51 protein-coding genes and 1 pseudogene (2 of these 52 only partly in view) are annotated in these 57,671 nt (G+C 37.3%); 14 read left to right on the forward strand and 38 right to left on the reverse strand.

Annotated elements, in window-relative coordinates:
• Nucleotides 1-771, reverse strand: the start of a protein-coding gene (locus tag CZ225_RS12445) for a protein O-mannosyl-transferase family (RefSeq protein ID WP_077154299.1). Its footprint begins 2,370 nt before the window's first position; 771 of the gene's 3,141 nt are visible here — the first part of the coding sequence; the start codon lies at nt 769-771; the stop codon falls past the left edge of the window.
• Between the two features lie 142 nt (nt 772-913).
• Nucleotides 914-2,002: a tetratricopeptide repeat protein gene (locus CZ225_RS12450; RefSeq protein WP_077154300.1), complete on the reverse strand. Its 1,089-nt coding sequence runs from the start codon at nt 2,000-2,002 to the stop codon at nt 914-916.
• 198 nt (nt 2,003-2,200) lie between these two features.
• Here CZ225_RS12450 and CZ225_RS12455 point away from each other — a divergent pair, with 198 nt between their 5' ends.
• The gene (locus CZ225_RS12455; protein ID WP_077154301.1) at nt 2,201-3,103 is read left to right on the forward strand and encodes a helix-turn-helix domain-containing protein; all 903 of its coding nucleotides are present in this window, start codon (nt 2,201-2,203) and stop codon (nt 3,101-3,103) included.
• A 40-nt stretch (nt 3,104-3,143) separates the two neighbouring features.
• Entirely contained in the window at nt 3,144-3,953 is an 810-nt protein-coding gene (kdsR, locus tag CZ225_RS12460) for a 3-ketodihydrosphingosine reductase (RefSeq protein WP_077154302.1), read from the forward strand.
• Between the two features lie 87 nt (nt 3,954-4,040).
• Here the strand turns inward: kdsR and CZ225_RS12465 are convergent, their stop codons facing one another.
• The 8 genes from CZ225_RS12465 to CZ225_RS12500 all read right to left on the reverse strand — a co-directional run bounded on the left by CZ225_RS12465 (nt 4,041) and on the right by CZ225_RS12500 (nt 14,528).
• Complete coding sequence (locus CZ225_RS12465) at nt 4,041-5,132, reverse strand: thioredoxin family protein (protein WP_083714633.1); 1,092 nt, start codon at nt 5,130-5,132, stop codon at nt 4,041-4,043.
• 20 nt (nt 5,133-5,152) lie between these two features.
• Entirely contained in the window at nt 5,153-6,736 is a 1,584-nt protein-coding gene (locus CZ225_RS12470; protein WP_083714635.1) for a PKD-like family lipoprotein, read from the reverse strand.
• 16 nt (nt 6,737-6,752) lie between these two features.
• Entirely contained in the window at nt 6,753-7,631 is an 879-nt protein-coding gene (locus CZ225_RS12475; protein ID WP_083714636.1) for a DUF4843 domain-containing protein, read from the reverse strand.
• A 9-nt stretch (nt 7,632-7,640) separates the two neighbouring features.
• On the reverse strand, nt 7,641-9,179 hold the full coding sequence (locus tag CZ225_RS12480) for a RagB/SusD family nutrient uptake outer membrane protein (protein WP_083714638.1): 1,539 nt from the start codon (nt 9,177-9,179) through the stop codon (nt 7,641-7,643).
• 19 nt (nt 9,180-9,198) lie between these two features.
• The gene (locus tag CZ225_RS12485; RefSeq protein ID WP_083714639.1) at nt 9,199-12,336 is read right to left on the reverse strand and encodes a SusC/RagA family TonB-linked outer membrane protein; all 3,138 of its coding nucleotides are present in this window, start codon (nt 12,334-12,336) and stop codon (nt 9,199-9,201) included.
• 203 nt (nt 12,337-12,539) lie between these two features.
• Nucleotides 12,540-13,265 carry a DUF6064 family protein gene (locus tag CZ225_RS12490; protein ID WP_077154307.1) on the reverse strand — a complete coding sequence of 242 codons (726 nt, stop codon included), beginning with the start codon at nt 13,263-13,265 and terminating at the stop codon, nt 12,540-12,542.
• Nucleotides 13,266-13,278: 13 nt separating this feature from the next.
• Nucleotides 13,279-13,764, reverse strand: a complete 486-nt coding sequence (locus CZ225_RS12495) for a threonine/serine exporter family protein (RefSeq protein WP_077154308.1) — start codon at nt 13,762-13,764, stop codon at nt 13,279-13,281.
• Nucleotides 13,761-14,528: a threonine/serine exporter family protein gene (locus CZ225_RS12500; protein ID WP_077154309.1), complete on the reverse strand. Its 768-nt coding sequence runs from the start codon at nt 14,526-14,528 to the stop codon at nt 13,761-13,763. The genes CZ225_RS12495 and CZ225_RS12500 overlap by 4 nt, the downstream gene beginning before the upstream one ends.
• 375 nt (nt 14,529-14,903) lie before the next feature.
• On the opposite strand from CZ225_RS12500, the gene CZ225_RS12505 reads away from it, so the two are divergent.
• Nucleotides 14,904-16,397, forward strand: a complete 1,494-nt coding sequence (locus CZ225_RS12505; protein WP_077154310.1) for a sensor histidine kinase — start codon at nt 14,904-14,906, stop codon at nt 16,395-16,397.
• Here the strand turns inward: CZ225_RS12505 and CZ225_RS12510 are convergent.
• The 3 genes from CZ225_RS12510 to CZ225_RS12520 form a co-directional block, all read right to left on the reverse strand.
• Nucleotides 16,394-17,245 (reverse strand): AraC family transcriptional regulator, encoded by an 852-nt coding sequence (locus CZ225_RS12510; protein WP_077154311.1) that lies wholly within the window; start codon nt 17,243-17,245, stop codon nt 16,394-16,396. The genes CZ225_RS12505 and CZ225_RS12510 overlap by 4 nt on opposite strands.
• Before the next feature lie 105 nt (nt 17,246-17,350).
• Nucleotides 17,351-19,753, reverse strand: coding sequence for an ABC transporter permease (locus CZ225_RS12515; protein WP_077154312.1), 2,403 nt, complete (start codon nt 19,751-19,753; stop codon nt 17,351-17,353).
• Between the two features lie 174 nt (nt 19,754-19,927).
• Complete coding sequence (locus tag CZ225_RS12520) at nt 19,928-20,719, reverse strand: head GIN domain-containing protein (protein WP_077154313.1); 792 nt, start codon at nt 20,717-20,719, stop codon at nt 19,928-19,930.
• Between the two features lie 137 nt (nt 20,720-20,856).
• Here CZ225_RS12520 and CZ225_RS12525 point away from each other — a divergent pair, with 137 nt between their 5' ends.
• Nucleotides 20,857-21,732, forward strand: coding sequence for an SDR family NAD(P)-dependent oxidoreductase (locus tag CZ225_RS12525; RefSeq protein WP_077154314.1), 876 nt, complete (start codon nt 20,857-20,859; stop codon nt 21,730-21,732).
• 80 nt (nt 21,733-21,812) lie between these two features.
• Here the strand turns inward: CZ225_RS12525 and CZ225_RS12530 are convergent, their stop codons facing one another.
• Together CZ225_RS12530 and CZ225_RS12535 are read right to left on the reverse strand one after the other, a co-directional pair.
• Nucleotides 21,813-22,781, reverse strand: coding sequence for a 1,4-beta-mannosyl-N-acetylglucosamine phosphorylase (locus tag CZ225_RS12530; RefSeq protein WP_077154315.1), 969 nt, complete (start codon nt 22,779-22,781; stop codon nt 21,813-21,815).
• A 20-nt stretch (nt 22,782-22,801) separates the two neighbouring features.
• Nucleotides 22,802-24,133 (reverse strand): MFS transporter, encoded by a 1,332-nt coding sequence (locus CZ225_RS12535; protein WP_077154316.1) that lies wholly within the window; start codon nt 24,131-24,133, stop codon nt 22,802-22,804.
• 195 nt (nt 24,134-24,328) lie between these two features.
• Here CZ225_RS12535 and CZ225_RS12540 point away from each other — a divergent pair, with 195 nt between their 5' ends.
• The 6 genes and pseudogenes from CZ225_RS12540 to CZ225_RS12565 all read left to right on the forward strand — a co-directional run bounded on the left by CZ225_RS12540 (nt 24,329) and on the right by CZ225_RS12565 (nt 32,652).
• A complete protein-coding gene (locus CZ225_RS12540; protein ID WP_077154317.1) occupies nt 24,329-27,499 on the forward strand; it encodes a UvrD-helicase domain-containing protein in 3,171 nt (1,056 codons plus the stop codon).
• Nucleotides 27,500-27,526: 27 nt separating this feature from the next.
• Entirely contained in the window at nt 27,527-28,144 is a 618-nt protein-coding gene (locus CZ225_RS12545; RefSeq protein WP_077155812.1) for a radical SAM protein, read from the forward strand.
• Nucleotides 28,145-28,151: 7 nt separating this feature from the next.
• A complete protein-coding gene (locus tag CZ225_RS24360; protein WP_077154318.1) occupies nt 28,152-28,538 on the forward strand; it encodes a hypothetical protein in 387 nt (128 codons plus the stop codon).
• A complete protein-coding gene (locus CZ225_RS24365) occupies nt 28,451-29,122 on the forward strand; it encodes an energy transducer TonB (RefSeq protein ID WP_234983047.1) in 672 nt (223 codons plus the stop codon). The genes CZ225_RS24360 and CZ225_RS24365 overlap by 88 nt, the downstream gene beginning before the upstream one ends.
• 2 nt (nt 29,123-29,124) lie before the next feature.
• A pseudogene (locus CZ225_RS24695) lies at nt 29,125-29,355 on the forward strand (energy transducer TonB); the annotation flags it as partial.
• Nucleotides 29,356-29,784: 429 nt separating this feature from the next.
• On the forward strand, nt 29,785-32,652 hold the full coding sequence (locus CZ225_RS12565) for a PD-(D/E)XK nuclease family protein (RefSeq protein ID WP_077154320.1): 2,868 nt from the start codon (nt 29,785-29,787) through the stop codon (nt 32,650-32,652).
• A 104-nt stretch (nt 32,653-32,756) separates the two neighbouring features.
• On the opposite strand, the gene CZ225_RS23375 is transcribed toward CZ225_RS12565, so the two are convergent.
• From CZ225_RS23375 to CZ225_RS12590, 6 genes are all read right to left on the reverse strand, one after another.
• A complete protein-coding gene (locus CZ225_RS23375) occupies nt 32,757-33,890 on the reverse strand; it encodes a hybrid sensor histidine kinase/response regulator (RefSeq protein ID WP_129585801.1) in 1,134 nt (377 codons plus the stop codon).
• 24 nt (nt 33,891-33,914) lie between these two features.
• Nucleotides 33,915-34,844 carry a UDP-glucuronic acid decarboxylase family protein gene (locus CZ225_RS23380; protein WP_129585802.1) on the reverse strand — a complete coding sequence of 310 codons (930 nt, stop codon included), beginning with the start codon at nt 34,842-34,844 and terminating at the stop codon, nt 33,915-33,917.
• 148 nt (nt 34,845-34,992) lie between these two features.
• Nucleotides 34,993-35,535 carry an IbrB-like domain-containing protein gene (locus tag CZ225_RS12575; RefSeq protein ID WP_077154321.1) on the reverse strand — a complete coding sequence of 181 codons (543 nt, stop codon included), beginning with the start codon at nt 35,533-35,535 and terminating at the stop codon, nt 34,993-34,995.
• Nucleotides 35,532-36,836: a DUF3440 domain-containing protein gene (locus tag CZ225_RS12580; protein WP_077154322.1), complete on the reverse strand. Its 1,305-nt coding sequence runs from the start codon at nt 36,834-36,836 to the stop codon at nt 35,532-35,534. Before CZ225_RS12580 ends, CZ225_RS12575 begins: the two co-directional genes overlap by 4 nt.
• A 6-nt stretch (nt 36,837-36,842) precedes the next feature.
• Entirely contained in the window at nt 36,843-37,250 is a 408-nt protein-coding gene (locus CZ225_RS12585; protein WP_077154323.1) for a hypothetical protein, read from the reverse strand.
• A gap of 82 nt (nt 37,251-37,332) precedes the next feature.
• Nucleotides 37,333-37,680: a hypothetical protein gene (locus tag CZ225_RS12590; RefSeq protein WP_077154324.1), complete on the reverse strand. Its 348-nt coding sequence runs from the start codon at nt 37,678-37,680 to the stop codon at nt 37,333-37,335.
• Nucleotides 37,681-37,835: 155 nt separating this feature from the next.
• On the opposite strand from CZ225_RS12590, the gene CZ225_RS12595 reads away from it, so the two are divergent.
• The gene (locus tag CZ225_RS12595; protein WP_077154325.1) at nt 37,836-39,968 is read left to right on the forward strand and encodes a VapE domain-containing protein; all 2,133 of its coding nucleotides are present in this window, start codon (nt 37,836-37,838) and stop codon (nt 39,966-39,968) included.
• 350 nt (nt 39,969-40,318) lie between these two features.
• Here CZ225_RS12595 and CZ225_RS12600 read toward each other — a convergent pair whose 3' ends face one another.
• Nucleotides 40,319-40,564 (reverse strand): DUF4248 domain-containing protein, encoded by a 246-nt coding sequence (locus CZ225_RS12600; RefSeq protein ID WP_077154326.1) that lies wholly within the window; start codon nt 40,562-40,564, stop codon nt 40,319-40,321.
• A 194-nt stretch (nt 40,565-40,758) separates the two neighbouring features.
• Between CZ225_RS12600 and CZ225_RS12605 the strand changes: the two genes are divergently transcribed.
• The 3 genes from CZ225_RS12605 to CZ225_RS12610 all read left to right on the forward strand — a co-directional run bounded on the left by CZ225_RS12605 (nt 40,759) and on the right by CZ225_RS12610 (nt 41,890).
• Nucleotides 40,759-41,235, forward strand: coding sequence for an HU family DNA-binding protein (locus CZ225_RS12605; protein ID WP_077154327.1), 477 nt, complete (start codon nt 40,759-40,761; stop codon nt 41,233-41,235).
• A gap of 76 nt (nt 41,236-41,311) precedes the next feature.
• Nucleotides 41,312-41,413 carry a smalltalk protein gene (locus tag CZ225_RS23670; RefSeq protein ID WP_159441768.1) on the forward strand — a complete coding sequence of 34 codons (102 nt, stop codon included), beginning with the start codon at nt 41,312-41,314 and terminating at the stop codon, nt 41,411-41,413.
• Nucleotides 41,414-41,431: 18 nt separating this feature from the next.
• Nucleotides 41,432-41,890 carry an N-acetylmuramoyl-L-alanine amidase gene (locus CZ225_RS12610; RefSeq protein ID WP_077154328.1) on the forward strand — a complete coding sequence of 153 codons (459 nt, stop codon included), beginning with the start codon at nt 41,432-41,434 and terminating at the stop codon, nt 41,888-41,890.
• 62 nt (nt 41,891-41,952) lie between these two features.
• Here the strand turns inward: CZ225_RS12610 and CZ225_RS12615 are convergent, their stop codons facing one another.
• From CZ225_RS12615 to CZ225_RS12690, 16 genes are all read right to left on the reverse strand, one after another.
• Entirely contained in the window at nt 41,953-43,530 is a 1,578-nt protein-coding gene (locus CZ225_RS12615) for an ATP-binding protein (protein ID WP_077154329.1), read from the reverse strand.
• 165 nt (nt 43,531-43,695) lie between these two features.
• On the reverse strand, nt 43,696-43,986 hold the full coding sequence (locus CZ225_RS12620) for a nucleotidyltransferase family protein (protein ID WP_077154330.1): 291 nt from the start codon (nt 43,984-43,986) through the stop codon (nt 43,696-43,698).
• Nucleotides 43,987-44,129: 143 nt separating this feature from the next.
• Nucleotides 44,130-44,423 carry a hypothetical protein gene (locus CZ225_RS12625; RefSeq protein WP_077154331.1) on the reverse strand — a complete coding sequence of 98 codons (294 nt, stop codon included), beginning with the start codon at nt 44,421-44,423 and terminating at the stop codon, nt 44,130-44,132.
• 27 nt (nt 44,424-44,450) lie between these two features.
• Nucleotides 44,451-45,662 (reverse strand): polysaccharide biosynthesis C-terminal domain-containing protein, encoded by a 1,212-nt coding sequence (locus CZ225_RS12630; RefSeq protein WP_077154332.1) that lies wholly within the window; start codon nt 45,660-45,662, stop codon nt 44,451-44,453.
• Nucleotides 45,663-45,665: 3 nt separating this feature from the next.
• Nucleotides 45,666-46,835, reverse strand: coding sequence for a non-hydrolyzing UDP-N-acetylglucosamine 2-epimerase (gene wecB, locus CZ225_RS12635; RefSeq protein ID WP_077154333.1), 1,170 nt, complete (start codon nt 46,833-46,835; stop codon nt 45,666-45,668).
• A 22-nt stretch (nt 46,836-46,857) separates the two neighbouring features.
• Complete coding sequence (locus CZ225_RS12640; protein ID WP_077154334.1) at nt 46,858-47,853, reverse strand: MraY family glycosyltransferase; 996 nt, start codon at nt 47,851-47,853, stop codon at nt 46,858-46,860.
• Nucleotides 47,854-47,856: 3 nt separating this feature from the next.
• Nucleotides 47,857-48,726 carry an NAD-dependent epimerase/dehydratase family protein gene (locus tag CZ225_RS12645; protein WP_077154335.1) on the reverse strand — a complete coding sequence of 290 codons (870 nt, stop codon included), beginning with the start codon at nt 48,724-48,726 and terminating at the stop codon, nt 47,857-47,859.
• 3 nt (nt 48,727-48,729) lie between these two features.
• Nucleotides 48,730-49,977 (reverse strand): glycosyltransferase family 4 protein, encoded by a 1,248-nt coding sequence (locus CZ225_RS12650; RefSeq protein ID WP_077154336.1) that lies wholly within the window; start codon nt 49,975-49,977, stop codon nt 48,730-48,732.
• 346 nt (nt 49,978-50,323) lie between these two features.
• A complete protein-coding gene (locus CZ225_RS12655; protein WP_083714641.1) occupies nt 50,324-51,010 on the reverse strand; it encodes a nucleotidyltransferase family protein in 687 nt (228 codons plus the stop codon).
• 69 nt (nt 51,011-51,079) lie between these two features.
• Nucleotides 51,080-51,862: an AglZ/HisF2 family acetamidino modification protein gene (locus CZ225_RS12660; RefSeq protein WP_077154338.1), complete on the reverse strand. Its 783-nt coding sequence runs from the start codon at nt 51,860-51,862 to the stop codon at nt 51,080-51,082.
• A 6-nt stretch (nt 51,863-51,868) separates the two neighbouring features.
• Complete coding sequence (gene hisH, locus CZ225_RS12665; RefSeq protein WP_077154339.1) at nt 51,869-52,483, reverse strand: imidazole glycerol phosphate synthase subunit HisH; 615 nt, start codon at nt 52,481-52,483, stop codon at nt 51,869-51,871.
• Nucleotides 52,480-53,622 carry an N-acetyl sugar amidotransferase gene (locus CZ225_RS12670; RefSeq protein WP_077154340.1) on the reverse strand — a complete coding sequence of 381 codons (1,143 nt, stop codon included), beginning with the start codon at nt 53,620-53,622 and terminating at the stop codon, nt 52,480-52,482. The genes hisH and CZ225_RS12670 overlap by 4 nt, the downstream gene beginning before the upstream one ends.
• Nucleotides 53,623-53,704: 82 nt before the next feature.
• A complete protein-coding gene (locus CZ225_RS12675) occupies nt 53,705-54,859 on the reverse strand; it encodes an N-acetyl sugar amidotransferase (protein WP_077154341.1) in 1,155 nt (384 codons plus the stop codon).
• 92 nt (nt 54,860-54,951) lie between these two features.
• Nucleotides 54,952-55,752 (reverse strand): glycosyltransferase family 2 protein, encoded by an 801-nt coding sequence (locus CZ225_RS12680; protein ID WP_129585804.1) that lies wholly within the window; start codon nt 55,750-55,752, stop codon nt 54,952-54,954.
• Between the two features lie 2 nt (nt 55,753-55,754).
• Nucleotides 55,755-56,945, reverse strand: coding sequence for an O-antigen ligase family protein (locus tag CZ225_RS12685; protein WP_077154343.1), 1,191 nt, complete (start codon nt 56,943-56,945; stop codon nt 55,755-55,757).
• Nucleotides 56,938-57,671, reverse strand: partial view of a glycosyltransferase family protein gene (locus CZ225_RS12690; protein WP_077154344.1) — the 3' portion only. 91 nt of this gene lie beyond the right edge of the window; only the last 734 of its 825 coding nucleotides appear in the window; its start codon lies beyond the right edge, outside the window; its stop codon occupies nt 56,938-56,940. Before CZ225_RS12690 ends, CZ225_RS12685 begins: the two co-directional genes overlap by 8 nt.

Below are 57,671 nucleotides of genomic sequence, written 5' to 3' on the forward strand. Positions count from 1 at the left end.
TAGTACATTAATGAAAAGAAGCTCAAACCATCCACCTATTTCCACCATTCCCGGAATGTACATAAAAAGTATAAAAGCGATAATTATCCCCGAAAAAGCCACTGCCATCATAAAGCCTTTGAAAGAAATAGAACGGTATTTCTGATAATAGAAAACCAATACTATAGCCGGAATACAAAGCAAATTGAGTAAATGTACTCCGATAGAAAGACCGATAATATAAGCTATCAATATAATCCAACGGTCACCGGAAACTGTGTCTGATTCATCCTGCCAACGAAGAATCATCCAAAAGACCACCGCAGTGAGAAAAGAAGAAAAAGCGTAAACTTCTCCTTCCACCGCACTGAACCAGAAAGTATCACTGAATGTATATGCCAATGCTCCGACAAGCCCTGAACCTAGAATAATAATACCATCTATTTTCGACAGACTCTTCTGACCGTCCGTCATTAAACTCCTGACTAATCGGGTAATACTCCAGAAGAGAAACAAAATACATCCCGCACTCAATAACGCATTTAGTAGATTGACCATACGTGCTATCTGCGAAGTATCAGTAGCAAATTGAGTAAAGAGATTTCCTACTAACATATAAAAAGGTGCACCCGGCGCATGACCGACCTGTAACTTTTCGGCACATGAAATAAACTCGGGACAATCCCAAAAACTTGCTGTCGGTTCAATAGTCGATCCATATACTAAAGCAGCGATCAGAAAAACGCTCCAACCAATAAAATCATTCCATCTTTTAAACAGTAAATTGCTCATGGTTCTATTACTTTTTTTATTTGCAAAGTTATAGAACAGGCATGTAAAAGACTAGTTTCTAACCGGACAAATACAGACGATTACAAATCACAATCATCTGATAATCAGAAAGTAAATTAAAAACCACGCAGACAAATTCGGACTACAACGATTTTACAATCTCTTCCAAAGATTCTTTTGAGTTCACCAACATCAATTTCTCCGTTTTTATTCTGGATATTCTACGAGTTAATGTTTCCACTGTCAGCTTCATAAGATCGGCAAAGCAAGAAGGTGGAACGCCCTCACGCAAAAAAGCGCATACCCTCAAATCTTCCTCAGTAAGTTTAGGCCCGATCTCTTTCAATTTGGAGATGATCCCATAAACACTTTCTTGAAGCCGTAACAATTCATTCCAATCTCTTTCAGTAAACGAAGGTATTTTGGTAGACAAAGCATTCTTATCCTTAAACTGACGAACTTTAGTTATTACCGGAGAGTTTTCGTAGATTTGCCATTGTAACGATTGATATTTTTCTTCTAAATACTCGCATTGTAGCATCAATTTATCCGATTGAGTTTCCTTCTGTCTTATTTCCTCTTTGAAAGTATTCAATTGAACATACGCATATCGGTTCTTTCTCCAGAGCAGACCTAATAATAAAGATAAAACACCGAACATGCCTAAAGCAGAAGAAAGAATGGTCGTTGAATGATCCTCGCTATCATTTAACATCAACTGACTAGCATAAGCTTTTCTCTCCATTTCCAAAGCTTCATCAAAGTTTCCATTTTTCTGATAATACAGACTACATCGTCTGCATATTTTAGTCATGTAATCATAATCTTCGGTAAGAGTCGCCAATTTTATAGCTTTCTTAAAGTGTATTTCCGCTTCTTGTTTCCGATTCAAGTCACTTTCTACACAAGCAAGATAGTAATATGCCTGTGTCTTTTGAAGCTGGTTACCATTTACTTCAAAATAAGATACTGCCTGACGTATTTGTTCATCGGACGAATGAGGGAGGTTCTTATCCTCATTGACTTTTGTACACAACAGATTATACTCTGCAAGTTGTGCCTCATTCATCTGATTCGTCTGAATATTTTCAAGAATTATAAATGCAGTGTCCGGGTCCTGCTCCATTATTTGCGCAGCTCTGTCTAACCCCTGTTTTACATTTGCTCCTTCCGGATGACAACCAACCAGAAAGAGCAACATCACATAAAGTAAAATTCGGAATTTATTCATAGCGGTATCATATCTATTGATTGTTGTCGCAAATATAAAAAATAAATATAAAATGAAGTGGCAAATAAAGAAAGAAAAGAGGAATACACCTGAGTCAATTGATATAAATTACAGTTTCTTCTACCATTATCACTGATAGGTAATACCAATACAGGAAAAAGTACTAAATTTGTATCGTATCAATCAATTAAAAAAAGTATGGACGAAATCATCAAAATGGATCATATCTACCAATACAATGATCGGGTAGGCAACGAAACACTGCATCCGTTAGTGAGTGTAGTAGACTTTTCTAAATGCAAAGCTATACGGCATTCACGTCAAATGATGGGATTTTATACCATATTTCTGAAAGAAGTGAAATGTGGAGATATACATTACGGACGCCAGTATTATGATTATCAAGAGGGAACAATGGTCTTTCTTGCTCCAGGACAGGTTGTAGGCTTTGTAGACAACGGAAAGCCCTTTCAACCCAAAGGATGGGGATTGCTTTTTCATCCGGATTTTCTTCGCGGAACATCGCTGGGACGTAATATTAAAAATTATAATTTCTTTTCTTACGAATCCAATGAGGCTCTCCACCTGTCTGAGCAAGAACGGGGGGTGATTATTGAGTGTTTCCACAATATACAAACAGAGTTACAACGTGGCATCGACAAACATAGCCAAAAGATTATTATAGCCAATATAGAATTGCTACTAAACTACTGTATGCGTTTCTACGATCGTCAATTTATTACTCGTAGTAATGTAAATAAGGATATCTTGATCCGCTTCGAAGATCTTCTGCATAACTACTTTCTGTCAGATAAACCACAGGATATCGGTCTGCCCTCAGTACAATATTGTGCAGAGAACCTGAATCTTTCACCCAATTATTTCGGAGATTTAATCAAGAAAGAAACAGGTAAATCACCGCAAGAACATATCCAGCTTAAATTGATAGAAACAGCAAAAGAAAAAGTCTTTGATACAAGCAAATCTATTAGCGAGATAGCATACGAATTAGGGTTTAAATATCCTCAGCATTTCACGCGTTTATTTAAGAAATGTGTAGGTTACTCTCCTAACGAGTATCGGCAGAATAGCATAAACTAATGCCTTTTATTCTCTTTATATTTGCAGGAAATTAAAAAATATGTACTCACAAGTTATACTTATTACCGGAGCATCTTCCGGATTCGGAAAATTCACAGCACAAATGTTATCTGAACAGGGGCACGTTGTTTATGGAACAAGTAGAAAATCATCCGAGAATATAGGCAATGTTAGAATGATAGTAGTTGATGTCACAAATATCAATTCCATACAGAATACTATTAATAAGATTATATCGGAGCAAGGAAAAATCGATGTACTTATCAATAATGCCGGAATCGGGATCGGAGGTGCATTAGAACTAGCAACTGATCAGGAAGTAATGACACAAATGAATACCAATTTCTTTGGTGTAGTAAATATGTGTAAAATGGTGCTGCCATTCATGCGTAAAGCTCGCAAAGGGAAGATTATCAATATCAGTTCGATTGGTGGTGTAATGGGTATTCCTTATCAAGGATTTTACTCGGCTTCCAAATTTGCCGTAGAAGGATATAGCGAGTCATTAGCTTTGGAAGTTCATCCTTTTGGCATCAAAGTATGTCTGGTAGAACCGGGAGATTTTACTACAGGATTTACTGCCAACCGTAATATATCAGTAACGACATTGAAAGACACTGATTACGGACAAAGTTTTGCCAAATCTTTAGAGATTATAGAGAAAGCAGAACAAAACGGTTACCATCCTCGTAAACTAGCAAGTATTATCTGTAGGATCGTAGCCTCTCAAAATCCCCCTTTTCGGACGAAAGTAGGACCATGGATACAAGTATTATTTGCTAGATGCAAATGTTGGTTGCCAGATAAGGTTACACAATTCGCACTCCGTTTTTTCTATGCTATTCAATAGTTTTCCTCATATAAATGAGGTTGTGCCTTTTGCAGACACAACCTCTAGGTTATTGAAATGATTGATAATAGATTTCAAGAGAAAGATTTATTTTTCTTTTAATTTAGACTCGATACTATCCAATGTTCTACCAGCAAGTGAGATTGCATTAGGGTTCAAAATACTTAGCCGTTCACGAATAAACTCGGACATAGCTTTTAGCGTGTCTTTATCTTCTGCATTAATGAGACGAGTCAGGTTCATGATTAATAAATCACGATCAGTAGAATTCAGCGTATTAAATTCTTTTGCACACATAGACAAGAAAGTTGCATCATCATTTTTCACACGACATTCTATTAGATTGAACATCGGAGCATATTCATAGTTTTTATCCAAATCTAGATCCTGGATTTCTTTTTTCAATGTTTTATACTCTTCTTCTTTATATTTGTTCTCACGAAGCATATATCCGGAGAAGTAACTGACTAATTTTGAGTGGTATAGACGTGCTATTCTATCAGCTATTGCCGCACTTACAGAAGGATCGAATTCGTTGCGATGAGCCACCATAAATTTTGCCTTCGGATTATCAAGATCTATTGTATATCGGGTAAATAAAAAAGCATTAGGTGTGGAAAGACGTTGTGCATCAGTCAAAGAAGCGAAGTAATCATCCAGGATTTTAAAACCTTCCGTTTCTTTGCCTTGTTCCAAATAACTGAGTGCATAACGATTTATCAATTCGGGAGTGCGTTCTCCTGAATTGTAACGTGCTTCCATACGTGCGGGAGACTGCTCAGGATCTAGTCCGGCATCTACTTTCGCAATAAAATCATCCGCATTTGCAGCTCCTTTAATATCCAATTGCAGTTCCTCTTTTGTGTTCAATACAATAAAAGTGGGATAAGCTTTTACCTGATAGCGTGCAGCCAGTTCTTTTCCTTCTTTTTCTGCGTTGAATTTAACACAAACAAATTTTTCATTGAAATAGTCGCCTACCTTCTTTTGAGGAAATACTTCTTTAGCCATCATTTTACATGGACCGCACCAATCTGTATAGAAATCAATGAATACCATTTTATTCTCTTGTTTGGCTGCTGCGATAGCTTCATCAAATGAGATGTGACGGAAATTGGTTTGTGCAACGGTAATTAGCCCTGTGGCACAACACATGAATGTTAAGATTAATTTTTTCATATATAAATAGTTAATTAATATCAAACAGAAGAATTTCTATATTCTACTTTGGCTACTCTCAGGTTGGTTTTCCAAACCTCTTTTTCATGCGGAGTTACTTCTATTTTATTTTGGTCATCAACAATAGTGAATTTACGGACAATACCTTTTTCCGAAGGACTATAAGTAGCTATAATAAAGTCGGTCGGAGTGTCGTTAGAGTTAAAATCCATTGCGAGATATGTGATTTCGCTACCGAAATCCTCAATCATTTTGACATCCTTACGAGTATAATCGTATGCCCACAATTGAGATCCTACAGAGTAAAGAATAACGGTTTGCATGGAGAAGAATGCATAGTGACTGGATTGCGCAAAGTTTGTTGCTATTGTTTGATCAATCTCTCTTCCATAATCTTTCGTAGGGGTTCCTGCTACCTTGAATGCATATACATAATACTTTCCATTTGCATCAGTCATTAGTGCGTATGAACGTCCCCCGTTACCATATCCATTTTCACCATATACCAATGTGCGTACAGGAGAATATTTTGTCTGGTCGAAATAGAACGATGTGTTGCTACTTTCCGTATCTGCCAGTTTTTTGCTATATGTGGCTGAAGAGTATGTAGAACTATTTAAATTGACGAAACACTCATTCGTTTTATCGTAAAATATTACATAGTTTATGTAGGTTGAATTTCCAGGATAGAACATATATGGTGCTGGTTTATACAGTTCTGAGCTAGAGGCACTATACCTATTCGTAGGATTGCCATAAGCTTCCGGATCATTATAAATGCTTGTTCCGAAGAACTCATTTTCCGTCATCAATATTCTTCTATTTGCACAAATGTTAGAATTGTTAGAACCATAAGCATGCGGATGGAGATCCATTACTTTCACAGGACGGATAATATCGATGGTGGGATAGATAAAATTATCAGCAGAAATATCTTGCCTAATATCAAGCTTGGGCAAAGAAGAACTGAACTCAAGTGAATAAGATCCCGACTCTGTTACTGCCCAAAGAGCCATCGAATTATCCGGATTATAATCATAGCTTCCTGTAAAGACAAGATTCTGGGCTCCCTTAATATTTAAGGAATTGGTGAAAAGGTTCTCTATAACAGTAGTATCTCTTTCATTTAACATACTTACGAAGTCTATATCACAAGTACCATCTTCTTTGTCTCCAAATAGATAGAATCCCCTTGTGAACGGGCTCATAGCATTCAAATAGGCTGTTTGCGACCATTTTAAACCGGTTGTTTTATCCAATACCTGGCAATACAGTCGATATAAGCCGGGAGTAATATCCAGCGTATAATTCAATATTTTCTCCGAACCTATTATAATTTGTTCTTCCGCTTCTTCAGTATTACTGATTATTTGGTTTAGGAACCATTGATAGGATAACTGACTTTCATCAACTTCGGGCATCGAATTCTCTATTTTAGGAATAATATTGAGGGTTTCTGAATAAGTTATTTTGTTATATACTTCTTCTATTCCTGAAATAGTAACTTCATTGATAGGCGAAAGAACGTATGTTCCTTTATCTTCCACACATGATACCAATCCTGTCAGCATTGCCATCATATACATTATAAATTGCTTTTTCATTTTTTACGAGTTTGGCTTATTTGTAATAGTCTTCCGGTTTAGTAAAAGGTCTCCATGCTTTGCTACCTCCCAAAGTTGTTACAGCACTGAGATACATCATCGTACCATCTTCATCCAATACCGGAGTGTTGGCAGCTGCCTGTTCCAATAAATATTTGGATACTAATTCTCCGATTGCACTTTGACGTATAGAAGGCATTGACGCAGAACTTTTGAAGTCCTCAATGGTGGTGTTACTCAATTTCATCATCAATCTGAATTTTTTTGCTGAGAACTTTCCTAAGGTTCCAAGACCATTTACATCGTTGCCATTCCATGCAGCAGGTCTGGACAATACATCGTATAAGAAAATATTATGGACGCCTGCATCTTTGTTATAATCGAATGAAGGATTTTTCTCTGGGCTATAAGCTAAGGAATAATCACCGAAATTTGTATAATTCAAGCTGAAAAACTCATTTGCATGGAGTTGCAATTGTAACCGCAACGTGTCACCATCCATGCGTTCCGTACGGTGGACGATCAATGAAACGATAGCGTTTGTTTCTCCAGCTTTAATAACATAGTCTTCTTTGAGGGGATCAAAGTCCGAACCAGCTATCGCTGTTGTACTGTCTTTGTTAATCGTGACGGTGAAAGGCCTATCATAATCTTTGGGCATTCCAGATGCCATTATTTTACAGGAAACTGTTACTTCGTCGACCGTCAGATTTCCAAATTCAACTGTAGTGAAGAATTGATGTGCCCATGTATTAGGTTCCAACCAAGCTGCCCCTCTGCGAACATCAAAGTAGAGGTTGTCTTCTCCCTCATAATCCATTAGTTCTTTTTCACATCCTGTTAATAGTGCCAAGCTACCTAACAAACAGCAAAGAACGGTTGTATACTTTTTCATATTATATTATTATTTAGATGTTACACGTTTGTCTATTTCCACTTTAGGCAACGGCCATACATAGTTTTGAAGGCTCATATCATCGTACCCACTATACCATAATCCGAAAGATGTTCCGGACATAATACTAGTCATTGCATGGCGTTTGTAATAAAAATAAAGTTGTCCTTCACCAATTACCTCCCGTGCGAATTCATTCGTTATATATTCTTGTATTTTTTCTTTTGTGTCAGATTCTTGCAAATCAATATCAACACAATTACGATTCTTGCGGACAGCATTCACATAGCCGATAGCTTCCGTTAAGTCATCTGTACATTCTGCGGCAATCAAATAGATCTCACTCATGCGTATCAAAGGAATCATGTAGCGGAATGCTTTATTGGTTGATACATCCATGTATTTATTAAAGCAGACTGCTTTGTGTGTGGTAGAACTTCCAAACTCGTCTGTTTCTTCCAATGTTTCAACATTCCACATAGCTCTGCGCAGATCGTCCGTATCCAGATAGAAATAGGTGATTTTGGATTCTTCATCTCCCTCATTCATTGATTCTCCTGTGAAATTCAAACTATAGCTTATTCTGGTGGTCGGTTTAAAGAGTTGGTCGAATAGTTTGACGCGGGATTGATTGTATAATCCAAAAATGACTTCCGTAGAGAATAGCCGATCTGGCATATCATGATTTTGTACTGCTGATTTTTCCGTCCATGGAAAGATACTATTTTGGGCATTTTCCGTAATAATAGCATGAGCTACTTCATAAGCTTTTGCTTTGTTGCCTGTCCATAAATAAACCCTCGCCAACAAGCTCTGTATTGCAAAATAGTTCAGACGATATTGGCGGTAGCGTAAGTCCAGGTTTTCATTGGGGTCGTCAGAATCCTTGTCCATTACTCCTTCTTCCCGTATTTTATCGTTCTCTAAAAGAGCGGAAGCAGTGTTTAAATCACGGATTACCTTATTTATGACCTCCTGCGCCGGCAAAAGAGGTTGTATATCCTTTTGGGTTGTTTCCTGATAGGGGATAGAAATAGTGGATGCGGTCTCTTGGCTATAAATTGGACCATATATCCGGAGTAAGTCGAAATGTATCATAGCACGCAGTGCCAAGGCTTCTCCTTTAACATATGGATAATAATGTGGTTTTAAAGCTGAATTGGCGTTATCACAATGCTCTAACAACGTGTTTAGATTGGCTATCAAACTGTATAAGTTAGTCCAAACATTTCCTGAGGTAGATTCGAAAGTATTCTCCGAGAAGTTGTATTGAGAATATATATAATAGATGTGATTACTGTTTTGTGCAATATCGTAATATTGTGCCATCGCATCAATTATTCCCATGCCCAATGTTGAACTATAGGTTTCGTTCATCTTTGTATAAACTCCATTCAAAGATGCTAGAAAACCTTCGTTTGTTTCATATAACTTATCTTCCATAATGGCATCTTCCATATCTACATTCAGCCAGTCACTACATGAGGAAGTAGTAAATAACAGCATAGAAGCTAGTAACATTGATTTTAGTATATTCTTTATTTTCATAATTCTAATCTTTTAATGTTTAGAAACGTAATCCTAAAGAAGCTGATATAGCCCTCTGGAACGGATAGTCAATACCTCTCTCTTGTTTTATAGTTGAGATACGGAATATATCGTTCATATAGATTCTGAAGGTAACGGAGCTTAATCCGAATTTTCGGATCCAGTCTGAAGTAGTGTCTTCATAACCCAATGATATGGATTTACACTCAAAGGTGTTGTCGTCAGCGATGAAGCGAGAAGACATATTAGTTATCGAAGTATCGTCGATACGTTTGAATTTTGCTATATCGCCCGGCTTTTGCCAACGATCGTGTAAAGCTCTCTTGTCCTGGTTATATCTAATCGCATCTTTTGTGATATTTTCCACTTTATTTAATAAAGTAGTTAATGCAGCTTGTCCGCCCCAACGATATCTGAAATTGACTGTCATAGAGAAACCTTTGTAACGTACAGTAGACCCAATATTTCCATCAATGTCCGGATTTGTATCTCCACAAATAACTTCGTCGGAAGAATCCCAATTGTAAGTATATGAACCATCTTTTTTCACAAAGACTTCATTTCCTGTCATCGGATCGATACCTAATGATCGAACTGTCCATATTGCTGAAGAACTTGCATGATCGTAGTAACGAAGCAGGGTTTGATTGGCACGCCCCTCTTCGTTGAGTTTCTCTAAAATGTCACCGATGTTGTAATAAGTCGTTTTTGTGTTAAGAAAGCCGATATTAGCTGTCCAATACCAGTCTTTTTGCTTGATAATTTCGTAGCTGGCAGATACTGAAATGCTATTGGTCTTAGTTGCACCAATATTCATCGGAACTGATGAAGATCCGGTTGAAGCCGGTTGGTCAACATTGAGCAGTAAGGGATCTGAATTGAGTCTGGTATAATCAGCTGTAAGTTGCAGACGAGAATTAAAAAGCTCTGCACTTATGCCGGCATTATGGGTCAAAGTACGTTGCCATTTCAGATTCTTGTTTCCCCATTGAGAAACAATCGCTGCAAGACCAAACATATTTTGATAGGCTGTATAATAGGTATAAACACTACTGGCAATTTTTGCATTGATGTTCTGGTTGCCTGGATTACCTAATGAATAACGTAGTCTCAATGAGTTAACAACATCTGATTCTTTGAAGAATTTTTCATTGTGGATATTCCATGCCAAACCAAACGACCAGGTTGTATAGAATGGATTGTTGACTCCAAATACAGAAGAACCGTCATTACGTATGTTGAAATCAACAAGGTAACGCATGTCGTAAGCATAGTTGGCATTTAGATAGAAGTTGGCTGACCGGGCCTTGGTAATTGTGGAACCAGGTTTACCTCCATCCGGATACCCTAAAGAGAAATTAGGGTTTGAGAATTGGTCGGTGATGTATCCTATAGCAGAATAAATGGAGGATGTACTTTTACTTTCAGTCAACTGTCCACCTCCTACAAAGTTATAGGTATGTCTGCCGATAGCATCACCATAGCTGATATTTAAACTACCGTCATATCTGGTGTTGTTATCGTGGGTTTGTTCAAAAGATCCTCTTTTCAATGTTTCTACTCCTATAAACTTAATTGCAAAGGGTGAGATGAAAATTGAATTTTTATCGCGTTCAGTAGTGAAACTGAATTTCCCGTTAATACGAATTTTATCAATCGGACGATATTCGATAATAAAATTATTATTAAAAGATAATTGATCGCCGGTATTGAAACTTTTTTGTTTGAAATCCCATAAAGGATTGTATGCGAAATGTTCTGAAGCATTTACATAATAGCTTTCTAATACTTTATAGACATCTCCATTGGCATTTTTCTTTGCGTAAAAAGGATTTGCTTGTGAGAATTCCTGAAAAGGAACTACATTGTTAGAAATGTCAGTATAATTAAGATTTGTTTGATTTGAAAAATTGAATTTATCAATCCGATAAGATAAATTTACTGTACCGTCAATATTGTTACGATTGGATCCTTTCATGACTCCTTCAGTATTTTTATAACGAAATGTCAATCCGTAACGAAATGCTGAGTCGCCTCCTTCAGCATTGAGGCTGTGATCATGTGTGAAAGCTGTTTGCAGCGGTTCGTTCATCCAGTAGCTATCAAGACCTCCCAGCACATTTTTCAGACGGGAATAATACAAGTTACGTTGGTCGTTCCTCAATATTTCCCCTTGTTCATCAAGTGCCCCGTAAAAGCCTGACAGCTTTTCAAACTCCAGTTTTTCACGAGAATTCATTAGGTTATAGTCACTTAAGTCTGCCCAAGCTACTTGGTAATTGCCGTTGTAAGTGAACCGGAGTTTCCCTGCTTCAGGCTTTTTAGTTTCAACGACAACAACGCCATTTGCTGCTTTTGAACCATATATAGCAGTAGAAGCCGCGTCTTTCAGAAGAGTAATACTTTCCACTCGATCCATACTTAAATCGGAGATTCTTTGCAACGTGGTTTCAAAACCGTCCAAAATAAACAACGGTTGATCTGGATTGGAGCCATAGGTGTCTGAAAGTCCTGTAATACTGGTTTTACCATTAATACTGATGTCCATGGTAGCATTTGGATTGGACCCCATTAAATTATTATCCGAGATAATAAAAGAAGGATCTAACGCACTTAAACTTTGAAGAATGTTCTGATTACCAATACTCTTTAAATCTTCAGCTTTATAGGTTGCTACTGATCCGGTGAAACTTTCTGCCTTACGGGTATAGATACCGGTGATTACCGTTTCTTCTAACATTTCGGCATCCGACTCCATGCGAACAGTAATTTTCTTATTACTTGCAACGCGAACTTCCTGAGTTTTCATACCAATAAAGGTAAAAATGAAAATATGAGTTTCTTCAGGGAGTGTAATTTGGAATTCTCCATTAGAATTAGTTGTAGTACCAACGTTTTTCTGTCCTTTTACTGTGATGTTTACACCAGCAAGTGGTTTGTTTTCATCGTCAATAACCGAACCTTTGTAAATGACTCTAACCGGAGAAGATTTTTCCTTTCCGGTCATTGTCTCTTTCTTATCAGTTTTGTTTTGTGCGTACGCAACGGTTGGCAAAAGTAATATTGCAACCACAATGCAACTCAAGCTGATTAGCTTAATATTGACTCTCACAAAAAGAAAAGAAAGTAAACCTGCCTTTTTGATTAATTTACTCATACTTTATAGATTGTTAGTGTTTGGCTTTTTTATTGCGAATTTATATTATCATTTATAAATAATGATAAAATGAGATGTGTTTTTGGGCTTTACTTATGTTATTGTATTCAATCAGCAAAAACGGGTATAAAAACGACACTAATTACTAAGAAGAAAGAGTAAATTGTTAGACAATTATGATTAAAAGTGTTGAGTATATATGATCAATGTTGTATCAACTCCAGAAACATAGTAGTAGTTAATAATACTGCTAATCCTACGCAAACTGTAATCAACAACCAGTTTATGTATTTTGCTTTTGGCTTAGTATCAGCATGCAGGTTATTTAAAAAATATTCCCGGAAGAAGAGATACAAGCCCGGAATGGTCGCACTTGCCAACAAAAAGTCCTCGGGTATTTGAAAGAAATAAGTTTTAGACAATCCAATCAATGACCAATGGCAAAGAAAAAGAACCAGAAACATATTCACCTTATGGGCAAATAGTAGCAATAATCCAATGGTAAATACCACTACCGAACAGGGCATTACCGGAGAAGTCATTTCCGGAAAAGTCAATCCGCGAGCTAAAGAAACAAGAGGATAGACAAATGGCATTGCTAACAACACATAAGAAAGTATATCATATTTATGAATACGCTCAAAAGTCGTATAGCCTGTAATAGCATCCCATATCCATATAATAGCCATTACCCCCCAAAACATAGCCATCACCCCGTTATAACTACGTTCTTCGCAACAAATATAATAATAGACAACCGAAATCCAGGTGTACAGTCCTATCATATAGACTTTCATAGCCATCTTTTTCCATGGACAAGGTTTGCTCACAAGCAATGCAGTCAGTATAATCCCAATCAGGATAATTGCTATCTGATATATCCAGGTAACAGAATTATAGTATCCAATTGTTCTCCAAAAAATCTCCATAAATGTAGTTTTATTAGTGTCTTGTTAGTGAAAAAGCTCTATGTGGGAACACAAACATGGGAAAGGTAGCTCCTACCGCCAACATGAAAATAACCGTACTTGCTATCAGAGAATTAGAAAAAAACATTTCCATAAACCCACTCAACTTCTCAGGTTCATTGACAGTCTGCAAACACATAATCAATGAGAACACCATGTTATATGCAAACTTACCCGGAATCATTGGAAGTAATGCTGGAATATAAAGTACCGTCATTGGACAATAAACTCTTTTGCCCAGCCATAAACTGCCAAAGCCAATCACCAATCCCGCAAACAGAGAAGCTGTAGCAATATCCACTCCTAAATAAGTCATCAGACAAAAACGACACGCATGTCCCAATGCCGCCAATATCGCAATCATTTTGAAGGCTCGCAGAGGAGGATCAGAAATGGCTCCAAAACCAATACCTGCTACCGCTGCAAAAAATCCGTCGGTTAAAATATCAAATGCTATCATATCAAACTATTTTTTACCATTAATAATGTAAACGAAAGCCCGATGGCAATACTTACAATCAAAAGAGAAGCTTCTGTCAAACGAGCAAAACCGGTCAGTACATATCCTTCCACCACATCAATCACACCATTTATCAAAGGAACTCCCGGAACAAGATATAATACACTGGTTGCCATCGCTATCTCTGAAGTTGTATCAAAAATCAACGCAGTCGAAGCGCAAAGTGAAGCAACGAATGCCGAAACAATAAAAGTGATATAATGATTGATCTTTTTCTTTTGCATCTGCTGTTTCAGGAAGAATCCGGTGAGTGTAGCAGAGAAGACAATACCCATTGAACATAAGTCACCGCCAAACAGCTTACAGAAAGAAGCATTGGCAAAGCCAACCAGAATCAGTACAAATAATGGGTGTATTTTAGGGGCACTAATAATCTGATTATATCTTTCAGTCAGTTCCTCGAGTGATAAATGTTTATCGAGTGCCTCCCAACTCAATGCACTTAATTCGGAATTATGTTCAAAACTAATGGGATGTGCTGGAATATCTATTACTTCATTACATGCTTCGTGAGTTTCTTTGTCAATAATGGTCAAGATAATATTTTTATGAAAAACGCCCAACTTCACATTTACATTAAAAGCCTCGCCAATACGTTTTGAGTTGCGCACAACCCGCGAAGTATGAACTCCGGCTCCCATTAAATGGGCTGAATATTCTGCAATAAATTTACCTATGGATAATAAAGATTCGCTTGTCTTCATATAGTGATATTTTTTAATCGGGCGCAAAAGTACAAAAAAAATAGATACCTTTGCCCTACTAAAAATAAAAAACACATGAATATGCAATTTACGTATCCTAAAGCAAAGAATACGTCTCGCTATCTTATCTAAGAAAGATATTCTATTTGTCATTCTATTTTTTGTTTCCACTTATTCTGATCATCAATCGAATTAAAATTAGAATATCGATAATTAAATATAGAACATCGTATTAACAAACTAAAAGTTGCATATAAAATAATTTTCTAAATAGGATAAAAAAAAACTGCTTTTATAGCATTATTCTTCTAGAAAAGGCTTTCTTTGATATAGATTCTTTGATTTCATCGATTTTACCAATAAAAGCCTATTCACATGAAACTTAACAAACACACACTTTACAGTGATGATTTATTAAATATTTTACCAGAAGGAGTCCTCGTTTTGAATTCCGAAGGAGAAGTCTTGCTACTTAATCAGCAGGCAAGAATGGAACTTCAAACGAAGGTTCTAGACAATAATACATTTAAATCTTGCCATATAGATGGTTTATTGAAACTACTATATAATAAGGAAGATATTCTTCCAACAATTATGGATAAACTTCGCCAAGGAGAAAGCCGTTACGCATTACCTGACCGTACTTTCCTTCAAGAAAAAGTAAATTATACACAATTTCCTATAAAAGGACAATTTGAAACTCTCCAAGAAAAAGGTGAAATAAAAGTTATTGTATTCTTTTTCCGTAATATCACTGCAGAGCTCACACAAGAATACATCTTAAATACCGCTTTACAAAGAACAAAGATATATCCATGGTATTATGATATAAGTAAAGGTGAGTTTACCCTTGATTACCGCTATTTTAAACATTTAGGCATTCCAGCCGGAGTGAATAATACATTATCAATGGAAGAATATATAAATATGATTCATCCCGATGATCGTGAAGCTCTTACTAATGCTTTTGTTGTACAACTAAGCGGGATTGAAACCTATGAGAGACCTGTCCCTTTCCGACTACATCGGGGTGATGGAACTTGGGAATGGTTTGAAGGCCAATCCACTTATATCGCAAATGTATCCGGACAACCTTATCGTTTAGTAGGAATCTGTATGAGCATACAAGAATATAAGGATGTAGAAGAGACTTTAATTACTGCCCGTAAAAAAGCAGAAGAAAGCGATAAACTGAAAATGGCTTTTCTTGCTAATATGAGCCACGAAATTCGTACTCCGTTGAATGCAATTGTTGGTTTTTCGGATGTAATAGGCAATTCTTATAATGAACTAAGCAAGGAAGAAATTGAAGATTTTATAAGACTAATCAGCATTAATAGTGAACACCTGACAAGACTTATTGATGATATACTCGATCTATCTAAGATAGAATCAAACACAATTGATTTTTCTTTCTCTAGCCATTCATTAAAGTCCTTGCTTACAGACATTGAGAAAGAGCAAGTAATGAAAAATATTTCTGAAATTGAAATAAAAGCAATTCTACCGGATGATGATACCATCATTGTAACTGATGCCAGACGTTTGAAACAAGTTATTTGTAATCTGATAAATAATGCATGCAAATTTACTGAAGAAGGATTCATCCATTTTGGCTTTACAACAGGCAAGGAGACAGTTTCATTATTTGTAGAAGATACGGGAATAGGTATTCCCGACGAACATCAAGAACAGATATTTGGTCGGTTCTACAAAGTAAACTCCTTCAAACAAGGTACTGGATTAGGACTCTCTATTTGTAAAACGATTATTGATCATTTAAATGGAAAAATAACTGTCACATCCGAGTTAGGAAAAGGTAGCTGCTTCACAATTACATTACCTCTGAACAAAGAGAACAATCTTTAACGTCCCCGATATTCTTGAGGTGTAACTCCCGTATGCTGTTTGAAGTATTTATTAAAAAAGGAAAGATTATCAAATCCCAGCGACAATGCAATATGTTTTACAGATTTATCAGTAGATTTTAATTGTACTTTAATATCTGCAATGATCAAAGATGTGATTATCTGCAAAGGAGTTTTGCCAGTCGCATTCTTAATGGATGAACTGAAATAAGGCAAACTAAGTCTCAGTTGATCAGCATAGAATGTGACGTCATGGTGAACTGTATAAAATTTCAGAACCAGTTGCATAAAGTCTTGATAAATGGCATACTTTCTTGTATACGAAGGCAAATTCCAATTATTCTTCATTTTATATAGTTCTGTTGATCCCTGAACAAACATCATGAGAATTGCATTGATAATTTCTTTGTTTTTCCTGTTTTTCAAAGATTTATATGCAATAATTGACGATTCATAAAACATCTTATAACTTTGTGCATCCAGAGGAGACAAAACATATATCGGATTCTCCATGATAACCGGAAGAAGATGTTGGGTTGATTTCATCATGTTAATTCTTTCGATAAAACCAGATGAAAATGCAGCAAAATAAATATGTATATCCGATGAAAAATCATGAATTTCCATAAAATAATTAGGAAGCAGAGTAAGTAAGTCATTCTCCTTAATATAGTATTTTTTGCCATTAACGGTTACCTGCATACTACCTCTTGTACACAGAATGAAAAAGCTGGATTCTATTTTACAGGGATATTTTTTATAAGCCTTTAAAGATTTCTCCATTCCTTCTCCTACAGCATAATCAACTGATAAATCATACGTAGACGTAGCTATACCTTTTTCTGACATTTAAACTGTTTTTAGATGCAGATATTTCGTTTGTTTCTATATCCCAAAGATAACAATAAAATTCAAAACAAGTATAAGTATTTATCAATTAATTTTCCAAACACACTACTCTATTTTTATAATCTCCGCAGGATTTATCTTTGCAGCTTTATTAACTTGCCATAATAAAGTGCCCAAAGAAAATACTACCATAATCAAAAGGGCTATTACATAAATCAATATACTAACCTGAGTCTTCAATACAAAATCACTTGTATATGTATATATCAAGTAGTAAGATAATGGGACAGTGAGTAATATAGCTCCTGCTATAATCCATATATACTTTCGTAGTAAAATAACATAAAGGATACTTAGTTTCGCTCCATTCACTTTTCGAATAGCTATTTCCTTATAGCGTTGGTGAATATCAAATAAAGAAAGTCCGAAAAGCCCTAAAGTAGAAACTAAAATAGAAATAATAGCGAAAAGTGTAAAGACAGTCGCCATACGCTGGTCATCTTGATACAATTCCTTTATATCATCTTTTAGCCAACGATAATCAAATTCCTCTGTATTATAAATCTTATTTCGACTCTTTTTCAAATAATCAATTAATTCTTTTTCTTTTCCGGGCTCACAAGCTATTTGGCATAAAGCATTGATTCCTCCATTATATGTCATATATACAATCGGTTTTTTACCCAAAGTCAAATGTCCCGGATAATAATCTTCTACAATAGCTTGTACAGGCATTAATGACACTCCCCCTTCTATTTCTTTACCATTTGAAAAGGAATACCATAGAGCCGCTTCTCCTTTAATAAACGCATCTTCTCTATGAGTATAACCAAACGCTTTCAATGCAGATTCATTCATAACAATTTGATAATCTTCTCTGTCCATCCCATCGGACAATTTACCATCTATCAACTTTAAATCATGCATTTTAAAGAAATTTGTGGGAACCCACATCATCAACATATTCAACTTATCACCTTTATCATTCATTAGAGTAGCAACACTACCTGTTGACAAAATTCCAGTACGTTCCGGATCTCCCTCATACCAACTTTCAATATATGGACATTCATCAAGTATCTGTTCCATGACTTCACGATTGTTCCCGCGTTTATTACTTTCTTGTTCTGTATCATCCCACCAATTAACAGGAAGTGGAGGCATCAGATTAGCATATAAAATACCTTCAGTCCTAAATCCCGGATCAGTATTCAATAGAAAATGCAGGTGATTACTAAAGTATGTTGATAAAATGATCAATAAAAAAGTAATACTATACTGTATAAATAAAAAAAACGCACGAATTTTAACAGATTGCCTTGATGTTCCAATCATGCGTAAAGATACAATTGGAGGCAAATACTTATATTTAATATAAGGATAAACTGTGGTCAGCAAAGGAAGTAATAAAAAAACGGCTAGTGATAGTTGCCAATCAAAAGTGGTATAAGATATTTGGCTCTCAAGTATACGGTTAACATATCCGGAAAACAACTCAATAAAAAACCATCCAAGGAACAACGCAATAATAACCATTATAGCATTTTCTGTCCATAGTTGGAAAAACAATGTGCGTCCTTTTATTCCAAAGATTTTCTTGATACCATACTCTTTTGAACGTTTGAGCATAAAAACAAGATATATATTGATGAAATTGAGAATACCCGCGAACATAAGTAGAACACATACACCGGAAAGTATCCACAAATGAGATCGACTGCCATACTGCCACATTTCCGGACTATCCCCTTTAGCACCTAATTCCTTATTCCAATAAAGTTCACTAACCGGAATGAAATCAAAACGAATGTGATACCCCTTATTTGTCTGACGATAAACATTGCTGAAAGCATTAATGGCATTTACATCCACTCCCGGCATAAAATGAAGAAGGTCAGTATGTATTTTTCCCCATCCTCTACTATCTGTCTTAAGACTAATATTAAAAACAATGTCAAATGTTAAGGATGATTTATAGTTTGGTTCATTCAAAATACCACAAATAGTTAGAATATGTCCTCCAGCATATTTTACCTTTCTACCTATAGGATTTTCTTTTCCAAAAACCCTCTCTGCAAATTTCCGAGTGACAAGCGCATCATTAGGTAATTGCATCTGTACTCCTTCAATCGGATAATTGAAAAAATGAAAGAAAGCAGTATCAGCCACAAGTAATTGCACTGTATATGGTTTATCATCTATAGAAATATTATCATTGTTAAATGTAAGAAAACGAGCCTGTTTCTCGATGGATTCCGAAGGATAATAAACTGTATCCGCACCAGCTCTAAGGCTCGTATTACCCATATACACATTTCCATCAATATCCCTCAGTGGAATATATACATTTTCTGCATCCACACAGTGATTATTAACTTGACTTTCCTGATGGATATAACGCACCAATGTAATGGTACAAGCCAGACTCAATGCCAAACCAATAACATTAATAATAGTATATGATTTGGTACGTATCAGAAAGCACCATGCATATTTCAATGTTTTCATGTTTCATTTTATTATAATAATTCAAATCTCATGCCAAATCATAGAGCATTAAATATCAATAGATTATAAAGATATACGTCATTTATCCAATGTGCAAATACGCACGAATAGAGTGCGATAATGCACGCCAAACATTCTTATATTAAAGTTATCGAAACATACATGGATTATATACTATTTTTTAGTTATCTGATCCTTTCTTCCCTCTTTATTTACAACAGACGGCTTACCTTTATATTCAATTTCACCGCTACCATTCACTCTAGCATTCAGCTGCTTTGAAGCATAACATTCTATATCCCCCGAACCGGAAACAGTAGCCGTAACATTAGTGGCAACTAGATTACCCGCACTAATATCGCCGGAACCATTGACAGTCAGAATCGCACGTTGTGCTGTACCTTTCATATCAATATCACCAGAACCCGCAACTAATGCATTCACATTATCAACCTTCATATTTTTCAATACGACGTCCCCACTTCCTTTAACTGCCACAGAAATATCTGTATAATTCAGATTTTCTGCATCAATATCTCCGGACCCTATTATATTCAATCGAATATTTGTACCTTTTATAGTACCTTTCAGACTTACATCCGAGGAACCCTGAATATCAACTTGTGCCAATGAGGGCGAAGAAGCAATCACTTTCAAACGGCGTTCTCCACCATGAATATTGACTCCTTTCTTTATATTTACGTGCAATACTCCATTCACCGTATTTACTTCCAATAAATCAACCAGATTATCAGAACCATATATAGATACTGTTGTCTTTGAATGATTACTTTGGCGATATTCTACATCTGGGCTACCCAATACTTTAATAGCACTGAAGTTACCTGCATTTTTTACTTCTTGTGTGATATATTTCTTACTGGGAGTAACGGTCTGTGCTTTTACTCCTGCTACAGACAATAACATCAACACTATCCACACAGATATACTCTTCAAATTCTTCATAAATTTCTCCGTTTAAATTGATTCTTCACAAATATACTTTATATACTTTAAATAACAAGGAAATAACATACTATTCTTTATTGTATAACACTTATAAATTCATTACTTTTGTTCAATATAATAAAAAATGAACAGACATGGCAGATAATTATATAGAAAAACAACAAGAAGCATATGAGGCCCGAAAAGCCGCATGGAAACTAGCTATAAAGAAAGGTAAAAAAGCAACTACTCATCAAGCTAAAGTGAAACAAACTACTGAAACAGTCACTGATACAGTAACACTGAAAAGAAGAGTTTTTATAACAGGAGGAGCAGAAGGAATAGGCAAAAGTATTGTATCGATGTTCTGTCAGAAAGGTGATTCAGTTGCATTTTGTGATCATAATGAGTTGGCAGGCCAAGCTACCGCTAAAGAGACAGGAGCTACTTTCTACCATGTAAACGTCAGTGATAAAGAAGCACTGGAGAAATGTTTCCTGCATCTTCTGGCGGAATGGAAAGACATCGACATTGTCATCAATAATGTCGGTATCAGCACTTTCACATCTATTACAGAAACAAGTGTGGAAGACTTTGACAGAATCCTTTCTATCAATCTTCGCCCCGCATTTATTCTTTCGCGGCTACTGGCAATTCACCGCCAGACCCAAATTACTCCCAACCCATACGGAAGAATCATTAATATTTGTTCTACACGATACTTAATGAGTGAACCTGGTAGTGAAGGATATGCCGCATCCAAAGGAGGAATTTATTCGCTCACTCATGCATTAGCGATCTCTCTTTCAAAATGGAATATCACCGTAAACTCAATATCTCCGGGATGGATACAAACACAAAATTATGAGCAACTCCGCCCCGAAGACCATTTGCAACATCCTTCCAAACGAGTAGGAAAACCGGAAGATATCGCCCGCATGTGTTTATTTATCTGTCAGAAAGAGAATGATTTTATCAATGGAGAAAACATCACAATTGACGGAGGTATGACAAAGAAAATGATATATTGAAAGGGGGCTTCCTCCCTCTTCCGCATAAACGGAAAGAAGGGAGAAAGCAAGTGTGTAAGTTAATAGTATGCGTTTCATATTTAGATAATACTCGTTCGTTTCGTAAATTCGATGATTTCCTTGATATAACCGAAAGCCATACCTACTACAGTATCTGCCGCACCATAATAAACAGCTACCCGTTCACCATCTTGCAAAGCTGCGCAAGGGAATACCACATTAGGCACATCTCCTTGAAGTTCATAAGGAGCAGCAGGACCGAGCAAATATTCACGAGTCCGGTACAACACTTTCTCCGGATGATCTTTGTCAAGAATAGCAGCACCCATCGAGTAACGGAAACCATTGCAAGTCGTAATCACCCCATGATAGAAAAGCAACCAACCTGCGTCTGTCAGGAAAGGTACCGAACCTGCACCGATTTTAGTACATTGCCATGCACTTTCAGGAAAAGGAGTTACTTTCATCACACAACGATGTTCACCCCAATATTTCATATCCGGACTGAAGCTGATATAAATATCACCGAAAGGTGTATGTCCATTATCACTGGGGCGGCTCAACATCGCATACTTGCCATCTATCTTTTGCGGGAAAAGTACACCATTACGATTGAAAGGAAGGAATGCATTCTCACATTGGAAGAATTCCTTGAAATCAAAAGTATAAGCAATGCCTATAGTCGGACCATGATAACCGTTGCACCAAGTCACCCAGTAACGGTCTTCAATCCATGTGATACGAGGATCATATTTATATTCAGATTCAATCATCTCGGTATTACCTGCTTTGAAGCGAATAGGTTCATGGCTGATATCCCAATGAATGCCGTCTTTACTAAATCCTGTGAAAATATTCATCTGTACAGCCTTATTATCGCAACGGAATACCCCGGCGAATCCATCTTCAAAAGGAACCACCGCGCTATTAAAGATACTATTGGATGAAGGAATATGATAGCGTCCGATAACCGGATTCTGTGAATAACGCCACATAACGTCCGTACATCCTGCGGGACGTTCTTCCCAAGGCATTTGAATTTTACTCATAGTCATATTTTTTATATTAGTTATTTTTTAGAATCATCGTGAGTGAATGGAATAAAATACGTAATCAGAAAAGCCGGAATAGTAGCCAGCAGCACATAAATAAAGAAATCCCGGTAACCAAGCAAATCACTCAGATAACCGCTCGCCATCCCCGGTAACATAACTCCCAAATTCATGATTGCCGACGCAAAAGCATAATGCGACATTTGATACTTTCCGGGAGCAATCTGCTGCATCATGAACAAGGTCAGTCCGACAAAGCCGAAGCCGTAACCGAAATATTCCATCGTAATACAAGTTCCTACTAAATAAAGATTATCCGGCCGGACAACAGCCAGAAAAGTATAAGCAATAAACGGAAGATTGAATATGCAACAAAGTGAGAAAAGTGTTTTCTTCAGTCCAAACTTAGAGACATAAAAGCCTGCCAGCAAAGAACCAAGCACAAAAGCCGCTGAACCGAATATTCCAACCAACGTACCGATTTCTGTGGTTGTCAGTCCCAACCCACCGACTTCCCTCGACGAACGAAGAAACAAAGGAGCAACCTTCATGATAAAACCTTCTCCTAACCGATATAAGATAATGAAGAAAATATAGTAAATGATATGTTTTTTAGTAAAGAAGTTACGTATTACCGCAACCAGTTCCCTGCCAACTTCCGCAACCGTTTTTCTCTCGGCAGAGGAAACCGGAACTTGTGTGGATGGCAACATTTTGATATGATAAATTCCCAATAAAACGAGCATTAACGCAATGATCCCATAAATAATCATCCAAGAGTACGAATAAGCTTCCCTATTCATCTCCAACGGAGCTCCTTCTGTAGCCCCGAAGTATTCAGATAGCATACCTGCCAAAGCAACCAGCCCTCCATTAGCCACCAATTTGGCAATATTGTAAAAAGCTCCCTGAACTCCAATATACTTAGTCTGATCAACTTGATTCAACTCAGCCATGTATACCCCGTCACAGGCTACATCATGAGTAGCTCCGCTAAATGCAACCACAGCCATGGTAGAAATACTAATCGCAAAAAAGTAATTAGAAAACAAAGAAAACGCGACCACTCCAAACAGCAAACCACTTAACATTTCAGTCAGCAAAACAAAGAACTTCTTCGTTCGGTACATTTCCATAAAAGGACTCCATAAAAATTTCAAAGTCCAGGGCAATATTAAAAGAGAAGTCCAAAACGTAATCTGTGTATCTGAAATCCCTAATTCCTTATACATATACAAAGAAACCAGATTAACCGCAATGAAAGGAAGCCCCATTGCATAATAAGCAGTAGGAACCCAGCAAACCGGGTTAATTGTCTTTTGTTGAGAAGCTGTTTTAGTATGTTGCATAAATCATAGTATATAGATGAAAATATTTTTTTATCACACTCATATATAATAATACAACTAAGATAGTAAAATTACTAATACCAATTCCTATTTTTTTTTATTTTTTCTCCTCGTTCTTTCCGTTAAAATTAAAAAGAAGCCTATCTTTGTCTAATAAGCTAATATCAATAACAAAATATTTCTTTAAACTGAAGCATGAGTGAGCTCCTAGTATATAAAGCTTCTGCCGGATCCGGCAAAACATTTACACTGGCTGTGGAATACATCAAATTATTGATTCTCAATCCACGTGCATACCAACAAATTTTGGCTGTAACCTTCACCAACAAAGCAACAGCCGAAATGAAAGAACGCATTCTCAGCCAGCTATATGGCATTCAGACAGGCGACAAAGACTCCGAAGCTTATCTTGAACGTATTAGAGAAGAGACAGGGAAAACGGAAGAAGAAATACGCACAGCTGCCGGAACAGCTTTAAGCTATATGTTACACGATTATAGCCGTTTCCGAGTAGAAACAATTGACTCGTTCTTTCAGTCCGTCATGCGTAATCTGGCACGTGAACTTGAACTTAGCCCGAACTTGAATATCGAACTGAATAATGCCGAAGTATTGAGTGATGCAGTAGACAGTATGATCGAAAAACTCGGCCCTACTTCTCCTGTGCTGGCTTGGCTATTGGACTACATCAACGAACGAATTGCAGACGATAAACGCTGGAATGTATCCGACGAAGTGAAAAACTTTGGACGTAATATATTTGACGAAGGTTATATTGAAAAAGGAGAAGGACTTCGCCAACGGCTTCGTAACCCTGACACGATAAAAGAATATCGAAAACAACTGAAAGCTCTGGAAACCGAGATTCTGGAACAGATGAAAGGATTCTATGAACAGTTTGAAGGAGAATTGGATAGCCATGCACTAACTGCCGATGACCTGAAAAACGGTTCACGGGGAATCGGAAGTTATTTTCGTAAACTGAATAACGGAATTCTAAGTAACGATATTCGGAATGCGACTGTAGAAAAATGCCTGGAAGATGCAAAGAATTGGGCAACTAAGACTTCTCCCCGTTATGGAGATATTATTGCTCTGGCCGGTTCGAGTCTGATGCAGATTCTGAAAGACGCGGAAAAACTCCGTCCCAAAAATAACCTTTTGTTAAATAGTTGCCGCCTTTCCCTGCAACATCTCAATAAAGTACAACTTCTCGCCAATATTGACGAAGAAGTACGTCAATTGAACCATGACAACAATCGCTTCCTTTTGTCAGATACTAATGCATTACTCCATCAATTAGTAAAAGACGGAGATTCATCATTTGTCTTTGAAAAGATAGGGACCAACATCCGTAACGTTATGATCGATGAGTTTCAAGACACCAGCCGGATGCAATGGGGAAACTTCAAGCTTCTTTTGCTTGAAGGTTTGTCTTATGGTGCCAATAGCTTGATTGTAGGAGATGTCAAGCAATCCATCTACCGTTGGAGAAACGGAGATTGGGGAATTCTGAATGGACTGAATGATCATATCGAACATTCTAAAGTTCGTGTCAAGACATTGGTAACCAACCGGAGAAGCGAATCAGCCATCATTCGATTTAATAACCGTATTTTTACAGCAGCTGTGGACTACTTGAATGATATCTACAAAAAACAATTGAATAAAGATTGTGAAGAGTTGCAGAAAGCATACGCAGATGTCGTTCAAGAATCCCCGAGGAAAACAGAAAAAGGATATGTCAAAGTCTCATTTCTTGAGCCTGATGAAGAGCATGATTATACGGAACAGACGCTTATCAGTCTGGGTGACGAAGTTAAACGGTTACTTGCCTCCGGCATAAACCTGAATGATATTACTATTCTGGTACGAAAGAATAAGAATATTCCCCGAATCGCTGATTACTTTGACAAAGAGTTACATTATAAAATAGTATCAGATGAAGCCTTTCGCCTGGATGCTTCCCTTGCTATTTGCATGATGATAGATGCACTTCGTTATTTATCCAATGAGAATAATCGCATTGCACGTGCTCAACTAGCCATCGCTTACCAGAACGAAGTTTTGCAAAAAGGGTTAGATATCAATACTCTCTTATTGCATCCTGTAGAAGACTATCTCCCTCCGGTTTTTCTTGAAAAGCTTGGCGAACTAAGGTTAATGCCTCTATATGAATTATTAGAAGAACTTTTCAGTATCTTCGAAATGAACCGTATCCAGCAACAAGACGCTTATTTATTTGCTTTCTTCGATGCTGTGACCAACTATTTACAAAGCAATTCTTCGGAACTTGACAGCTTTCTTCGGCATTGGAACGAAAAATTGTGTAGCCAAACAATCCCTAGCGGTGAAGTAGATGGTATCCGTATTTTCTCTATTCACAAATCCAAGGGATTGGAATTCCATACAGTACTCCTTCCCTTCTGCGACTGGAAACTTGAAAATGAAACAAATAACCAGTTGGTATGGTGTGCACCTCAGGAAGCTCCGTTTAACGCATTGGATATTCTTCCCATCAACTATTCCACCCAAATGGCGGAATCAATTTATGGAAACGATTACTTGCATGAACGATTGCAATTGTGGGTAGACAATCTTAACTTACTATACGTAGCTTTCACTCGTGCAGGAAAGAATCTGATAATATGGAGCAAGAAAGGACAAAAGGGTACCATATCCGAATTACTTACGAATATATTACCCGTCGTAGCCCTTAAAGAAGGAATCGATTGGGAAGAAGATTGCTACGAACAAGGAGAACTTTGTCCTTCTGAAAAGAAGAAAGCGAAAGTTTCCACCAATAAGCTTACCCGAAAACCGGATAAATTACCCATTCATATGGAATCCATGCGCCACGATATCGAATTCCGACAATCCAACCGTTCTGCTGATTTCATACAAGGAATTGAGGAAGACGAATCCAGTGACCGTTTCATCAATCGCGGACGTATGCTTCACACGTTATTTTCTGCTATTGAAACGGCAGATGATATTGAACCGGCTATCGAACGGCTTGTATTTGAGGGTGTAATCAGAGATCAGGATAAAGAAGAAATGACTCGTGAAGTGGCATACAAGGCCTTCTCACTTCCCGAAATACAAGAATGGTATTCCGGGGAATGGACACTATTTAATGAATGTGCCATCGTATACAAAGAAAGAGGTGTCCTTCAAACCCGCCGTCCGGACCGTGTCATGATGAAAGACGGGCAAGTGGTTGTTGTCGATTTTAAGTTTGGAAAAGAAAATTCAAAATATAATAAGCAGGTAAAAAGCTATATGCAATTACTTGTCAAGATGGGTTATAAAAATATAACCGGTTATCTGTGGTATGTAGATGAAGAAAGAATTGTAAAAGTATAACAGAAGAATATGGATCAAGTATATACAATGAAGAAAGTTCCTTTCATAGGAATTGCCCGTCACAGGCTTACCATTGATGGTGAGGGGGTTACAACTCTCGTCGCATTTCATGGTTGTCCGTTACATTGCAAATATTGCCTGAATCCTACATCTCTGCATCCGGATGGTATTTGGAGAAAATATGATTATACGGAGCTTTATGAAGAGTTACGTCAAGACGAGCTCTACTTTCTTGCTAGTGGCGGCGGAGTTACTTTCGGTGGTGGAGAACCACTATTGCAAAGCGAATTTATTTTTCAATTCCGCCAGCTATGCGGTCCTCAATGGAGAATCACAGTAGAAACATCGCTCAATGTTCCGTCACAACATCTGGAACTTCTATTGCCTGTGATTGATAACTACATTATTGATATTAAAGATATTAATAATGAGATCTATCTCCGATATACTCAAAAAGAAAATATGACTGTTCTTTCGAATCTTCGTTATTTAATCGAACATGGGAAAGCGGAACAAATCACCGTCCGTACTCCACTCATACCTTCTTACAATACAGATGAGGATATAGATGCCAGTATCCAACGACTAAAAGAAATGGGAATTATCCATTTTGATCGGTTCAAATATAAAACTCCTAACAACTAATAGAGCCATGAAAAGAGGAAAACAAACTTGTAAGATCTTGAAAGAGATTCGCCGACAAATAGCCGAAGCGAATGATATTGAGTTTATTACTTCCGAATGCCAGTACCATGGTGACTGCTTGGGTACCTGCCCTAAATGTGAAGCTGAGGTACGTTATCTTGAACAGCAGTTGGAAAGAAAAAGACTGGCAGGTAAAGTCGTCACCGTTTTAGGAATTTCCGCCGGAATGCTTACGATGGCTCCCATACAGGCTGAAGCACAACAGGTAAAAACGACAACAATAGAAAAAAAACAGATTCTATTAGTGTGGTTGAAGGAGAAAACGTATTACCCGGAGTCATCGAAACAATGCCCGAATTTCCCGGCGGACAAGCTAAGTTACTGGAATATATAAAAACAAATCTTCGTTATCCCGATCCTGACTGTTGCATATCAGGACGTGTGATCGTGCAATTTAAGGTGATGAAAAATGGTAGTATAAATGAAATCAAAGTTGTAAAAGGATTGCATCCATTATTTGACCAGGAAGCATTAAGAGTGATCAGTACTATGCCCAAATGGAATCCCGGAAAAATAAAGGATCATCCGGTAAATACCTTATTTACTGTGCCAGTTACGTTTAAATATGAAACTAATGATTCAACCCAATTATCAAAGACTCATATATTAGAAACTGCAACAAAAAATACCCCAAAAAGTCAGTTCGTCACAGTAAAAGGAAAAGTGGTCTATACTGACGGCACTCCTATGGTAGGTGCCAATATTTATGAAGAAACAAACGAACAGAATATTGCCATAACTGATGCAAACGGCTGTTTTCAATTAAAAATAAATAGAAAACATGCCCTAATTGCTTCATATATAGGCTTTGACATACAGAATATCAAATTTGACAAGTATAAATCACCTTATATAACGATTGTACTTCATGAAAGCGAACCTGTAATTATGGGTGAAGTAATCATTCAAACCAAATAGCCATGAAAAGAGGAAAGCAAACTTGTAAGATCTTGAAAGAGATCCGCCGACAAATAGCCGAAGCGAATGATATTGAGTTTATCACTTCCGAATGCCAGTATCAAGGTGACTGCTTGGGTACCTGCCCTAAGTGTGAAGCTGAGGTACGTTATCTCGAACAGCAGTTGGAAAGAAAAAGACTGGCAGGTAAAGCAATCACAGTGCTGGGTATATCAGCGGGATTAGTTACTATGGGTGCGATATCCTCCTGTACAAATAAAGCTAATAAAGGAACGGAACAAGAAATTATACAAGATAGCATAACAGTAGTAAATGACTCGTTATCTGAAGAAATTCTCGAAGGTGATTTAGATATACCTTTATCAAACAAAGATTCTATATTAGCAGAACCAAGAAATAATTCCAAAAAGGAAGCACCGAGGGTAACCGATCTTACGGGAATAATCGAAGTTGAAACGGTAATGGGAAAAGTGAATCCTGAAAAACAGCTAGAAGATGTTCTGGAAGTGGCTCCTGAATAATGAAATTATACAAGGAGATATAGTTGGCTTAATGCCAAAATGGAAAACGGGAGAATTAGCAGACGGTACCAAAGTAGCTGTTAAGTATACAATTCCCGTTATGTTCAAATTACAATAAAGAATAATTTTTTTAATAATAATATGCAATCATTTCTCCAACTAGTCGCTCATGACCTGTACTCTAAAATAGGAAACGACCTGTCACGTACAGTACTCGTCTTCCCTAATAAACGTGCAAATCTATTCTTCAACGAATATCTCGCCGGTGAATCCGATCATCCTATTTGGTCACCTGCCGCTATGAGCATCAGCGACCTGTTTCAGAAAATGTCCATACAGAAAGTAGGAGACCCGATTCGTCTGGTCTGTGAACTTTATAAAGTATTCCGGGAAGAGACACAAAGCCAAGAGACATTGGATGATTTCTATTTTTGGGGAGAATTACTGATTAGTGATTTCGACGACGTAGACAAAAATATGGTGAATGCAGACAAACTATTCAGTAACCTGCAAGATCTGAAAAATCTAATGGATGATTACGACTTCCTCGATAAAGAACAAGAAGAAGCTATCAAACAGTTTTTTCAAAACTTCTCCATTGAACGACGTACTGAATTGAAGGAAAAGTTCATATCTTTATGGGATAAACTGGGCACAATCTATCATCATTATCGTAAGAATCTGGCTGAACTGGGCATTGCCTACGAAGGTATGCTCTATCGCAATGTCATCGAACAACTGGATACAGACCGATTAAAATACGACAAATATATATTTGTTGGTTTCAACGTTCTGAACAAAGTCGAAAAGGAACTTTTTATAAAGCTGAAGAATGCAGACAAAGCAATGTTCTATTGGGATTATGACCTCTTCTATACTCAGCAAATAAAAAAACATGAGGCCGGCGAATTCATTAAAAAGAACCTCAAAGATTTCCCAAATGAACTTCCGGAAAGTTATTTCGATTCTTTACGACAGCCTAAAAAGATACGTTATATCTCCACTTCTACCGAAAATGCACAAGCACGTTTCTTGCCTGAATGGATACGCAACACTTTTTCCGGCGATTATGAAGAAAAAGAAAATGCTGTAGTGCTCTGCAACGAGGCCTTGCTCCTTCCCGTCCTTCACTCTATTCCGCAAGAAGTGAAGAATGTAAATATCACTATGGGATTTCCCTTGGCGCAGACTCCGGTATATAGTTTTATCAATGCAGCTATGGAATTACAGACCAACGGTTATCGCTCAGACACCGGACGATTTACCTACGAAACTGTTTCCGCCATACTAAAACATCCCTATACCCGCCAGCTCTCCGTGCAAGCCGAATCATTGGAATGGGAACTGACAAAAACGAACCGCTTTTATCCATTTCCTTCAGAATTGAAGAAAGATGATTTTCTGGCAAACCTTTTCACTCCTCGTAGTGGAATTAAAGATCTTTGCAACTACCTTACGGAATTGATCAAAGACATCTCAGTTCTCTACCGTCAGGAAAATGAATACAAAGATATTTTCAACCAACTCTATCGGGAGTCACTTTTTCAGAGCTTCACTAAAATAAACCGCATTTATAGTTTGATAGAAAGTGGTGAACTGGAAGTGCGCACAGATACTCTAAAACGTTTGATAACGAAAGTTCTGACCGTATCTAATATTCCATTTCATGGAGAACCTGCTATCGGAATGCAAGTCATGGGAGTACTGGAAACACGTAATCTGGATTTCCGCAACCTTATCATGTTATCACTTAACGAAGGGCAATTACCCAAATCGGGAGGCGAATCTTCTTTCATTCCCTACAATCTGCGAAAAGCTTTCGGGATGACCACCATTGAACATAAAAATGCAGTATACGCATACTATTTCTACCGTCTCATTCAACGGGCAGAAAATATCACTTTACTATACAATACTTCCTCCAACGGTCTGAACCGTGGAGAATGCTCACGTTTCATGTTGCAATTTCTGGTAGAAGGACCTCACGAAATTACTATGGAATATTTAGAAGCAGGGCAGTCTCCCCAAAGTACAACAGATATTCGAATAGAAAAGACTCCTGAAGTGCTGGCACGCTTACATCACACTTACGACAGTTCCAACCCCCGCTCACTGCTCCTGTCTCCCTCGGCTCTCAATGCTTACCTCGATTGCCGATTGAGATTCTATTACCGCTATGTAGCACGCTTGAAAGTTCCCGAAGAAGTCAGTGCCGATATTGACTCCGCCCTGTTCGGAACCATCTTTCATCGTTCTGCCCAACTTGTTTATACAGATTTGACAGCTAACGGCCAAACGGTACAAAAAGACGATCTGGAAAAATTATTGCGCAACGATGTGAAATTACAAGACTATGTAGACCGTGCTTTCAAGGAAGAACTCTTCAAAGTTCCTCTGGATGAGAAACCCGAATATAATGGAGTGCAGCTTATCAACTCTAAAGTGATAGTTTCCTATCTAAAACAATTACTGAGAAATGATCTTCAATATGCCCCGTTCGAAATGATAGCAATGGAAAGCGATGTTGAAGAAAAGATGGAAATCCAGACAGCACAAGGTCCATTAACTATCCGTCTCGGAGGAACAATAGACCGTATAGACTCTAAAGATGATACCTTACGTATTGTAGACTACAAAACCGGTGGAAGCCCTAAAACTCCCATCAATATCGAGCAACTGTTTACGCCGGCAGAAACACGTCCTAACTATATCTTCCAAACTTTTTTGTACGCATCCATCATGAGCCGCCAGCAATCACTGAAAGTAGCTCCTGCACTGCTTTATATCCATCGGGCTGCTTCTGAAAGCTACTCCCCTGTTATAGAAATGGGAGAACCTCGAAAGACCAAAATACCTGTCAATAATTTCGCTTTTTTCGAAGATGAGTTTCAAGAACGGCTAAAAACATTATTGGAAGAAATCTATGATGAGAAGGAATCTTTTACGCAAACAGAAGACACCAAAAAATGCAGTTTCTGCGATTTTAAATCAATCTGCAAGAGAGGATAAGAAAAAGAAGTTGTATCAAAATGATAACCATTATCAATTTTGATACAACCTCTTTTTCCTCTTAAGGACTTGAGAAATAGTCCTTTCTATCTTAAATCTTGAAATTATCGCTGCAACAAAGGCACTGAGAAACTAAACGTAGATCCTTCTCCTTCTTTCGAAGTGAACCAGAGATCACCTCCATTCTTCACCACGAAATCCTTGCAAAGTAACAATCCCAGTCCCGATCCTTCTTCATTATTCGTACCGAAAGTACTGAAGTGTGTATCCGTATGCAGCAATTTCTTCTGATTCTCTTCATCGATGCCACAACCGGAATCCTTCACACTAACCACTGCCATGCTATCTTCTTCTGTCACAGATACCACAATCTCAGTTCCTTCATTACTAAATTTAATAGCATTACTGATCAAATTACGGATGACCGTTTTTATCATATCAATGTCAGCCCTTACTTCTACCCGGTCTGAAGAAATGTCAAGTACAATCTTTATCTGCTTCAATCCGGCTACCATATTGAAGATCTCACTCACACCTTCTATCACTTCTACCAGATTGATATCCTGATAAACCACTTTCAACTTACCGATTTGGCTTTTAGTCCATTTCAATAAATTATCAAGCAGAGAAAATACGTCTTCCGTCGTCTGATTAGCCATCGTAAGTAGTTCGTACATCTCGTCACCTATCGTCTGAGTCGGCAGGTTCAAAATCAGCATATTCAGTACCATTTTGATTGACCCCATTGGTGAACGCAAGTCATGTGCTATCACAGAATAGAGTTTATCACGTCCCATGATTGTTCTTCGTAATTCCTCTGTTTGTGCCACAATAATCCGTTTAGCAGCCACCAAAGAAATCTGGTGAGTCACACGAATAATCAGTTCTTCTTTGTTGAAAGGCTTTGAGATAAAATCATTACCCCCTACCTGAAATCCCTTTACAATATCTGCCGTACTATTCAATGCTGTAAGGAAAATAATAGGAATTTCACTCATTACCGCATCTGCCTTCATTTTTAGGGCGACCTCGAATCCACTCATGTCCGGCATCATGACATCCAGCAATACTAAATCCGGTTTTTCTTTTTCAACCTGTTCCAAAGCTTGCTGTCCATTGTTTGCCGTTACAATATTGAATTTCTCATTTGTCAAAAGCACTTTCAACAGAAGGACATTCGAAATCACGTCATCCACAATAAGGATCTTATATTCGGACGGATTTATTTCCATATTCATATTTTCGTTTTTTTTTAGATTACGTCAAATTTGTTTAAAATACTCAATCATACGTAGCAGTCCTTCTTCTAATTCGATTGTCGGTTGCCATCCCAGCTTTTCCTTTGCCAATGATATATCCGGCTGTCGTTGTCTCGGATCGTCGTGTGGTAAAGGCTTGAAAACAATCTTCGAAGCAGATCCGACTAATTGAATCACTTTCTCTGCCAATTCAAGCATTGAGAATTCGTGTGTATTTCCAATATTCACAGGACCTGTAAAATCATCCTCGGTATTCATCATTCTCACCATCCCCTCAATCATGTCATCTATATACTGGAAACTACGTGTCTGCTTGCCATCTCCATAAATAGTAATATCTTCATTTTTTAATGCTTGCGTGATAAAATTGGATACCACACGTCCATCATTTGGCAACATCCGCGGTCCATACGTATTAAATATACGGATTATTTTAACGCGAACTTTATTCTGGCGAAAATAATCCATACATAAAGTCTCCGCACAACGTTTCCCTTCGTCATAGCAAGAACGGTAACCTATCGGATTCACATTTCCCCAATAATTCTCAGGTTGTGGATGAATAGCCGGATCGCCATATACTTCGCTGGTAGAAGCCTGCAACATCTTAGCATTCACCTTCTTTGCCAATCCAAGCATATGAAAGGTTCCCAATACTGACGTTTTAGTCGTCTGAATCGGATCATATTGATAATGAACGGGAGATGCCGGACAAGCTAAATTATAGATTTCATCTACTTCGGCAAAAAAAGGAAAGGTTACGTCATGTTCTACTAACCTAAAATTAGGCTCATTCATCAAGTGCTTTATATTATCTTGAGAACCTGTGAAAAAGTTATCCAAGCATATAACATAATGACCTTCCTTTATGAGTCGTGTACAAAGATGAGAACCTATGAAACCAGCCCCACCGCTTACCAATATTCTCTTCATTTTTACTACTTTTTAGCTTCTCTGTTTTGTTTACTGAATACAAATATAACCACTTTACCCTTAATATGCAAATTAAACAATCAAAAATAGTTGTGATTTCCGAAACAACTCTCGTTGGCAGATCTTGATTGCAAAAAGGGATACAAAATTAATATGATTTTCTTTCTGTTTCTGTAGGAGCCACTTCATCTGGAATACTAAATTCATGATTCGCAAACAAGTCTGCTAATCCGGAAATCTGCTTCAAGCGTAACAATTCGTCACGATCCATACCTATGTTTTTCATTATCCATTGATCGGACATACCAGCTTTATCCAATTCAGCAACAATATGACACATCAACTCGATATTATGCATTCCTCGTGCACGATTGTGCCGGATCGTTGAACTCATTCGGTTCGATAAATCCTTATCGATTACTACGATCGGAAGCAAGCCATTCTCGCGTTGGTAAATACGCTTTGAAGTTTTCAATACCGTATAGCGGTGATAACCATCCACCAGGATGTAACGGTCTTCCTCTTTATTATAATAGCACACACAAGGCATTGTAAATCCATCTTCCCAGATCGACAACTCCAGCAACTTCATTTCAGGAGGTGCAACCACATTGGGGTTATAATCATTTGCAAATACTTTCTCTACAGGTACAGCTTTTACCCCATAAACCGGACTTTTATCTACACTCATGATACTATAATTCTATATTGTTCCATAATTTGACTTCTTTTACTCATCTCTTCCTTTGTCGGAGAGAATCCCATGTACTTACAAGCATGATCATTCTTCAGAATACAGATACACATCCGTTTATAAGTAGGTATCTCCCGGAATTCCGGAATATCAATATCTTCCTGATACTCCATACGTACGGGTTTCTTCAGGGTTTTATAATTACTGTTATCCATCACAATGATAGGCACTTTGGCATCAATCAACTTCTTAATCGTCGCATCACTCAGACAGCCTCCCTTAGTCCGCCAAAAGTTTACACTCACCGACAACTTCCGAAGATAATTCTTGCGCGCACGTTCCGGCAAGGTAGACAATAAGAAATACATAAATTCACGCCAGGTATATCCCTCCGGCAGTTTCACAGACTGCCATCCCATAGCGTGCGTACCACCATACATACCGGTAAAGTTCACTCCATTGACACGTCCGATCATTTTTCCCCAGGTATTAGGGTCGAGCACCCGATAAAGTGCCAGACTCTCTTGTGCTTCATTGATAAACGGGCTCGCTACACGCTGACGTTCCAAATTTACTCCGGCACGATAATAAAGGTCATACAATGTATTATAATCCCATTTGAATTTCCCATTAGCCGTCCAGACATCTGTTGTTTTCCAGTCAAAAATAGGATATGCATTATAAATATCACATCCCACTTTCGACGTCCACTTATATTTATGATACATTTGGAATTTCCGGCTCATATAAATACACCTCCAGCGATTGAAACTCTCTTGTGTACGAATTCCAATCAGACAGCAGGTACGTACTGCGTCTTTTTTATCATGTATCCATTGGGCAAAACGCATTTGGAATTCATAATCCCACATCGTAGTATTATAAAAAGGGAAATCATCCTTAGTCAAAGCCCCTTTGGGCATAGGACGTACCCACAAATCCTTTTTGCTTTCTTCCCAAGGACGCCAGAATGATTGATACATTGACGTACAAGTTGATACGCGGAAAGGTACACACACACGATATACGTCCAGAATATCTTTATTAGCTTCCAATATCCGGTCTACATAATCAATGGTCATTTTATACTGGATCTCATAATCCATATGAAAAACGCTTAAACGCACTTTCAGATTGTTCCGCCGAATATAATCAATGCACATATTCAATAATATCCCGCTATCTTTACCTCCTGAGAAAGATACATACACATTATCAAATTCGTTAAATATCATCCTCAGACGCTCTTGCGCCAATTCATATACATTTTTCGTTCCTGCAATTTTCTTATTCCCCATAATCAGTTATCTAAACATTTTCACATATCGTGTCCATTTCATGTCAACAGGTGCAAATTCGAATTTTTCGAAAGTCGCTTTATCTTGTATCAATGTCACCGAGTTGAGCATCCAACCTTCAGATACAAACTCTTTCATTATAGCAGGCAACAGCATACACAATATCTCATCCCGTCTTTTGGCTTCCGCTGCTATATAATAATTATTGATTACCGCTCTTTTCCCACCCTTTTGTTCCACCGGAATAAAGCCGATGATTTCCCGGTTCTCAAAAGCGACGAACCACACAAAATTATCGTTCGTCTTAAACGGATAATTATTATTTGCACGTATCACTTCCGGATCCATCACCAAAGGTGCCAAAAGCCGATATAGTTGTTTGTCTTTTCCTTTTAACTGTATTACCTGTATCATAGCATTTTAAATAGATAGACAAAAGTAAAGAAAAAAATCTTTGTGTTAGCATAATTGCGAATAAAACATTTATTTTAAGCAATTAATCTACGTGTAGCACAACTATTTCGCTTTTTCCGACTTGTTTATGAGTACGTTTATCGACCAAGGTGATTGCAATTTCTTCATTTTTAGCGATAGCTTCTATTACCATCTCCAAAATTTTACTCTCTTCTACTTTTATCCCCCTGAATTCTAGCAAATAAAGATAAAAGTGACGATAACTCTCTACTGACTTGTTTTTTCCATGCATCAAAGCACACACTTTAGCCGGGCCAAACTGAAGCTCAGCCTGAAGTTCGCGATTATCGACATGAGATTTTCCATCGTTCGACAACATTTTGTTAATAACTTGGATTTCATCACACAATTTTTCTTTTTCTGTTTCCATTTTTTTAAGATTTTACATAATTATATTTTATCTAATGATTTTATTTTGTTCTTGTTACCATTTTCGGTAACAAGAACAATTTTTTTCATTTTAATTTTGCCGCTGCAAAGCTGGAAACACCAGCTTCATTTTAACTATTAAAATGCGATCAAAAAATGAACGCTTTAGAATTCAACAACAAAATTAGTCTATTCCGAGGAGGAATGAAAAGTAAAACCACTGAAATTGTTACGATGGAAGATATTTTCCATCTGATCGCCGGCAGTACTCTGCACGACGTCACTGAGAAATGTCATTACTTTGCCTCCGCCCACCTAAAGAAAGACCTGGACAGGGAAAAGCAAAAAGCCATGTGTTTCACTCCATCCATGATTTGCAACGCCGGACATGGAACTAGCAATTTCATCAGCGGTACAGGCCGCGGTATGGTCGATTTCGATGATCTTTTGATAGAAACAATTTTTCCAGCAATGGAATTACTTCGAAAAGATCCCTATGTAGAACTAGCCCACACCACAATCTCCGGAACAGGCATACGCATCATTTACCAGACAGACATAACGGACATTGCCGATCATCCTTATGCCTATGTTCAAGGCAATGAATATTTTGCGCGTCTCCTTGGTTTCACAACGGATGCACGCTGCAAGGATTATACCCGATGTAGCGTAATGTGCGAAGATCCGAATGTATATTTCAATCCCGATGCACAAGTGATGCATATTGAAATCCCTTCAAAAAAAGAGAAAGAAAAAACAAAAATACCCAAAAAAGTAGGACGTCCCCGAAAGATATATTCTGCCACAGTCAATCAGGTGGAAAGTACTGTGCTTGACGAACTGGCACGTCAGGGAAAAGAGTATACGGAAGGACGCTACAATGAGTACGTTTCGTCCGCTCTTTACCTGATGAATGACTTCGGCGTCAGCGAAGAAGAAGCCTGCGATTGGGCAGTCAACCGCTTCAATGACTATCATTCTTCGGAAGTCACTTCTATCTGCCACTCTGTTTATCTGCATACCGGCGAACACGGAAAACGCTCTTTGCCCCGCTCCTCTTCTTCCTCATCCGGAGACAAAGGATCTGAATCTCACTATGCATCTGTAGAAGAACTGGAAGATTATATAGATACGCAAGCCAAAGTTCGTCTTAATCTGTTCAACCACCGTCGGGAAGTTCACATGCTGGATGAAAAAGAATTTCGCCCCCTGACCGATATTGATGAAAACACCCTCTGGCTTCGTGCCAAAAAAGTCGGGCTCCACACCTCCAACCGAATATTTACCAGTATCCTCAATTCTGAATACATCGACAGTTACCATCCTTTCCGGAGTTATATAGAGAGCCTTCCCGAATGGGATGGGGTGACCGACTATATTTCCCAAGTCGCTGATCTTGTAGAAACAAACGATCCCGTTTATTTCCGATGGATTTTCAAAAAATGGTTTGTCGGAGTAGTAGGGTCTATTCTCGACCCTGACATCATCAATCACGAGATCCTGACTTTCATCGGTAAAGAAGGTATTTATAAAACCACCTTCTTCAATCTACTGCTCCCATCCTGTTTGCGAATGTATTTCTGTGCTAAAATCAGTGGTAGTTCTCCCCAGAAAGATGACCTGCTCGCCATTTCTGAGTTCATGTTAATCTGTCTGGAAGAGATAGACAGCATGAGCGCGGAAACCATGAACCAGATCAAAGCCAGTGTTACACTGCCTACCGTAAATATTCGTGCTCCATACGCCCATAATCGTGAATACCGTGCCCATAACAGCTCTTTCTGTGCTACGGGTAATAATCGTTATTATCTGCCTGAAGGAGATAACCGTCGCTGGCTTTCCATCTATGTACTTAGCATCAATGGTCCCCGTTTATCATCGATTCCTTATGAAGGTCTATATGCACAAGCCATATCGCTTTTCCATTCTCATTTCCGGTACTGGTTCGACGATGAAGAAACACAAGAAGTTGTTGCACATAACAAGCTGTTTAAGGAACCTAATATTGAGGAAGAGCTTCTAATGGATCATTATCGCATTCCCCGTCTCGGAGAAACGCCTAAACTTCTTTCATTAGCTCAAATCATGCTTACTATCAATTTGGGACTGAAACACCCTCTTTCCCGTGTCAAGCTTCGGCAAGCATTAGACAAACTGGGATTCCGGCACACTCGTACTAACCAGATCAGGGGATTCCTGGTGATGGAACTTACCAGAGAAGAAATCGAGGAGCGGCAACGGCTTAAAGCTTCTGAATGGGAAGAGTTCCAGACAGAGATCCAATTCTAAATCACTCATTATCAAACATCTGTGACGAAGTGACACTAGTGACTATAGTTTTTGGAGTATATATAAAGGAGAAATTAAATATTCTATTTAGATAAAGAAAAAAGTAATATTAATTATTTTCCTATATATAAATAATATATCGGGGTGAAAAAACGTCACTACTGTCACTTCTTAGAATTTGAATGTTTAAAAATGACTGTATATTCGAATTCAATTGACCGTAGAATTGAGTTCAATTGACCGTATGTTTGAACCAAATCAAGCGGTCAATCTGGTTCAAATGACCGTATCTTTATGGAAAAATGACCGCATCTTCATACCCAAAGAAGCGGTCATTTTTTCTATGTTTGCTATTGCTCCATCCTGTATCCATCCGGTTCCCCCAGGAAGTGGACGATTAACCGTACTTCCCTTGCACTGAACATTTTCAGTTTCGGATGAAAATCCACTGCCGTAAGTTCTTCCATCAGAGGAAGGCAATTGCGCATCCACCGGCGTAGCTTCGCTACTGATACTGGATCACTGAGTTTTGGAAAATACATCTTTGCCAATTCCACTTTATCATAGCATCTCACATAAAATTTCACTTCTTCCATTGAGGCTCTATCTTTATTGTTTAATGCTATAAAGTTACTGTTTTTATCACTAAAATGCAAGCTATTCAGTCAATATATATGACTATAGTTCAATGTCGTTCAATGACGTCCACTCCCCCATCCGGATGATGTATCTTTGCTGTGTAATCGGTTACCAATTAGTGTTCTTAATTAAAAATTTAAATCAATTATTTATGTCACAGATGTATGTCGTGGTAGAGCGGAAAAATCCGTTGAAGCCACAAAATGGAGCTAAGTTTTACGCAATCGCACGTAGTGCACGTAGAGTAAGTACAGATGAAGTAATCAAACGTATTTCCGAACGTTCATCCTATTCAATAGGCGAACTTAACGGTTGTATCACCGAGTTTTTACTGGAAATCAAGAATCAGTTGGAATTGGGGAATATCGTTCAGATGGGTGATCTGGGTAGCTTCCGTGTAACGATCGTTACAGGCAATGCCACTGAGACGGCTAAGGAGTTCAAGGCGACCACTTGTATCAAGAAATCACGTGTACGCTTCAATCCGGGAGAAATGCTCAAGGATATGTGTAAGGCAATGAAGTATTCACTGTTCAAGGCGGAGAAAGAGGAAGGTGAAGAAGCCGCTGATCCGGAACCGGATAAAAAACCGGATGATGGTGGAGAATCTCCGGACCCGACACTATAATAGTCTGATTGTTCAGTTCAGTAATCAGTGTGTTGCGTATATGTATTAAGTAATATTCAATCAAAATTATCAAATTATGAAAAAGTCTATTTGGAAGCAAATTCTACAAATTATCATTACGGTAGCTACTTCTATTGTATCTGCTCTGGGAGTAACGTCGTGTGTAGGACATTTTTAACGACGGTGAGGTAAGCATATGAAAAAATTGAAAGAATTTCCTCACAGTGAGGAATATGTTCCCCGAAGTATTCAGTATATCGTCGTGCATTGCAGTGCTACTCGTGTGAACATTCCTTTTACGGAAGAGCAATTGCTTCAATGTCATCTGCAACGTGGCTTCAAATGCATTGGTTATCATTTTTATGTCACTAAAGATGGTATGCTACATCACACTCGCCCCATGAGTGAAATCGGAGCTCATGCACTAGGTTTCAATCTTCACAGTTTAGCTATTTGTTATGAAGGTGGATTGGATGAAGATGGGAAACCGGCTGATACACGAACGGCTCAACAACGCGAAACGCTTCGGCGGGTGCTGGGAGAATTGAAACAGTTGTATCCCGAGGCTAAGATTGTAGGGCATTATCAGTTGAGTGGAGATGTACACAAGGCTTGTCCCTGCTTTGATGCAAGGAAGGAGTATGAGGATTTATAGTTAATATTTTGGTATATATGGTGAAGGCGGCCAATTGGCCGCCTTCACTTATTCAGATTTATTTAGACCACCTGATTATTCTCAATTATCCAATCACTTAACGTACAGCATTCACTATCAAAATTAATAGCTACTTTCACTATCGGCAGTCCACACAAAGCGAAACGTTCGGGGTAATCCTTCAGATTAATCTGTTCCATGGCAGTTGTCGCATCTTTGTCTAGCTTCAATTCCATTATATATAAAGTAGTTTTGGTGCGCAACACCATATCCACACGACCGCGGGAAGTACGCACTTCGACGTCCACATAATACCCCAGCAGGCTAAAAATGATATAGAAAACCTGTTGATAATGTCCCTCATATTTGGTGTTATCACATTGAGGAATCGTAGACAGGAAAGTTTGCAAGCGACGTAAAGCCGCATCTATATCACCATTGCGAATATCACGGGAAATAAACGCTACCATATTTGTCGTCTCCCGTGTATTATTCGTAACATAATAAGGCAACAGGCTTCTCATCAGCCCTATCCTTACTTCCTTATTAGGAATATCCAAAGTATACAAATCCAACTCTTTATCATAATCCTTTATTGTGATATATCCGCTTTGGTATAGTAAAGGCGTAATATTCGTCATCATCTCAGTAGGAGCATCAAACTCCTCCGCTACTGCAAAAATTCTACCTATCCCAGAAGGTTCCACACCAAACTTATTCAACATCTTTATCAAATAAGTCGGTGTACCGCTACCGAACCAATAAGAATTTAACTTTTTATCGGCAAAGGCATTTAATAAGCTGAAAGGATTATAAATATCCGGAGAGGGATAAGTAAAATGATAGCCATCATAATTCTCCTGTAACTTTTCCAAAGCTTCTTCAAAAGAAATATCCATATTATCTGCCAGTGACTGAACATCTTCTTTCATTTGCGAACGTATCTCCTCTTCCGTAATTCCGCATATTGCCGCATAAGGAGCATCCATACTGATGTTCTTAATATTATTCAGTTCACTGAATATACTCAACTGAGAGAATTTGGTGATACCAGTCAAAAAGACATAACGCAAATAAGGGTCACAAGCTTTCAAAGGGCTATAAAAATTACGCATTACGTTACGTAATACATCCAGATTCTCACGCTCATGCACGACATCTAGTAAAGGGGCATCATATTCATCAATAAGAACGACGACTTTTTGTCCTGTCTGCTCATAAGCACGTTTAATCAGATTGTTTAATCGTAAATTAGCATCCACGCCCACCATATTATTTATATTGTAAGAACGTTCGTATTCCGTAAGCATAAAATCTAAAAGACTTTCCAACCGATCTTTATCCACATGCTTTGCTGTACTCATATCAAAATGCAACACCGGATACTCTATCCATTCCTTCTCCAGTTTCTCCATCGCCAAACCTTGAAACAGGTCCTTACGACCGGAAAAATAACTATGTATGGTAGAAGTTAACAATGATTTACCGAAACGACGCGGACGACTCAAAAATAGGTACTTAGGAGAAGAATGCGTCATGTGGTAAACGTATTCTGTCTTATCAATATAGAGGTAATTTTCCTCACGAATCTCCGAAAAAGTCTGTATACCGACAGGGTATAATCTCTTTAAATCTTCCATAACTATCTGAATGTTTTCACAAAGCTACAAAAAAATACGGGATTGCCCCATTAACTGAAAGAGTTTATCATAGTTAGTGCAGGAACAACAAATACAAATTATACGAATTCACCAGGAAGACTGAAAAGTTATTGAGTGCTTACGTATGAAGATTTGTGATGAGGTTTAGATATAGATCGCATCTTTTAATATGTTTTTTTTAAAGGAATCACGCAAGTTTTCCCTAAAATTTACTATATCAATTTTAAAGTTCGTCAATTGCTCCAATTCTTCTTTTATTTTTTCCAAAGTAAAAAAATCCGATTCTTGCAATGAAACAAATACATCTAAATCACTTGCTTCATCCTGTTGATTACGTGCAAATGAACCAAATATTCCAAGAGATTTTATCCCATATTTATGAGCAGAATCCATCTTGAATTTTTTTAAGATATTAATAACTTCCGCTGTATTCATTATAATTGATTGATTTAATCACATGTCTATTGCAAAGAAACAAATTTAATTTTGTTTTTCCTAATGTAAACACTCAATTACTTTCTTCCTATTAGATATCAGCGATTTAACCTCGTTGATATTTTCAAATTTAACACTTTAGATTACTTCTTATACCAACGCTCAAAATGAGAATAGACAATGCAATGTATCTGACAATAATTAACTATCGAAATACCTTGCTTAGCTCCATCTCTTTGGTACTTTTCAAAGAGAGACTTAGAATCAATCGACTCGCTCATTTGCCGATACGGATCAGAAGTGATCCCAACTACTCCTTGTTTCAATGAGAAGTCAACAGCCGCTTTCCCATCCGCCTTGTCCTCTATAAACCAAGAAAAGGAAGGATCAATTGCCTTCCTTTTCAGTTTGAGTATAATATCTTGCTCTTTATTCATATACAAGACCCATGGGTTATAAAGGGGCTACTTCTCCACAAGATCAAAGAATGTGTCAGGACGATTTGCATCAAATATTTCATTGCAATACATCACAGTCACCAAGTTCTCTGTTTCTGAGAGATTTATGATATTGTGAGTATATCCAGGAAGCATGATGACACTCTGAATGTTGTCACCACTTACCTCATAATTAAGAATCTCACCCTCTGGATCTTTTTCATTGCGAAGCTGAATCAAACCATGCCCACTTACAACGATAAACAGCTCCCACTTGGTATGGTGCCAATGCTGTCCCTTTGTTATTCCAGGCTTAGAGATATTGATACTTACCTGACCACAATTTAATGTATGAACGAGTTCTGTAAATGAACCACGCTCATCCTTATTCATCTTCAAATCAAAGACGGCTTTCTCTTTAGGAAGATAACTGAGGTATGTGCTATAGAGTTTCTTTGCAAATGAATTTGCTGGAATCTCAGGAATCATCAATGTCTTTGGCATTTCTGCAAATGAATGTAGCAGATCTACAATCTCACCAAGCTTTACCTTGTGAGTGGTAGGAACATAGCAATAACGTCCATCAGCAGTTGGAACTGTTTCCACACCATCAAACTCACAACGATGACTCTCACCCTTCAATGCGCCAATCATCTCGTCTACGAAATCATCCACATAGAGGAGTTCCATATCAACATTAGGATCGTTCACCTGAATTGGGAGATCATTAGCAATATTGTTGCAGAAAGTAGCCACAGCAGAGTTATAGTTTGGACGACACCATTTACCAAAGAGATTTGGGAAGCGATACACCAAAACCTGCGCACCAGTCTCCTTGCCATATTCAAACATAAGTTCTTCGCCAGCCTTCTTACTTCTTCCATATTCGCTATTACCAAAGCGACCAGCAAGAGTAGCCTGAATAGAACTACTAATCATCACGGGGCAGTTGTTCTTATGCGCCTTAAGCGTATTGAGCAATGTGGTTGCAAAACCAAAGTTGCCCTTCATAAACTCCTCTGGATCCTTTGGGCGATTCACACCCGCAAGATTAAAGACAAAGTCACAATCTGCACACCACTGATCCAACTCCTCTGGAGTAGAATCAATGTCGTATTCATATACAGCATCTATGGTAAGGTGGTCATAACAACGAGCCTTACCATCTTTGATATTTATTAATTGTGAGCAAAGATTCTTACCAACAAAGCCCTTTGCACCAGTTACAAGAATTTTCATTATTTAGATCTCCTTACGCCAAACCATCTTGTTAACTACACCCACATAACTCTGTATGATCTTAACAACCTTTGTACTTACGTTCTCATCAGTATAAACAGGAACAGGTGTACCGAAGTCACCATCTTTGACAAGCTCTACAGCTGTATCAACAGCCTGAAGCAAGCCTTTCTCATCAATACCAGAGAGGATGAATCCGGCTTTATCCAAAGACTCAGGACGCTCTGTAGATGTTCGGATACATATTGCAGGGAAAGGATGGCCTACACTTGTGAAGAATGAAGATTCCTCAGGAAGTGTACCTGAATCAGAAACTACAGCAAATGCATTCATCTGCAAACAGTTGTAATCATGGAAGCCAAGAGGATCGTGCATGATCACACGCTCATCCAATTTGAATCCAGTACTTTCCAAACGCTTGCGTGAACGTGGATGACAAGAATAGAGAATTGGCATATCGTACTTTTCAGCCATCTTATTAATAGCTGTAAAGAGAGAAGTAAAGTTCTTCTCAGTATCTATGTTCTCTTCACGATGAGCAGAAAGTAGGATGTACTTACCCTTTGTCAATCCAAGACGCAGGTGAACATCACTGTCCTCAATATCAGCCAAGTTTTGATGTAGTACCTCTGCCATTGGAGAACCGGTGACGTATGTACGTTCTTTTGGGAGACCAGTATCAGCCAAATATCTACGAGCGTGCTCAGAATATGCCATGTTCACATCTGAAATGATGTCAACAATTCTACGGTTTGTCTCCTCTGGCAGACACTCATCTTTGCAACGGTTACCAGCTTCCATGTGGAAGATTGGAATGTGCAAACGCTTAGCACCAATTACACTCAAACAACTATTGGTATCACCCAATACAAGAACTGCGTCAGGTTTTGTTTCTACCATTACCTTGTAGCTCTTGTCGATGATATTACCCATAGTAGAACCGAGATCATCACCTACAGCCTCCATATAAATCTCTGGATCAGCAAGTTTCAGATCCTTAAAGAAAACACCATTGAGATTATAGTCATAATTCTGTCCTGTATGCGCCAAAAGTACATCAAAGTACTTACGGCACTTATTGATGACAGCTGCCAATCGAATAATTTCCGGGCGGGTTCCTACAATAATGAGGAGCTTTAACTTTCCATTGTCTTTAAAATGCTTTACTTCCATTTTAATATATTGTTTTTATTTATTATTTCAAACTAGCAAGATACTCTTCGTGCAAATGATAATACTTTTTCTTAAAGAGAATATACACAATTGATAGTACAACAATAGCACTTATTAGGTATATCCAATGTGCAGCTGCTGTATTGGGACATAGATAAATAAAACAAAGAGAAACAATCAATTGGATTACCATATAAAATAATGACACCTTAACATGACCTATCTTTAGCTCATTCGCCATCAACTGATAAGTATGTTTACGATGTGCCTGCCCCAAGTTCTCGTGAAGAATAATTCGATGACATATGGTCAATACACCATCAATACCATAAACAAGCAAGAAGATAAGGTAGGTGATATCCTGCGTCTTCATAATCAATGAACCAATGAAAAATAAAAGGATATAAGCAACACCTATAGAACCTACATCTCCAGCAAAGCACTTAGCCTTTCCTTTTGGTCGGAAATTAAAGAAACAGAATACAAGATCTGCCAATCCAACAGCAATGATTAATGAAGATTCCACGAAAATCATCTGCTCATTCAGCAGATACAATGGTATCAAACTTGCAAATGCATAGGCACCTGTAATACCATTCACGCCATCCATAAAATTAATAATGTTTGATGCACCAACACAAACAACAAGAGCTAGCAAAACCACCCACCACATATTAAGGTACAGCATATTTAACTGATAGAACATCAGCACCATGGCAGCAAATTGTCCTACTAATCGTATTCTATCCGGTAGTGATTTAATATCATCAATGAAACTAATACCTGCAATCAAAGTAACAGCTAACAAGAACCATGGATATTGAAATCCAAAGAATGCACACCATATCCAAAGACCTATTAAGAAGATGATACCACCGCCACGAAGGACAACACTTGAGTGGCTTGATCGCTCATTAGGCTTATCAATGATATTAAACTTGTCCGCAATTTTAAAATAAAAAGATTCCGCAACAAACAATATAAAAATGATTATACAATATATCAATTTTGTATCCATATATTATTTCAATGAATCAGCAACTAGTTTTAGGCTCTCCTCCAGAGATACCAATTGATAATCAAAATCATGTTTGCTCATATCTGGATCATAATAATAAGTAGCAAACATCTTGTTTATTGGCTGCAACACGAAACCACCCAACCACACAAATGGATTTAAAAGTTTTGTTATCCAAACTTTATGGGCAGCCTCTTTTGCAAAGAAACGAACAATTTCTACAGTATCACTTTGCTCTCTATTCTGAGGATAGAAAGTTCCACTCATTTGACCAAGGACAACCTGTTTTACAAACTCTGCAAGATTATCAATATAAAGCATGCTTCTCTTATTATGCCATGCGGGGAAGAATGGAGTCTTGCATGCCAATGCTGCTAAGCGAGGAAAATTCCCCTTCGCATTAGGACCATATATCATTGGCGGACGAAGGATACAAATATTGAATGTATCACATTCCAACTCACGAAGACCTTTCTCTGCTTGAAGTTTGCTATCACCATAGAAGCCATTAGGATGTTCTCTTGTATCACGGGTTATTTTCTCGGCTTTCAATGATTGACTTTCATGAAAAACTATCTGACTACTCATAAATATAAACTGCTTTACACCTGCAGCTTTTGCATGCTTTGCCACCTGAATAGTCAGATCGCGATTTACTTTATAATACAATGCCTCCATCTTAGGATCTGCATTCACGTGTGCTATACCCGCAACATGATATATAACATCATACCTAGAATAGTCAGCGTTCTTCCAATTTTCTCCCATAGTATCTACAGCATCAATCTCAAAATCAGATGATGTAGATAAAATATAGTTACGTACGCTTTCACCTACATAGGATCCTGCGCCTGTAATCAATACTTTTATCATTTCTTATTTTAATATTGAATCTACCAAATCTACATATTGATTGGCAACAATTTCTTTCGTATATTTCTCTTTTATAATCTTTTCTCCCTTCGCTCCCATCTCACGAAGTTTCTCTCGTGTCATACCCTTAAGCCATTCGGCCATTTCATCAGTCTTCTGCTCAAGATCATGATTTGTAATAAGCTTAGCACAACCAACAAGCTTCAAGAAACTTACTATTGGAGTATTATCTCCAGAGCAAACGAGTAAAGGACGTCCACAAGCCATAATTGTATAAACCTTTGATGGGAATCCCATTCCCTCTTGCTCAGGAGTCATAAAGATGTACTGCAAATCGCTATAAGCCAAAATTGCTGGCATCAAATGACGAGGTTGATAATCCAGAATGTGAAGTTTGTCCAATCCTAGTGCTGCTTTCTGTTCTTCAACCCACTTTTTCTTTACTCCCATTCCGATGAGGAAATATTCTACATTTAAGTCACGTGTCTTATCTACAAGCTTGATCAAAGGCTCCCAGTCCTGAGCGAAGCCAATATTACCTGCATATAACAATTTGATACTATCATTATCTGGGAAAAGAGTCTTGTCCAATTCTGCTGTAGGAACACCTTCATGATACAACTCAGTATCTACAAAATTTGGTATGACATGCAGTTTGTTCTTATCCTTGAATCGGTCAACTATAGTATCATAGAAAACCTGATCAATGGTAGTTACTACGGCAGAGTTATTGTAAACACGCATCTCCATTCCTCGAAGATACCTATGGATAAGACTATTCTCTGGTTTATTCAGGATATCAGGATATATTTCTTGAACATTATAAACCACCTTACACCCTTTTAACCAACCAAGGAAGTTATTAATACGCCCGATAGTTAAAGGTGGTGAAGGTGAAAGTATCACATCCACATTCTTGATGAATAGACCTACAAAGAAAGAAATGATATGCCAATAGATAAAGCCTATCAATCTCAAAAAAGTACTTTTAAACTTCTTTTGCGGTACGTGATAAACAGGGATGCCCTTAAAAATACTCTTTTTAAATAAGCCCCATACTCCCCACTTCATCGGTTGTTCAGCTAACAGCTTTTCCACAACATTAAAATGTGGCGTCGTTGAAAGAACAACTACCTCATATCCTCTTTTTTTGAATGCTAGAGCTATATCATTATATAGATATGCTGTGGAAACGCCATCTGGGCTAAATATAAGAGAATGAATCAGAATTTTCTTCTTTCCTTTTTCCATTTTTATTTTCTAATCAGTTATTTATACCCATTGTAAAACCTCCCCAATCCTTGATTCATTCGGTAGAAAAAGAACCATATGCAATCGTTTGGAAAATGAGCAAAAGTCCTAAAACTTCTATATGTAACATATAAAAAGCTTCCCAGCTTTGATCTTTCTCTTGTTTGGAATCGGTTATCATATTTACCGAAATTCCCACCTCTTAATATCTCATGAATCAAATAAGAGCCAGCCTTTTCATTACACGCAACGATCATGTCTTTTTCATCTATCTGAAATACTTGCTTTAAAACATACATTATTGAACCTGCAAATTTTTGAAGATGAACACAGGCAATGTCATTAATTAATTGTTTTTTTCATAGATTGAGAATTCTGTTTTTTTTAGCAATAGGTAAAAATCAACCGGTTGACGTAATCCAATCCCTTCAAAAAGGAAATGACCATACATATGAGCAAGTTGCATCATTACATTTGCTCTAGGTGTAAGAACTCCAATTTTACTACCATCTTGCAAAGTCACAATGTTCTCCATTGAATTATTTCTCTCTTGCTCAAAAATATCTTGAAGACGATTATTGTCGAAGAAGTTATATAACATTGAAGGAATAAAATGAGCTTCTATTTCCACATCAGACAGTATATTATAATCTGCATAATGAAACTGTATATGCTTTACCTCTGCATGCTTTAGAAGATAATATATTATTTGTTTTCTTTTCCCATCAATCCAAATATCAATATCTCCGGAAGTTCTATATTCCGGATACGGATATATCGTTGCATTCGCTTGACCCTTAATAACTACGGATCTGTAGCCGTCTTGTGCTAGCAATTTTGTAATCTCACCACATTTTCTATTCATTAACTCATTGCGCTTTGCTATCATATTAGCATAGCCATACCACTCCATTAATATTAATTCATTAGGTCTATAATTATTAGGCAATTTTTTAATACCAACAAATGTAAATCCTACAAGGGCATGCTTCTGTGCAATTTTCAGTAATGATTTCCAATCTAGAAGTAAGATAGATCTATAGGGTTATCTGTGACACTAGCTCTTAAAAGTGCAAAAAACTGAGTATTTATGTCCATGCTATTATATTGGTTGTATCTTTACCTTCTCATCTGGCATAGGATATTGAATCAAAACTGCCTTATATTTGCCTTTGAAAATAAAAATACTACCTGCAGCTGCTCCAATCACTTTATATCGGTCAACCAGTTTTTTTAAGTCCTCATATGAGCCTGCTCCTCCGAGGAATGTCAGTGGTACTTCTGTCAAATCACGCACCTTATCACACATCTCCAAATCGTAACCAGTCATCACACCATCGAGATCAATGTTGTTGATAACCAGTTCACCACAGGGAACGTCTTTTATTTCCTCAAGGAAATCATAAAGTCTCTTGCCCGTTTTTTTCTTTCCATTATGAGTGAACAACTCATAGCGAGTGCCACCAAACAGACTTTTCTTCTTCATGATATCAAGTACAAGAACGATACTTTGAGCACCAACAGCTTCACTCATTTGACGAAGCAAATCTGGATTATCCAAAGCAGCAGAACTGACAGCGACTTTCTCTGCACCTAATTTTATAATCTTACGTACTTGCTCAACAGTCTTAACACCACCTCCATAGCATAATGGCATGCGACATTCTGTAGCGACATTCTTGATCATCTCATAATCAGGATCGCGACCTTCAACAGTAGCGTCTATGTCGATGACCATTATCTCATCGACCTGTTTCTCGTTAAATATCTTAACGGCATTGATAGGATCACCCACATACTTACCATTCTCAACACTAAACTTAAGAGTCTTTACGAGACCTTTGTCATGCACAAGCAGACAAGGAATAATTCTAGATCTCAACATAGTCTTCTAAAGGTTTGCAAAGTTTCTGAGAAGTTCAATACCATTGTCATGGCTCTTTTCCGGATGGAATTGTACGCCATAAATATTCTCCCGATTCACAGCCGAATGGAATATTTTACCATATACTGTTTGGCAAATCACATTGGCAATATCTGCACACTCATAATAATAAGAGTGTACAAAATAGAACCCAACTGCAGGATTAATATTCTTAAACAAAGGGTACTCACGAGTAATCTCAATTGAATTCCAACCAAGGTGAGGCAACTTTGGTTTACCTAGTATGAGATTTTTGTCGAATTTCTTCACCTTACCATGAATCCATCCGAGGCCATAGAGTTTACCTTCTTCACTACTATCCGCAAGCATTTGCATACCAACACAAATGCCGAGTATTGGAGTTTTTTCTTCAAGAACTTTTTTATTTAAGATATCTATGAAGTTCTTCTTTTGCAAAGTTGAGATGGTTTCATCAAAAGCACCAACTCCTGGAAGGAGTATATGATCAGCCTTTTCGATTTGCTGCTTTGTATTCGCAAACTCGAAAGGAATATTCAGTCGTTCGTAGATATTCTTTATGGCATTGAGATTGCCTGAGCCGTAATCTAATATTGTTATCATCTTGTCTGTGTTGTGCCAGCACCAAAGAATTTAGCAATCTTAGATACCTTAGTTAACATACTGTCGATATTCTTATAATCCCAATAGAACTTCTTTGGCATATCAAAATATCCTTGAAGCTCATCCTCACTGATACCGAGTTTTGTTGCTACATATTTAAAATCATCACGAATAGTATCAGGATCGTATGGTATCTTCTTTAACTCTTCCAAAGCTTCCTCGCGAGTCATCTGACTTGCTAGGATCAAACTTGAGAACTGCACACGTCTAGGATCATAGCCAAAACGCTCAGGAAGCCAGTATCCCTCAAAGAAACGAGTAAATCGAGATTCAAAATGCTTTTGAGGATATGGCTTCCATCCATATTCTTTCTGCAATAATTCCTTTGCTTTTTCCTTATCATAAGGAAAATAGGTAAGCAATCTAACAAATACGCTCTTCTTAATATAACGCATCCAAAACTTTCGATAGAAGACGCTAGTCATTGGGAATGTTTTCAATGGCTTAGTACCATACTGGTTCAGAATATCCTTGAAGAATTTTGTATCAGAAAGATAATAAAACTTCTTAGGGTATGAACAAAATTCTGATGACAAATTATAGCCATTAAGAATGTACTTGATCTTATATTTCTCAGCGAACTTGTACATACCCCCCATAAAAGCAAGATCTTGGGCTGCATCGAGGGTTGGTACTCCAGATTTAAAAAGAGCCAACTGGAAATCTTTCATTTCTTCCCAATTGATTACTTCTGTATAGAGTTCCAATCCAAGTTTGTCAACCATCATTTGGATGTTATTAACTGCTAATTCTGAGTTCCATCCACCATCAACATGAAAAACAAGGGGCCGCAGTCCTAGTTCCTTTACTGCAAGATGGAGCATGTAAGAGCAATCAACTCCTCCACTCATTCCTAAGAGACAATCAAAATCACGTCCTTTCCCATCTTCTTTAATCTTCTTGATTAGTTCATTAAACTCAACTTTCTTTTTGTCCCAATCAAGAGTTGGAAGTATGTTATGTTTATAATCATTACATTGATCACATACTCCATTTTCATCAAAATGAATATGAGGATCTTGTGTGTCTAAAACACAATTTGTACAAATCTGATAAGATTTGATGTTTTTGTATGCCATAATACTTTTTTGTTATTAATTATATAAGCCCCAGGACCTGCCACTAAAAGTAAAAATGAGGGGGTTTCCTGGGGTAGTTATTTTATTTTCTGATGCGCTTCTCTATTCCAAGCACCTCATAGAGTTTAATGCCCATTTTATACAACCATTCCTGACTCTTGAACTTCTCTGTACAATGAGGCATATTAAAGAACTCCCAAAGTTTTTCTTCTGAAATTTCCAAGCGTTTGGCTACCTCTTTAAATAACTCCATACTTTCCTCTTCTGTTAGTGGAGGTTGTTCTAGAATCTTTAAAGCTTCGTTACGTGTCATCTGCCCTGTTACAACCAAACTAGAAAGCTGAGCTCTGCGAATATCATGACCGAATCGTTTTGGCATCCAGAATCCTTCAAGGAATTTTGTGATCAAGTCCTCAAAATGTTTCTGCCCATAAGGTTTGTAATCATAAAGACTACTCAATGTATCAACCATCTGCTGACGAGTTACCGGTACAAGATTCAATGGCTTCAAAGTCTTAACTCCTAGCACGTATGGTATCCAGAACTTGTGTTTGAATCCATTTGTGAAAGTGTAATTCTTGATAGGAATATCGCAATACTTTTTAATTACATCCTTCATATAAGTACCATCACCAGTAGGGCCACCATCGCTTGTCCATGAAACTGGGTCTGCTACTATCTCGGTAGAAATATTATAACCATTCATGATGTATTTTACATCCAATTCACGAGAGAAACGATCAATCAAGGCAATAAATGCATGATCCTGAGGTGCATCCAACATTTCCATACCTGTACGGAACCAGGCTAACTGCATCTGTCGCAATTCCTCCCAATCCATCTTTTCTATGTGCAATTCTACACCTAGACCATTACATACCTTACGAATATTTTCTTCAGCTACAGGTAAATTCCATCCACAGTCAATGTGGAAAACAAATGGACGTAATCCCCATTCCTTAACAGCAAGGTGCAGCATATAAGTGCTATCCAAGCCACCACTAAGGCCTAGGATGCAATCGTAATCTTTACCCTGCCCGCTTTTCTTTATATCATTTATCAACTGATTCAACTCTGCCTCGTGACCTTTTCCATGATTCCAACTTGGCTCGATACGTTCTTTGTATTCATTACAACGCATACATACTCCATTTTCATCAAACTGGATATCATCATCTGTTGTGTCCATAACACAACATTTGCAGACCTGATATGGTCTAATTTGCTTATAATTCATAATTGGCGATTTTTATTACAAATACATTAGTTCTGAAGATATCTCAAATCGAACTAATGGATTATTTCTGAAAATTAATATTTAAACTAGAATTAAAGGCAGTTATGCTTTCTCCATTCATTTAAGATGCTAAAAGATTCTTTATCATATTTATAAAATGAAGATAAATCGGAACTGGCACCTTCTAAATGGAGTACCTTTAACTCTGGAATATAATAAATAGGAGTCTGACATTTTCTAGCCTTTAAGGCCAAGAACCATTCCTCATTGTACAAGAACATTCTATCATCAAAGAAAGGATATAATTTTTCTACTGATTTTTCTGTAAAAATGATAAATGAGCCATGAGCACTGAAAATTCTATATTTATCTTTTCGAAATAAAAACGAAAAGAGACGAAATAACTCACGGCTAACTCTAGTAAATATATGACATAACGTATAGAGCAGTTTTAAGTTATATCGAAATGAGATCTCTAGCATTGGATAAATAAAACGTAAGTTCCAAGGTGTATCAGGATTTTGACGCTTACCATTACGAAGAACAGTTTCTGGTGCTATTACCATTTCTTTTCCTTCGAATTTACTCAACCCAGAAAGATCTTTTATTTTAATATCAGAATTAGAAAGAATTAAGAATTCAAAATTATAATGTTCTAATGCATATTTTGTCCCAATATTATTACCATAGCTAAATCCTTTATTAGGAATGGGAATGAAATCTGCATTATTCTTATTAGCAACCTCAGAACATTTCTTCAATGAAGAATCATCAAAGTAACTGTTAACAACAATAACTTTTGATTGTTTAAAATCTAAAGTCCTAAAAAAATCCTCTAAAACGTCAATGTTCTTGTAAACTAGAACAACATATATGTATTTATAAAATTCCATAATCATTTTCTTAATGCTAATTGATTTATCTTAGCATAACATATATATAAAGGCAGCATAAGATCAAATGAACATAAAACAGGATTTGTTCCATTAGCAATTAGGATAAAGAAATAACCAATCAAAAATGAAATAAAGAGTAAATCCTTATATTTTCGTGCATAATAAAGACCTACAAGTAAAGTACCAAAAATACTTATTGAATAGAAAAAAAATCCAACTATACCTCCATTGGCAAGCTGTAGGAAATACATCAGTTCGACGCGATACATATAAACTTTTCTATAAGGATCCCAAATCATAGCACCACCGCCTGAGCCCCAAATAGGATTATCATAAAAAACATCTAATAATGACTGCATCTGCATATATTTAATTGGTTCCTGATTACTATCAAAGGCCTTTGTGAACGTATCAACATATCCCATAAAATTATCACTATTCAGTGAATACAAATATGCAAGAATTAATAATACAACAGAAATTATAACAATAATATATTTATATATTTTAGATCTAATTTCTTTTTGAACCAAATTTCCAAACAATAAGGCAACCAAAGGAGACAATATAAAAATAAGCATTAAACTTCTACGACCGCATAGAATTAACAAAGTAAAATCTAGAAATAAAATAACAACCTGAATCATCCGATTTACTTTGAAATCATACTTGATAAAAAAAAGGAAAAGAAAAACTGGTGATGTAAACGTAAGCACATTAAGGTTATCAAAATTCATTCTAGATGTAAACCCATAAAATGAGAATGGTATTTCAACAGTAGGTTCGATATTTGGCATATAAAAATGCCATATTACCGAAGCTGCATAAAGTAAATCATAAATAACCAAAAAAGAATGACCAACGAATAGGATCTTCGTGAAAGAACGGAATTTATTATCACTCCTAAGAAGAGGTATTGCTATAAGTAAGGATAATACTGGCCATATAAGACCAACTGTTACAGTCGCTAATGGATATGCCGTTTGTCGAAACACGCCTACTATAACTTGTAAAATGGTAGTAATACAAAGTGACGAACAAAGTATAAAAACTGGTCGAGATATTGGGCAACGTTTTAATACTATTATTAATAAAAATAAAATAAATACTTTTAAAGCATAAAGGTTTGCAATGAAAGTCATCATCGTCAAAACTAAAATAGAAGCAGCTAAGTTTATTGCTTTATTCATATCTAACTCCAGAATAAATACCTCTTATCATATTCTTGAAACATAAGAAACCTTCTTTACTAATTATAGGAACTACAAGCATATCTAACATACATCTAATAATTGATCTGATTTTCCACCCAAATGGAACATAATTTCTTCTAAGCAAAAATATTACATTCCTATATTGATAGAAATATCTAAATGCTTTGGAAATTCCGAATTTTATTCCCCAAAAAGAAAAATATGAGTCTCCTACAGAATGATACAATTTGACATTTCTTGTCATATATGTATGATAACCATAAGAACCTGCCCTCCAACACCATTCACAGTCAACATAATCAATAAAAAGCCGCTCGTCCATTAAACCAATACTCTTAATTATAAAAGTATCGATAATCATACCCGAAGAGATCACAAAAGGAACAATCGAATGAGTGCATCCTTCGTGAGCATAACTTTTATATTCTTTATCTGATTTATTATCATAAACTATTGGACCTAAAATACCTAGTTTATCGTCTTCTCTTTTAATCGATATATATTCATCAATCATAGATGCAACAAAATTTTCTGAAGTATTGCTATCCTGATCAAAAAAAACTATGTACTTATAATTATGATTGAGAGCCTCTTTAATTCCAACATTTTGAGCATAAGCAATTCCCTTGTTTTCATACAAAGGGTAATACATAAAATTAACATTACTCAAAGCTGTAGAACTATTATCTACAGCAATAACTG

Source organism: Bacteroides bouchesdurhonensis (assembly GCF_900155865.1).
Taxonomy (GTDB): domain Bacteria; phylum Bacteroidota; class Bacteroidia; order Bacteroidales; family Bacteroidaceae; genus Bacteroides; species Bacteroides bouchesdurhonensis.

What these genes read in the sequence shown, in the direction of transcription:
- CZ225_RS12450 (WP_077154300.1), bottom strand. Translation starts at nt 2,002, where the DNA reads ATGAATAAATTCCGAATTTTACTTTATGTGATGTTGCTCTTTCTGGTT.
- CZ225_RS12455 (WP_077154301.1), top strand. Translation starts at nt 2,201, where the DNA reads ATGGACGAAATCATCAAAATGGATCATATCTACCAATACAATGATCGG.
- kdsR (WP_077154302.1), top strand. Translation starts at nt 3,144, where the DNA reads ATGTACTCACAAGTTATACTTATTACCGGAGCATCTTCCGGATTCGGA.
- CZ225_RS12465 (WP_083714633.1), bottom strand. Translation starts at nt 5,132, where the DNA reads ATGAAAAAATTAATCTTAACATTCATGTGTTGTGCCACAGGGCTAATT.
- CZ225_RS12470 (WP_083714635.1), bottom strand. Translation starts at nt 6,736, where the DNA reads ATGAAAAAGCAATTTATAATGTATATGATGGCAATGCTGACAGGATTG.
- CZ225_RS12475 (WP_083714636.1), bottom strand. Translation starts at nt 7,631, where the DNA reads ATGAAAAAGTATACAACCGTTCTTTGCTGTTTGTTAGGTAGCTTGGCA.
- CZ225_RS12480 (WP_083714638.1), bottom strand. Translation starts at nt 9,179, where the DNA reads ATGAAAATAAAGAATATACTAAAATCAATGTTACTAGCTTCTATGCTG.
- CZ225_RS12485 (WP_083714639.1), bottom strand. Translation starts at nt 12,336, where the DNA reads ATGAGTAAATTAATCAAAAAGGCAGGTTTACTTTCTTTTCTTTTTGTG.
- CZ225_RS12490 (WP_077154307.1), bottom strand. Translation starts at nt 13,265, where the DNA reads ATGGAGATTTTTTGGAGAACAATTGGATACTATAATTCTGTTACCTGG.
- CZ225_RS12495 (WP_077154308.1), bottom strand. Translation starts at nt 13,764, where the DNA reads ATGATAGCATTTGATATTTTAACCGACGGATTTTTTGCAGCGGTAGCA.
- CZ225_RS12500 (WP_077154309.1), bottom strand. Translation starts at nt 14,528, where the DNA reads ATGAAGACAAGCGAATCTTTATTATCCATAGGTAAATTTATTGCAGAA.
- CZ225_RS12505 (WP_077154310.1), top strand. Translation starts at nt 14,904, where the DNA reads ATGAAACTTAACAAACACACACTTTACAGTGATGATTTATTAAATATT.
- CZ225_RS12510 (WP_077154311.1), bottom strand. Translation starts at nt 17,245, where the DNA reads ATGTCAGAAAAAGGTATAGCTACGTCTACGTATGATTTATCAGTTGAT.
- CZ225_RS12515 (WP_077154312.1), bottom strand. Translation starts at nt 19,753, where the DNA reads ATGAAAACATTGAAATATGCATGGTGCTTTCTGATACGTACCAAATCA.
- CZ225_RS12520 (WP_077154313.1), bottom strand. Translation starts at nt 20,719, where the DNA reads ATGAAGAATTTGAAGAGTATATCTGTGTGGATAGTGTTGATGTTATTG.
- CZ225_RS12525 (WP_077154314.1), top strand. Translation starts at nt 20,857, where the DNA reads ATGGCAGATAATTATATAGAAAAACAACAAGAAGCATATGAGGCCCGA.
- CZ225_RS12530 (WP_077154315.1), bottom strand. Translation starts at nt 22,781, where the DNA reads ATGAGTAAAATTCAAATGCCTTGGGAAGAACGTCCCGCAGGATGTACG.
- CZ225_RS12535 (WP_077154316.1), bottom strand. Translation starts at nt 24,133, where the DNA reads ATGCAACATACTAAAACAGCTTCTCAACAAAAGACAATTAACCCGGTT.
- CZ225_RS12540 (WP_077154317.1), top strand. Translation starts at nt 24,329, where the DNA reads ATGAGTGAGCTCCTAGTATATAAAGCTTCTGCCGGATCCGGCAAAACA.
- CZ225_RS12545 (WP_077155812.1), top strand. Translation starts at nt 27,527, where the DNA reads ATGAAGAAAGTTCCTTTCATAGGAATTGCCCGTCACAGGCTTACCATT.
- CZ225_RS24360 (WP_077154318.1), top strand. Translation starts at nt 28,152, where the DNA reads ATGAAAAGAGGAAAACAAACTTGTAAGATCTTGAAAGAGATTCGCCGA.
- CZ225_RS12565 (WP_077154320.1), top strand. Translation starts at nt 29,785, where the DNA reads ATGCAATCATTTCTCCAACTAGTCGCTCATGACCTGTACTCTAAAATA.
- CZ225_RS23375 (WP_129585801.1), bottom strand. Translation starts at nt 33,890, where the DNA reads ATGAATATGGAAATAAATCCGTCCGAATATAAGATCCTTATTGTGGAT.
- CZ225_RS23380 (WP_129585802.1), bottom strand. Translation starts at nt 34,844, where the DNA reads ATGAAGAGAATATTGGTAAGCGGTGGGGCTGGTTTCATAGGTTCTCAT.
- CZ225_RS12575 (WP_077154321.1), bottom strand. Translation starts at nt 35,535, where the DNA reads ATGAGTGTAGATAAAAGTCCGGTTTATGGGGTAAAAGCTGTACCTGTA.
- CZ225_RS12580 (WP_077154322.1), bottom strand. Translation starts at nt 36,836, where the DNA reads ATGGGGAATAAGAAAATTGCAGGAACGAAAAATGTATATGAATTGGCG.
- CZ225_RS12585 (WP_077154323.1), bottom strand. Translation starts at nt 37,250, where the DNA reads ATGATACAGGTAATACAGTTAAAAGGAAAAGACAAACAACTATATCGG.
- CZ225_RS12590 (WP_077154324.1), bottom strand. Translation starts at nt 37,680, where the DNA reads ATGGAAACAGAAAAAGAAAAATTGTGTGATGAAATCCAAGTTATTAAC.
- CZ225_RS12595 (WP_077154325.1), top strand. Translation starts at nt 37,836, where the DNA reads ATGAACGCTTTAGAATTCAACAACAAAATTAGTCTATTCCGAGGAGGA.
- CZ225_RS12600 (WP_077154326.1), bottom strand. Translation starts at nt 40,564, where the DNA reads ATGGAAGAAGTGAAATTTTATGTGAGATGCTATGATAAAGTGGAATTG.
- CZ225_RS12605 (WP_077154327.1), top strand. Translation starts at nt 40,759, where the DNA reads ATGTCACAGATGTATGTCGTGGTAGAGCGGAAAAATCCGTTGAAGCCA.
- CZ225_RS23670 (WP_159441768.1), top strand. Translation starts at nt 41,312, where the DNA reads ATGAAAAAGTCTATTTGGAAGCAAATTCTACAAATTATCATTACGGTA.
- CZ225_RS12610 (WP_077154328.1), top strand. Translation starts at nt 41,432, where the DNA reads ATGAAAAAATTGAAAGAATTTCCTCACAGTGAGGAATATGTTCCCCGA.
- CZ225_RS12615 (WP_077154329.1), bottom strand. Translation starts at nt 43,530, where the DNA reads ATGGAAGATTTAAAGAGATTATACCCTGTCGGTATACAGACTTTTTCG.
- CZ225_RS12620 (WP_077154330.1), bottom strand. Translation starts at nt 43,986, where the DNA reads ATGAATACAGCGGAAGTTATTAATATCTTAAAAAAATTCAAGATGGAT.
- CZ225_RS12625 (WP_077154331.1), bottom strand. Translation starts at nt 44,423, where the DNA reads ATGAATAAAGAGCAAGATATTATACTCAAACTGAAAAGGAAGGCAATT.
- CZ225_RS12630 (WP_077154332.1), bottom strand. Translation starts at nt 45,662, where the DNA reads ATGAAAATTCTTGTAACTGGTGCAAAGGGCTTTGTTGGTAAGAATCTT.
- wecB (WP_077154333.1), bottom strand. Translation starts at nt 46,835, where the DNA reads ATGGAAGTAAAGCATTTTAAAGACAATGGAAAGTTAAAGCTCCTCATT.
- CZ225_RS12640 (WP_077154334.1), bottom strand. Translation starts at nt 47,853, where the DNA reads ATGGATACAAAATTGATATATTGTATAATCATTTTTATATTGTTTGTT.
- CZ225_RS12645 (WP_077154335.1), bottom strand. Translation starts at nt 48,726, where the DNA reads ATGATAAAAGTATTGATTACAGGCGCAGGATCCTATGTAGGTGAAAGC.
- CZ225_RS12650 (WP_077154336.1), bottom strand. Translation starts at nt 49,977, where the DNA reads ATGGAAAAAGGAAAGAAGAAAATTCTGATTCATTCTCTTATATTTAGC.
- CZ225_RS12660 (WP_077154338.1), bottom strand. Translation starts at nt 51,862, where the DNA reads ATGTTGAGATCTAGAATTATTCCTTGTCTGCTTGTGCATGACAAAGGT.
- hisH (WP_077154339.1), bottom strand. Translation starts at nt 52,483, where the DNA reads ATGATAACAATATTAGATTACGGCTCAGGCAATCTCAATGCCATAAAG.
- CZ225_RS12670 (WP_077154340.1), bottom strand. Translation starts at nt 53,622, where the DNA reads ATGGCATACAAAAACATCAAATCTTATCAGATTTGTACAAATTGTGTT.
- CZ225_RS12675 (WP_077154341.1), bottom strand. Translation starts at nt 54,859, where the DNA reads ATGAATTATAAGCAAATTAGACCATATCAGGTCTGCAAATGTTGTGTT.
- CZ225_RS12680 (WP_129585804.1), bottom strand. Translation starts at nt 55,752, where the DNA reads ATGGAATTTTATAAATACATATATGTTGTTCTAGTTTACAAGAACATT.
- CZ225_RS12685 (WP_077154343.1), bottom strand. Translation starts at nt 56,945, where the DNA reads ATGAATAAAGCAATAAACTTAGCTGCTTCTATTTTAGTTTTGACGATG.